We start from the raw sequence: 56,858 nt of genomic DNA on the forward strand, positions 1-56,858 counted from the left end.
TTATGAGTTGGGTGATGAATTATTGCCCGATTTGGATAACGTGAAGCAGCGCAAATTGGTGAAACTGCTGATCCTCATGGCTCTGAATGCCAAGAACGAGCGGTCAGCTTACAGTGCGTTCCGGGACGCCTCTCCAGTTGGCTCGATGGCAAAGTCGATGAAGAATGCGGAGCTTCGGCTAGTACTGGATGCTGCAATCGAGAAACACCCATTCCTCAAGGAGGACCTGTGCGCGGATCGTGGGATATCGCTGATGAACACAGACAGTTTGATGGCTTCCATGGTGATCCGACACTTCACCAAACAGAAGATACCTGTGCTTTGCATCCACGACAGTTTCCTGATTGGGTATTCACATGCTCGGAGGCTTAAGACCGCTATGAACCTCGCGGCAGCCAACGTTCTCGGTTGCCCGGTTGCCCTATCCAATAACTATCTTGGGTTAGATGAGGTTGAACGGGAAACTCCCAGCTTGGTCGATGATTATATGGACATGCGTTATCTCCCCCGCTGCCCTGCCTATCGGATCCGTCATCGTATCTTCAGCGAGAGGTTAGCGTATCTGGATTCTCTTGGAGGATGAGGAAACTGGGGTGATCGGGGGGGGAGAGGTTTGAGTTTCTCTTCTCTTCTTTATCCCGCGTTTTCCATTACTTATCCCTATCCAGCTATACTCAGCCATAACCGCTATCGGCCTCTCCCTCTGTCTGGGGGAGGTCACCGCTGACGTGCAGACAGCAAGACAGGCTAGCAAGACGTGCGTGATCTTAGCGGGGGCATAAACGGGGGCATTTCTCGGGTACCGGTGACCCAAGCGCCTGCTGCCGTTCCATGTTCCGATGACCTGGCTGGGGTGGTAGGAAACCTTGCCGCCCGATGAAACCTATACGCTTTTCCAACCGGTGACCGGAACTGGGGCGGTTTCGGGGGCATTTTTCAACCGCTGACTTACCCGTTTACTGGTGCCGACGGGTGCTGACGAGACCGCTAGACCGACCGTCCACTGGCGCTGAGACGACCGCTGACGAGTGGTTCCAAGGGCTGACTGGAGGTCGCCGGTGCTGGCGGTTGGGGGCTGGTGTGGTTGAACACGCTTACGGATGAGAATGCTTGTACTTGCTCGGGATTTTAGTGATTAACCAACATAAGCAAATTCAAAAGACAAAAGACAAACAGGAGATCTAGATGGTTCTTAGAAGAACGCGGATTGAAGCAAATGGAACTGAAACACAGTTTACGGAGCACGCTTACGAAGGTCGGTTCCCATATCGTGCCGAGATTCAATTTTCGAGCATAGACGAAATCCGGGAACTTCATCGCCAAGGGCGTGTTATCGGCGTTCGTATGTCAAACAACCCTCAGCCCGGCAGAGAGCCGCAAAGAAATATAGTTGGAGTAGCTGACATTGAAGGCCTCTAAGGCACCGCCAAACGCCACAAACTGCACTCGTTAAATTGAATATCTTCAACCAAATTGGAAACAGCCTAAAGGTTGAGGCTGATTGTGCGTAACTTCTGAAACGTCGGGCTATCTAACGCTCAATCCGCTGGGGCCGCTAGTCCTCGCTTACGTTATCTGGGTCGGCTTGCTCATCCTCACTGTCTCTTCGCCTCAGTGGGTTTAAGCTTGCTAACTGCGAAGGTACTGAGCCGATGACACCGCCGACTGACGCTGCTGCCGAACCAATGGCGTTACCCACTGGTGCAACGGTTCTTGATACGGAGAACTTTCCTTCATTCGCGAATACCTTTGCTATCCGCTCCAGCGCCATTTCTTCTCGCTCGTCTAGGATGCCATCTGCTTCAGCCACAGTATGCAAGAAGGTCATAATGTCAGAATACATATGCTCAAAACTGCAATCCGGGTTATCTCTGGTAAACGCGCCAAGTGTTTGCGCCGTCGCTTTGATGTTATATTCATCCAGTCGAAGTTTCACGAACTCAAAACCACGTTCGGCAAATTGCTCCGAATAACCCCACTCTTCTACGAAATAGCACCTAATGGCTGCTTCTTCTGCTTCATCGACTCTTTCGTCAACTTGGGCAACCTTCATGGCAAGCGGGGCCAATAGGTCGAAAATGCCTAGCCCCAAGACGTCCAGAGGTGTGTTGATGAAAGTGGGAATTACGGTCGTCTTTTTGTTATCAGATTTCAGATAACGGGTGATTCCGAGCCACGCGCCACCAGAAATAACGCTGGCCGCAGCTATCCATCCGACCGGAGTGGCCGCAGTCGCAGTTCCGAGTCCTATAGCAGCGAGCAAACTCGGAGCAGCAAAGAACTTCTGAGCGATCATAGCAGAGCTGGCAACTTGAGCTCCCGTCGCGGCAATTCCTGCGACATCCCAAGCTTCAAATAGCGCTTTTTTCACGCGAATGGACGTGTAGGCGTTCTCGCCAATCCCCAGCTTTGCCTTGAACCGCATATCGTCGTGAACAACGTCAACGACGCCATCAAACCAACCGTGTTCCATTAGCTGATCCCGGTATTCAGAGCGTTAAACTCGGCTAAAGATGCCATTACTCGTCTCTCGACTGCTTTATTTGAAAAATCCATGACTGCGCCTGCGGACATTCCAAAGAGAACCAGTATCGGAGTCACTATTGGGCCTAGCACCCATCCAATCACTGGAATTGAACTTACTAGAGTTCCTGCAATCGCTCCAAATACAACTCCGAAGCTTGTATTCGGATAGGCTTTGATGATTTCGAGAACCGTTTCAAGAATCTTTTGGCCGATTTTGATGACTGTCTCTCCCACTCGGATTACCTTCGTGGCGACCTGAAACAAAAGCGCCTTCGCATCAGCCGAGACCGCCAAATTGTCGATCTTTGCCTTCAGCTCTCCAGACGATAAGCCCAATGATGCCAATGACTGCAACTCTTCGGCGGAAACATCAGATATTTCCTGAGAGACCGCCTCGCCGGTATCGTCCGCTATCCCACTAACCTTCATCGCAAACCTCTTAACTCAACTACGTAAACAGCTAAAATATCGTTACTTTTCATCTCATTCTCGCCGCGTAATTTCGAAGCGGCAAGAAAAAAATATCAAAGTGATCCCCCGGCAACCCGTTGAGGGCCGCCGAGGGTTGTGTCTACGAGGGTGGTCTTCGGTTAACGACATAGTCTGCCAGCCACTGCCAGTAGGCTTCAGCATCACGGAACCCTTGAGCCCGAGCAGCCAGATCTTCCGCCACCTTACGGGTACAACCGCCATCGTATTCAGCGATAGCAGCCCGTTCCTCGAAGGCGTCAATGTCCGGGAAGGTCATGAGGCAACCGTCCCTAGCGGGAGTCTTATCTGATCGACGATCAACCGGCGTTGCTCGTCACTGATGCCCGCTGAGTAGATGCCGTAGGTGGTGCCGTTTTCCGATCGAGCCGATTTGTGCCCGACCAGAGAGGCCGTGAAGTGCTCAGGGACACCGGTTCGCTCGCACTGGGTGATGAACCACTTGCGGGTCGAGTGAAACACCAGTCCCGGTCGCTCCAGACCCAGCCGCCGTCTCAGTCTCGCAAACCCCTTGGTGACATGCGCCACGGCCAGGTCAGGAAACAGAGGGCCGGATGCGGGTAACTGACGGAACGTCTTATCCAGCATCGGGTGAACCGGAACCAGTCGCTCAGCGGCGTCGGTCTTCAGCAGTCGCAGTTGGTTAGGTCGAACATGAACGAAGCAACCGAGGTTGCCCTTGGCCACGAGGTCTTCCCGGAGTAACCCGACCGCTTCCCCCGCTCGCATCCCTGACAGTAGACAGGTTAGCAGAACCGGATGCAGTTCTCGGTCTTTGGCTCCCAGCAGCCGGGCCACTTCATCGTCGGTTGGAACGGCATAGGGTTGAGGGCGCACCTTCCGGTCGAAGAGAACAGTCCGGAAGGGGTTGACCTCCAGATGCCCCTCGTAGACCACCCAGTCGAGGAAGTGATTAACCTGCGACCAGATGCGCCGCTGGGTCCTGGCCGTAATAGTCACCGACCCACGAGACGAGTACGCGACCAGTTGGTCCAGGGTTAGCCCTCGGGTTCGTTCTGACTTACCTATCATCGGGGACAGTCGGGCTATCGCTGACAGGAACTCCAGCCCCTCCGTCCGCGTCAGGCTGCACACTGACTGGTCACCATATCGGCTCGTGAACAACCCGACAGAGTATCGGACCGATTTGAACCCGCTGGGTCGCAGTTCATCACTACGCCGGGAGAGATAGGCGCGGCTTAAATCACGAACCAGCACCTTTACCGGCGCGACGGGTCGAGTGAAGGCAGGTTGCTCCAGATTGCATTCAGAGTCCTTCAGAGTGGCCCGGAGACGGACGAGAGACGTTTCCGGGTGGTCTACCCAATCAGGAACGTTAGCGGTGTTCTCCGTGACAGACAGGGCCTCTTCTGCCTTGCCCCGAACCTGTTCCACCAGTGTCTCGAACCGGGCATTGACTTCAGCGGCACGGACTCGGGCGGTGTTTCGGTCACTGGTCTTGAGGCTCTGCTTCAGCGCCTGAGCGCCCAGCGCGAGAGCCACGTCGACGGGATAGTTGCGTCGGTAGAGCCACGTGTGGCCCTTCAGATAGGCATAGCGAATGTGAGCAGACATCGGTCTCCTCCTTTCAGATTCAAGATTGGGATGGGGTCAGTTGGTGGAGACGCGTCTGACGATCATCTCGAGGGCCGGTTCGCCGTATGACCCAGCCAGAGGGCCAGTGACGGCATGGCCGGTAACGCAGTCTTCGAACACCTCTTCCACTCGGAACAGATGTTCGGGGACGTCATCGAAGGCGCGGACGACCACGACGTCACCGGGGTTCAACTCAAGCTCAGTCATCGTTGGACCTCCACGTCCAGAGAACCGCCAACAGAACCAGCGCCGAGACAGCGGGGTGAGACCGAGCGACCACCCAGAGCACCGTCGTCAGGACGGCCTTGGGTGGTGGGCGCAAAAGAAAACCCCCGACGAGAACGCCGAGGGCAGACAGGTACTTCATGGATCAAACTCCTGCAGTTGCTTCTTTATTTAGATGCAGGGGTTCTCTCGGTTTGGACGGGAGCGGACGTTCAATTCTCCCGGGCGAATGTCTGACGTGCGGACGAAGCCTCCGTCCGAGCTTTGCAACAACCATGACAGCGCAGCGGCGAAACCGGCTGTCTTGCCGCAAGCTCGACTGCGCGGCAGGTCTCAGGGCAGCGGCACTGGCTCCGGGAAGGTCCACGATCCGTTCTGTATCTCCTCGCGAGGCGCGTACATGCGCACTGTGTAGTTCCAGCCGGAGGTGATGGGGATACAGTTTGCGCGGCCATCGTTGCAGTTGCCGAAATGCACGGTATGCGAGCCGTCGTCATTTGGTTCGGTTGTGTAGTTGTTGTAGCTGTTCACGCCGAGGTCATTGGCCTCCAGATAGCCTTCGGCGTTGTACACCGTGATGGACCAGAATGCATCGACCGGCACATCCGCTATGGTCACGGCATGAGGCGTCGTGCCGTCGTTGGCGGCGACACTTGTGATGACGTACATCGCCGCGCTGCGAGGCTGCCCACCCCAACCAGCCGCTGTGCCGATGAGGTGATCGACTGGCCGCGTTTCGTCCTCACGTCCAAAGGCGTAGGAGGCGTCAAAACCAAGAGCCGCCACGTCGCTGAGCGCGCTCCGAATGGTCTCAAGGTCCTCCAGGTTCCAGTCCGGTGCTTCGAATGGCCCGATACCGCCGCCGCTGACTACGATCCCATCCTGCACTGTGCGAGCCCCAGCCACATCCTCCGGACTGTTCGCATCCGCAAAGGTGCGGAGAATGATCGCGGCGAAGCGGCTTCCGACGGTATCTTCGGTTAGGTCGTAGGTGCCGGGCTTGTCCTCCACGAACATGAAATGGTCCTGGTTCACGACGTGCATAGACAGGAACCGGCCGTCGGCCTCCGGTAGGGTAATGCTGACTGGCTTTGACAAGTCGAGGACGATGCCCGAATAGAGCGTGTCCTGATTTTGTCTGATGACGGTCTGGTTCTCGGGCGTGACTGGATCACGCTCGTGGTACAAAACGCCTACATCTACCCCGGCAGATGCCATGATGCCGCGAATATAGGTGTCGGTCTCGGCGCGCGCAAAATTTGCAACCGTGACGTCCTCTGCAATCGCGGAGAGAGGCGTCAGAAGCGCGAGGTACGCAAGCAGATATTTCTTCATAGCGTTTCTCCAATTGTGTCACTCGACCGGCATTGGCTGGGGGAAAGACCACGACCCGTTCACAATCTCGGCCCCGGGCTGATACATCCGAACGGTGTAGTTCCAGCCCTCCATGATCGGCAGGCAGTTCACGCGTCCGTCCTCGCAGCCGCCGAAATGCACCGTGACGCTCCCGTCCTCGTTTGGCGCTCCGGTCACATTGTTGATGGAGTAGGCTCCGGCATCGTTTGCCTCCATGTAGCCATCGCCATTGTAGAGTGTGATCGACCAGAACCCGTCAACCGGCACATCGGCCGGAACGGTCACCGCATAGGGGCTTAAGGCTTCACTGGGGTCGCTGTTGAATATCTCGTAGAACGCCGCGGTCTCGGGGTTGCCTGCCCAGCCGATGGCGGTTCCTAAAAGGTGCTTGACCGGGTCAACCTCGTCCTGTGCACCGAACATACCACCCGACCCGAATTCCGGAGGGACACTGGCGGCCAAGGCAAGCAGCTGGGCGCGCGTCCGGTCGAGCGAGGTCTGGTCCCAGTTGGGCGCGTCGAAGCTCCCGGCGTCGCTCTGGTCTACCTGAATGGCGTCCTGCAGCGCGTTGGCCTCGGTGACGTCCGCAGCATCTTCAGGGTCCATAAAGGTGCGAAAGATCGCGAACACATAGCGCGTGCCGACACTGCCCTGATCGAAGGTGAACACGCCCGCGTCATGTTCGATCGCGACGACATAATGATCCTGGTCGAACACGAGCATCGACTGGAAACGCCCCTCGGGGTCCGGCTTGGTGATCGTCACCGGTTCCGTCAGGTCGAACACCGCGAACGAGTAAAGCGTGTCCCGGTTCAACCGAATGATGTCCTGTTCCTCAATCGGGGCCGGTTCGCGTACGTGGATGAACTGCCCCAGCCCTCCCTGAGCCACGTAGCGGGCGAAGTACTGGTCGGTTTCGGCGCGGATGAAGTTCAAGACGTGCACTGGAACCGTGTCGCTGGCCAGAGCGGGTGCAGCGGTAAAAGCGAGAGCAGCGAACAGTGTTGGGGCTTTCTTAAGTAATCGCATTGAGAACCTGCTCTATGAAATGACGGCGTCGAAAACGGATCGAAGAAGACGTCGCCATGTTAGCCGGGAAGGCAGCAATGACATTGATCTGGATCAGGCCGGTTTAGAGGTGTCGATTTCGCGCTTCGCTGCAGCTTAACCGAACGCCACGTCTCAACCGCTACGACCCTTCTGGAGGCCCGCGCAATCAGTCCGCTTCGGGCTCAGAGCAGATGTTCGGCCGAATTCAGTTAAAGTCTGCTACGCGGACAAAGCCGTCGTTCGCCAAGAATGCACAAATGTCCGCTTTCTGTCTCAGTGAACAAAGCAGAGAGTGTTGAAGTTTCGCCTCCAGGACGCCACCTCTTCTCCAACACTTTCGCCGTTGAGACCGCATTTAATTAGCGCGGCAAGTTGACCTGCATCGGCCGTCGTCATGCCCCAACGGACCAGTTCTGGCGTGCCAATGCGCAACCCGTTCATATCGCCGTCAACCACGGCCAAAGGCAGTCCGATGCCGCAAGCAAGGAATCCATTCGGGCGCAGCTTTTTCGACGCCGCCTGACCGCCGCCAAACGGTTCGGCCAATACGGCGAACTGGTGGGAGTTCGTAAAGCCTTCGGCCCCTGCAAAGACCGGAACGCCCTCTGTGTCCAATGCGGCCGCCAATGCTTGCGACATTGCGATCATCTCCCTGGCATAGGCTTTCCCAAAGTCCCTCCAATCCAGCATGGTCACTGCTAAAGCGGTCGTCTTCGCAGCATCGAAGTTGGCAGTCATCCCGGGGAACGCGATGGCATCCAGCGCCTTTGCGATCTCGGCATCGTTGGTGACGATCAGTCCGCCGGCCGGTCCCCCAAGGCTTTTGTAGGTGCTCATCGTCATGAAATGCGCGCCTTCCTTCAGTGGGTTCGACCACGCCCGCCCGGCTATGATTCCGCATTGGTGAGCCGCGTCGAACATGACCTTGGCGCCGACTTCGTCCGCGATGGTACGAATGTCGGCCACGGGGTGCTCAAACAGGTTCAGACTGCCGCCGATGGTGATCAATTTGGGTCGTTCGGCCAGGGCCAATGCGCGAAGCTGATCCAGATCGACCGTGTAGCCATCTTTGTTTACGGGAGCCTCGACCGTGCGCAGCCCATAAAGCCCCGCACAGCCCGCGTTATGGTGCGTCACATGCCCGCCAATCGACGCGGGCGGAGCGATAATCGTGTCACCCGGTTTGCAGGTCGCCATGAAGCCAAACAGGTTGGCAATCGCGCCAGAGGGCACGCGGACCTCTGCAAAACTAGCGTCGAACACCTCAGCGCAAAGCTGGGTGGTGATAACCTCGATCTCTTCGATCGCCTCCAGTCCCATTTCATACTTGTCACCGGGATAGCCCAAGGACGGACGCGATCCGATACCTGACGACAAGAGCGCCTCTGCCTTGGGGTTCATAACATTGGTCGCCGGGTTGAGGTTGAAGCATGCTTCCTCGTGGATCACACGGTTCCGCTCGGCGAGTGTCTGAACCCGGGCCAGAAGATCGGCCGAGGTCGTGGACGCAGCCTTGTTGGCAATGTCCTGAATCAGAGTTTCGCTCGTTTCGGGAACCCAGTTTCGTTGTGCAAGTGTCATGCGCCATCCTCCTGTTTGCACCAATCTGGCGCCTGAAACGTGACAGCGCAAAGCAGATTTGCTATTTCTGGGCGTAGAAAAACTAAGGCTAGGAAATGAGCGTCGCCCCCAAACGTCCGAAGGGCCCACCGCTGAACGCCATGCGGGCATTTGAAGCTGCTGCGCGACATGCGAGTTTTGTTGCGGCTGCGGATGAGCTTTGCGTCACTCCTGGCGCGATCTCTCAGCATATCAAGACGTTGGAAGATTGGGCGGGCATGTCACTCTTTCGCCGTAACGCCCAAGGGGTGGAGTTGACTAAGGCCGGAGCATCGCTGGTCTCAAGGTTCACATCCGCCTTTGACGCGTTGGCGGATGCAACGCGCGCCTTGCGCAACCTTGGTCCGGACGTGGATTTTCACATCGCGGCCCTTCCATCCGTCGCTCAGCTTTGGTTGCCGAAAAGACTGAGCAAGGTCAGAGCGCAATTACCAATGATCAACTTCTCGGTGACCGCGATGGAAACCCCGCCGAGCCTGTCGAGAGAACTGTTCGATCTGGCGATTTTCTTCGATGTGCCCGATGGATCCCCCGATCAGGTCCCGATTTGTGCCGATGGGATTGTACCGGTGTGCGCACCTGCGCTTCTTGAACGGGTCGTAGACTTCGAGACAGCGACGCTTTTGCACGACCAGACGTGGGCAGATGACTGGGCCGTTTGGTCAAAGGCGACAGCCACGCCCACAAGCGATCCGATACACGGCCCGAAGTTTTCCCTATACAGCCTTGCCGTGGAAGAGGCCAAAGCCGGTGCCGGCGTCTTGATCGGGCATCTGTGCCTGATCGAGGAAGCGCTCGCGAACGGTTCGCTGAAACCTGCCAGCGAGCGTACCTGCCATACGGGGCGCCATTTGTGCGCTCGACTGCCCGAAGATTCGAGGCGAAGACCCGAAACCGATCAAGTCGTTTCGCTGCTCTATTAGAAGTTCCCAGGGCCCAATTCGAGCGTGGTGCAGCATTTCGTAGGTTTGGGCTCAGAGTGTCCGTTCGCTGCATCAGACCTGAATGTCGGTTCTGCGGACACAATGGTCGGTCACCTCAGCCATGTCATTGCAGGGGTTGCACAGCGTTAGTCTCCGGGACAACCTTGGTCTTGAATTTACCGAAGCGGAGTGGCCATTTGTCGACCACTTCAATCAATCAACTTCTAGAGTTCCTTATTTATGGCCCTGCATGATCACCCTATGTGGCGAAAGCCCCAACATCATCAAGATCTTGACCACGCGCATGACCACGTCCATTGGGCCGAGTTATTCTATGACCTGATCCATGTTGTGACGATCTTCTTATTGGGCAACTACCTGTCGCACCACCTTGATTTTCATGGGTTTCTTGTGTTCGCAGGGGTCTTCATCACGCTCTGGTACGCTTGGGGTGAACTCAGCATCTTCAATTCGATCTATGTCAGCACCGATTTCTGGCACCGCCTGATTATGTCGGTGATGATTTGTACGGTGATGTTTATGGCTGCAGCGATTCCGGCTATCGACGGCAAGGGCTGGGTTTTCTTTGCTTTAGGATTTTCTGCGAACAGAGCCATGATCGCGGCGCTTTATTATCGCGCCCGGCGGGTCAATTCTTTCGGCGAGTTGATGTCGGCAGCGCAGATTCGGAACTTTTCGGTTTTTGCGGTGATCTTCGCCATCACAGCGTTTCTACCGGCACCGCTTGCCTATTGGGTATTTGCTGTCGCGATGGTCGCTACTCAGGCAATGTACATGATCCCAGGCGTCACTGTCCTACGCTTCGAGCGGTTCGTTCCGCGCGTTGGTCATATGGCAGAGCGGTTTGCTCTGCTGACGCTAATCGTTTTGGGTGAAGGCTTCTTCAAACTGGTCGTCACTCTCTCAGAGAAGGGCATCTATAAAGTTTCGCCTGATGTGCTGGTCAACTTCGTTATCGGCGGCGTTTCGATGTTTGTGATGTGTTGGATTTATTTTGACTTTGTCGGTAACGCCAAACCAAAAGACAAAAAAGTGTCGACCTTAGTCATCTGGTGGCTTGCGCACCTGGTCCTGATGTTGTGCGGCGTCATGGTTGGCGTGGCACTTGCAGCGGAGGTCAAGGTCGGGTTTTGGGAGCCTTACCCAACCGAATATGCAGCCATTGGCTGTTTTGGTCTTGCCGGATACATAGCCATGCTTTGGGTGCTTCAGAACGTCATTGAGCACCGCCTGGCCTCAGACTTCGGGCGCTGGGACATCCGAGTGTTTGGGATCGTTCTGGCAATTGCCTGTTTCTATATCGTCCCACATGTTCCTTCATTGGTTGGTAACCTGATCTGGGGGACAGCTTTGCTATCACAGATCGCCATACCTTTGACGCGCGCCTGGATGAAGTTCCGAGATGGGTGAGGCTGTGACAGATTCAAGCTATTTGAGGCAGAGGGTCTATTGGTGGCTGGAGCGCCCAGACCGGGCAGCCACAGGCCCTTGGTTGCTGGAAATAGCTTTGATCGCCCTGATCACGCTGAACGTAGCTGCAGTTATCCTTGAGACGGTCGCTTCCATCTATGCTCGTTGGGGTTTCGCGCTTAACCTGTTCGAAGGCCTTTCCTTGTTCGTGTTCGTGGTCGAATACGTTGCCAGACTTTGGGTCTCGACCGAGAACCCAAGCTATAAAACGCGCGCCTCCTGGGCTGTGTCTCCGATCGCGATCATCGACTTACTGGCTGTGCTGCCTGCGCTGCTTTACCTGATCTTTCCGGTTGACCTGCGACTGCTTCGAACTTTCCGTATGTTGCGGCTACTCAAACTCACTCGGTACTCGCCTGCGCTCGGCATGCTTCTCGCTGTATTTGAAGAAGAGGCTGGCGCTTTTTTCGCCGGTTTCTTTATCTTGATGGTGATGCTGATATTTGCCGCAAGCGGTGCTTGGCTGGCAGAGCATGAGGTGCAACCAGATGCGTTCGGCTCAATCCCGGCGGCAATGTGGTGGGCTATGGCGACACTTACGACCGTTGGCTATGGCGACGTGACCCCGGTCACGGTCGCGGGGAAGGTCTTCGGAGCAGCGATCACGGTGATCGGCATAGGTATGGCCGCATTGCCTGCAGGGATCATCGCAAGCGGTCTAAATGACCAGTTGCACCGCCGACGCGCAAGCCTAGAGCGTGAATTTCGAAAAGCCCTAGAAGACGGGGATATCTGTGAGGCGGACGAGGCCGTTATTGACGCCGTTCGCAAGCAATTGGGCCTGTCGCGCCGCGCTGCTGACCACATACGAAATCGCGTGCATGCCGAAACGGTGCCGCAGGTCGATCGCTGCCCCACCTGTGGCCAACCGACGACCCAAAATACCAAGCCTGTTTACGAAGAATGACTTTTCTAAGAAACACACTCAATTGACTTGGGTCGGGCGTCCACTTCGGGCTCGATACAGTCCTTCGCTGCAGTACGCTCGAACGTCTGCTTCTGCGCCAACGGTCAGCCACTTCATCAACGTCAACAAACAGTCGTCAACCGGTCGGCCTACCCGCGCTCGAATTCAGTGGTAGCGGTTCACTTGGCGTTGCATCTGGGTGCAATGACGCAAGATACGCACAACCGGGTGGATCATGGTTACTGCGTGTTCGGTGCGGGTGTGCCAGGTATTTGAAGCCTTACGAAGCATTGCGACCTCCCATTGATGACGTTACGTTAACTTGGATGAACGAGAGGTTCTGTGAACTGGGACACAGAGTGCCAGTACAAGTTTCCGCCCCAGCACCAGCGACCTCCAGTCAGCCCTTGGAACCACTCGTCAGCGGTCGTCTCAGCGCCAGTGGACGGTCGGTCTAGCGGTCTCGTCAGCACCCGTCGGCACCAGTAAACGGGTAAGTCAGCGGTTGAAAAATGCCCCCGAAACCGCCCCAGTTCCGGTCACCGGTTGGAAAAGCGTATAGGTTTCATCGGGCGGCAAGGTTTCCTACCACCCCAGCCAATAAAATCAGGGACTTAGCGGTCCCTTTTTTTATGTCTGATCGTCAGGTGTCCAGCTTAGGTGTCCAAACGCAGGAATCGACATTCCGTGCGGCTAATGCGCGTGGTGATACCCAATGAACGAAAACGCCCGTCACGGGATGGACAACTGTTTGACTTGCGCCGGAACAAAGATAGAACATTCAACATGCGCAAGTGGCCACGAACAATCCCGTATGATCTACGCTGCCGACTAGAGTCGCTGCATGAATACCGCAGCGCACCTAGCATCCAAACCCAATGGGCCGCGATCTTTGAGTGGTTGCACAAGCACGACATTCAACCACCAGATCACGCGTTACCGACCGAACCAGAATTGAAAGGTCCGGTCGGCCACTGGTGACAAAAAACTCGTTACCCCCTCATCCCCGAAAAAACCCGCATTGTTCGGAGGGAAACCAATTGAACAACGCGGGCATTAGTTGCGGGGTTAAATTGTTACGGCACAAATCTTGGGTTGGATCAAAGTTCCCCGCGTCACCTTAATCTGGGATGATAGGCAACGCGGGGATTTAGTCTGACCATGGGACTGCCCAGATTAATGCCTGTTCGGGTTTTACGCAGGCGCAGGAACGGGCTTTTCCATAATCACGTTCACAGATGAACCTAGTGTCCAAAGCGTTAAAGTGGCTATCAGGATCACAAGTCTGACCAGGTGATATGCAAGGTTCAAGTTTTCAGGAATAACCTGAACAACGTTCCAACCTTCTTCGTTTTGACGTGAAATAACGTTTTCAAGTTTTCCACGCGAACTGCCGAACAGCCATCCAAGCAAGCCAGCAGAATAAGTAACACGGACTACTTTGTTGTCTTTCATTGAGAGGCCCTTTCTCTTTCAAGGCACAGTTTTATTTTGATAATTCCTTGCGCCAGTTCATTGCGAACCGCGTGTAGTCGTCGAAATTCAAATCCGCACGCTGGCAAAAAGGTGGTCTTTAAATTTTTTGCTCTGCAGATTTAATTCGCGATGGAATTGCAGTGCCTCAATTTACCAACCGGTCGTTTGGCAATTGATGGAATTTCCGAACGAGTTGCAGTTCGTCGTATACATCTCCGGCCCTTTACCAAAGTCAGACATTTGTTGACTCATGTTTGCCAGAGATTGGTTTGCTCCCGCCCGCATTTCACCGGCCGTTTCCTTGACACACATGGCGAAATGCGGAGTACCCGGTTCAAATCCGTAACCTTTGCACTCTGCGCTGTAGAAAGCGAATTTCGTTTCGCTCGACGCAGTAGCGAACCATGCCGGAGAGCCGGGAACACCAGCAACTGTTTCACCATTCACACCAGTACTACAAGCCGAAGTAATGGCAACGAATCCTGCCAGTGAGGTTCCGATCAGAGTTTTCCTTAATTTCTTCATTGATTAGCTCCACTTTCACAGCAACTTCCTTCTGAAACTCACCTAGGCGCCAACGTCGCTGACTTCTTTTTTGTGATAGCCAAAGTCAGAGCAGAGCGGTGCTTTTTTGGCGCAAAATATTAATTCAGTGCATAAGGAGAGATTTTCAGTACTCTCGAGTGATTTAACTATTTTCGTTTAATTGCAGAATTCTAAAGCATTCCGTCAGAAGCTACTTGTCTTGAAATCCATTGTTTTTGGCGAAAAATAAAAAGCGAGTTCTTTGACCTCAACACAGATTTTTCACGAGACAACCCCTACTCGAAAAACAAATATCTGGAGGAATGACCGAGATGGAAACTTCAACTATCGCACTTATCGTATCCGGCGTAGTCGTACTCAGCCCGATAGCATTCGCCTTAATGGCGAGCCGTAACAGCCGCAAAACCAAACAAGCCATCGCCGCCGCAGAAGCCGCGAAGGTTGAAGCAAACAATGCCGAAAACAAAGCGAATAAAAAAAGCAAAGAACTGGAATTATCTATCGAAGAAGCCCGCGCCGCCCACAAAGCATTGGCCGCAAAATTCGTGCCACTCGCTGAACTGATCGAAAAGGAAGCTGAAATTCAACGCGACATCGAAGATGCCACGTCTGCCTTGGCCGCCACCCGCAAGCTGGTGGGTGATGCGAAGTCGGAACTGGGTATGTTGACCCGTGAAGTTGATGTCCTGCATTCCGGCATGTACGAATTCAAGTTCGACGTGCGTCATCCGAAACTGTTCAAACAGGAAATCGTCAACATCCGCAACAACGTAAAAGAACACATGGCCCGTCGCGTCAAGGATCAGTCCCGTCACAACAAATCGGCTCTGAAGATGGCGTTTGCGACCTTCAACGTTCTGTCTGACAAAGCGATCCGCGAAGTAACGTACAAGAACATAAAAACGAAAGAAAAACAAATTCGTACGACGATTACCAATCAAGCCAACAGCGGTCACTTCCAGAACGCCATCGGTGATTTCATCATCGAACAGAAGGTTAAAGAACTGCACATGCACTTTGAACTGGCCGTGAAGGAACAGGAATTGCGTGAAGAAGCCAAGCATGCCGCAGCCCTGCGCCGTGAAGACGAAGCTGCTGCACGCGAAATGCAGAAGGCTATTGACGACGAAAAGGCACTAGAACGTCTGCTGGATCGCGCCAAGCGGATCGCCAAATCGGATTCAGCCATAGACAAGGCTCGGATCGAAGAACTGGAAGAACAATTGGCCGAAGCCCACACTAAAGCGGAACGTGCCAAATCGATGGCCGAACAGACCCGTGCCGGTCACGTCTACGTGATTTCCAACATCGGATCGTTCGGTGAAAAAGTTCTGAAGATTGGTATGACCCGTCGTCTGGAACCGATGGATCGCGTCAAAGAACTGGGTGACGCATCCGTACCGTTCCTGTTCGACGTCCACGCAATGATTTATACTGAAGACGCTCCGTCTTTAGAAAAGACATTGCACAGTGTGTTTAACGACCGACGTGTAAACAAGGTCAATATGCGAAAGGAATTTTTCAGTGTTTCCTTAGAGGAAATTCGGGAGGCATTGACCTTGTACTCGCCTGAAGCCGAATTATACGAAGATGTGGTGGCAGAAGAGTACTACGCATCTCTTATGGAATTCTCTGAAGCGGCCTAAAGGCAGATAGCGTCATGCGTTAACAAAAGCGGTCTCAAAATTGGTTTTGTGACCGCTACCTAACTCCATTTTGGTCTAGAAAAGACTTTGGGCTAACACCCGACCACCTTTTGAAAGCGGTCGAAAAAGCCGCTTGATCGGAGTAACCCAAGATGAAGGCGACTTCAGATGATGTATAGCCGCCATTGAGGTAAGTGGTTGCAAGATCAAATCTCAGATCGTCCACGATCGCTCTGAAACTTAAGCCCTCTTCTTTTAAGCGCCTTGCAAAGGTTCTTCCACTCAGTCCCAGGCTAGATGCGACTTCAGGCGCGGGAATAATTCGCCCTGGTAGACTTGATATCAGTATCCCTTCAATTTTTGATCGAAGCGGTTGCTTTGGGTTGGGTTGCTCCGAAAGAAGTCGCTCTCCGTATTCCATCAAGTGAGTTCGCAGTGATGGCTCATACGTGGGGATTGGCAGGTCCAAAACTGACAGTGGTAGTATTATTTCCGTTTTCTCGGCTCCAAAAACCAGCGGAAATCCAACTAGACGCTCCAAATCCTTAGCGTTCTTAACTTCGTGCTCGAAACGTAATTCTATTGGGAAAAAGTCTACACCCGTAATCTTACGCATCCTGGTCAAAGCACCTACCAACAAAAATTCAGTGTATCTGTGGTATTTTGCAAAAAGAGGTTCTTTTCGCTCAATTTCGAAGGATGCGGCGTTTCCTGACATACGGAGTGCGTATGAGTGATTTGGATCAACCGCGCCGTAGTACTTTTGGGAGTTTTCTATGGCTGCCCGCAAGTTAGACGAATACTTGCCGATGTAGCTAGTAAGGCTTCCGCTCTCTACATCCTGCAAACCCAGCTTCACGCCCAATGCGTTGTCGCGAATAAGTCTGCTAGTTGAACGTATTAGTTCGGCTTCTGCTTTGGGCTTTTTTCTACTGTTGGACAAAAGAGATGATCTTGAAAGGCCACTGCTTTCCAACACTTGGTTGAACGCTTCTGTGTTTCCAACTAGCTTTTCTAGAGACCTGACCAGCCAATCAAATCTTAATTCAATCTGGTTCAATCCGCCCATTCCAATTGCTGCAAATCCATTCCAAGACCAGCAAGCGAAGTTGTTCTCAATTTGTCAATGACTAAGCGCTTCCCGTTGGTGTCCACCTAAGACTGTGATCTGTTCTATAAAGTTTTGGCAGATACTAACAGTCCTTTGGCCTTAAATCGAAAGAAATTCGATCTAAGCATACCTTAAATATACATAAAATTCAGTTGTTTAGCAGCGGTATCACACTCCGATGGAACTAGTTGTATTAATCGTGATTATTGGTGGATTGCTGATAAAAAGCACCACTGGCAATCGTTCTGTTGGCCGAGCAGTCAGAAGTTCGTACCGACGAAAGCCTTCCAAAAAGCCAGTAGTAAGGTCTAACCATCGACGGACCACGCGAAAGCCACGATACCAACTCCCAGCAATGCCAAAGAGCATGATGCTGCAGGGGCGTGCCTACGTGATAGATGGCGACACGATCCGAATAAATGGAACAAAAAATCGTTTGGCTGGAATCGATGCTCCGGAATTGGACATGCCTTATGGCCAAAAGTCCAAATGGGCGATGGTTGAAATTTGTAAGGGGCAGACCATTACCGCAGAACTTGATGGTGAAAGGTCTTACGACCGACTTGTGGGAACATGCTATCTACCAGACGGTCGAGACATTGGTGCAGAGTTAATTAAACAAGGACTGGCTTTAGATTTGCCGGAGTTTTCTCGTGGTAAGTATCGCCATCTAGAGCCACCGGGAGTGCGGCGAAGGCTCGCTAACGGGCAGTTTGGGCATGCTTCTATCCGCATTCAACAGAGAACGACAATAAAGGTGAGCCGGAGCTGAGACTATTAGGCTCTGGACCTATTAACAGGTCGGAGCGTAAACGGCTGCTTTGATCCAGAGCAGACACTGTTAGAAAACACGGCTATGACCGTGTTGCGGACATAGCTGCCATATGGGAAATCGGGTGACTTCCCCATTTACTGGTATCCGTCTGGGTCGTTAGGAGTATTTAGTAATGTGCCTTCAAACGCGTCGAGATCATCATTTATTTGAAGCCAAGGCAACTTGCTTTGCTTGTTCACGTGAAAAGTCGGTTTGAAGTCTTCCGGGTTTTCGAGTGACGCAGCATAGAGGTGCATGCCACCCGGATAGTGATCGGCTTCAAATCCAATGGGTGACCCGCACATCCCGCAAAAGTGCCTGAAAACGCCTTTGGAACTTTCGTAAGTGCGGGGTTTATCACCGGTCCACTCAAAGTTCTCTATCGGCACACCAAGCCACGCAACCACCGGCGCCGCACAATTCCGACGACAGTCATCACAGTGGCAATAGCATGCCCATGTTTGATCACCCTGGAAGACCCAGCTTGTTTTTTTACACAGACAATACCCGCGCGTCGCCATTCGATTTTCCTCCAAACCTCCGGGAACATAGGACGCAGATGGGTTCTAAAATAGAATTTTTGGGACGTTTCATCAGCAGAAAACGTCGGAGTTCAAGGTCACTTTGGCTCGGTGCGGACGTTGGCTGAAATTCGCGATGACCACTACGCGGACAAAACAGCCAGATGCAATCGGAGTGAAAGCAGGCCGTGTACTACCACCATATTGGGCAGTCGGCGGGCGCTCTACTCCAGTTCGTTCACATACACCGCCCCATTGAGCATGACGAAGTCAATCGTGTCGATTGGTTCCCATTCCTCTGGTGCATCGAACCACTGATCAGTACCACCAATAACGGTGATGTCCTCAAGCGGATTTCCATCCACCAAAATGAGATCAGCGTAGGCGCCAGCCTCGATCACACCGAGCTTACCAGCCTGATATGGGTTCCTTGGCCCAGACATGGCGATCATTTCCCCGGCGGTCGAGGTCAACTGCTTTAACACTTCAAAGTTGCTGTCGAATGTCTGCGTCCGCCACCAGATTTCATAGCGTCGCGCTCGTTCTGCATCGGCGAACTTGCCGACGTAGTCAGAGGCAAAGACGACTTTGACGCCGTTCTTGAGAAGGTTGCGACCAAAATCAGCGTACTGTTGGCCGAGTTCTTCCACCAACGGGATTTTATCCGCTGGCATAAGAGGGTTGCGTGCAAGGTCAGGAGATATACCCCACATTTGTGGGACCATGTACCCGCCTTCCGCTGCGATGCGCTGCATGGTCTCTTCGGAAATGAAGAACCCGTGTTCAAAAGTTTTGACGCCGCAATCAAGAAGTCGGTTAACGGCGCGGTCAGTAAAAGTATGTGCCGCGACGTATGTTCCCCAATCCGCCGCCGCGCCGGTAATTGCGCAGATTTCATCTTCGGTAAATTGCGTCGTGTCGATTGGGTCAAAACGCGATGAGCCCCCGCCGCCGCCCATGATCTTAATTTGTGTGGCACCGTTACGCAGGTTCAGGCGTGTGGCCTTCAGAGCCTCGGGAACTCCGTCTACAACATTACCAATACCCATACGTTCAAAATTCGACAGGTCGCCAGCATCGTTGATCGAAAAACCTGCGTCAGCGCGGTCACGGAAATCACCGTGACCAGAAGTCTGTGAGATGAAAGCGCCAGATGGATACAAGCGCGGACCGACTACGCGACCTAAATTGATTGCTCTGGCCAAGCCAAACGCAGGACCGCCCATGTCTCTCACGGTCGTGAACCCATCTCTAACAAAACGTTCAGAAACGATGACCGCGTTGTAGCTGATGTCAGTAATGTCGAGGTCGCGCTCTACTGGCCCGAAGTCATCGTTGATCATGACATGAGCATGGCCATCTATCATACCCGGCATGAGAGTGCGGCCACCGCCATCGATGACAACAGCATTCGGTGCATCGATGGTTCCCTCTGAAACCTCACTGATTAGGCTGCCTTCGACAAGCACGCTTCCTGCTTTCAAGCCATCGTTAACACCATCGAAGATATTGATGTTTGTAATTAGCGTTTTCTGAGGCCGCTCTGCGTCGAAAATCATCGCAGGCAATTTGCCGGGTGCATATGCACTGGAAATGTCCGACTGCGCAGCGGCCTCCAGTGCTGTTAGCGAAACACTGGCTGCAAGAGCGACCAGAAAACCTGATTTAGAAAAGGTCATGATAGTTTCCCCCCCCCCGTTAATCTCACGAGTAGCATGCGCCTGTTCGACCAAACAATAAATGATTAGCATGTCAGGCGACGTGCTACGTAGAAGAGAAATCACCTGACGTGCGCTCCAAAGGGCAAAATCTCGTGGATGGTCGACGGACTTTTTGACCGCTTTGGGCTCCAAGTTGAACTTCTCGGACCCACTTTCGCCGAAGATGCTTCGCGGAACATCCGGTTAAGAATACTTCCGCGAAACTTCTTTTCTGGAAAACAACGTACTATTCGATTTCCAGTTTTTTGAAACGCGATCCTTTCCAACTCACATCAGCCATTAAACCCTTCTGACCAAAAATGAAGGACACGATATCGCTTTTAAGGTTGGTGGTGTCCAAATCACCGCCAGCACCAATTTTGGCCACGGCCACCGATGCATCCACGCCCAATTCCCACTCGCGGTCATTACTGGTGAACTTTGCCAGCGCTTCGTTTGTGTTCAATGCCAAGATCATCGAATGGGATTGAATTCCTGCGATGAAACCACCTTTGACGCCGAAGGTATTGTAATAAAGTTTTTCATCAGCGCCAGATACCAGCACGCATCGACCTCCTTCGGCGCCAAAGCCAAGGCCAGCTTTCGTGATGTTTGGACACACCAAAACGCCCTTAGCGCTCGCCAGTACTTCGTCAGCGCCTTTTGTATCGGCCTTGAATTGAGCTAATGTGGCTTCCGCTTCCGTGTCTAGTTTCGCAGCATCTTCAGCAGTAAATTTTGCGGTCGCAGTACTCGCAAAAACAAAAATGAACGCGAGGCTTGAGACGACGATTGCAAGGCGGTTTTTTAAAGTAGGCATTTTCCATTCCTCAAAAATCATGAATCGAGTAGTCGGGCTGCTTTTGCAAACAGCACAGGCAATTGACTACCAGATCGTCAAGGATTCACATAATCAGATAAAAATATTGAAATATATTGATTGCAGTGTTGAGCTGCCAATCCGCTTTCACAGGTGTCCCTTTTTTCTACTCTCAAGCCTTCCCGGTGAATGTGAGCTGCGGCTTCAAACACCTACGTTTCACAAAGTTTTTCTGAGATCATTTAAAAATGTGCCGGTTCTCAATGACCACTTTGGGCTCTGAGCAGACCTAGACTCAATTTTGGTGAGTGTCTGCTGTTTCGCGCTTAGGGGCCGTTCGTAGCCGTCGGTTTGAGATTTTCAGCCCGAATGTCGGCTTTCACCAGCAGCGGACGTTCGCAGAAATCTGCTGAACGGCAGAGTTGCGGACAACCCGCCTGATGCTGGCGCAGAGAAAATCACCTTGATTGGTCGACCGTGCCACGGCAATGCCCGCGGCGGCGCAGCACGATTTCTCGAAACCGGACATTCAAATCGCGTAAATGGGTCAAAACTCAATCCTGCCGTTCGCTGCTACGGCGTCGAGCGTCTTACACGCGGACTAAGCCGACATTTGTTGACTGACACGCAATGTCTGGTCTTGACCGCGCAAGCGTGCAACTTTTCTAAAACTTTCGCTATCGTTTCCTTTAGAAAAGACCATGCTGATATGCGCCATACCGCAAGCCTACTAACTGTTGAACAAGCGTCATGAACCGACCGAACATCCTGTGGATGGTTTCCGACCATCAGGTTTTTGCCAATCGCAATTTGAGCGCAGAGCACGGCCCACTGCAAAAACGATTAGGAGAGATCGGAACCAGGTTTCGACGCGCTTATACCGTTTTGCCCATTTGTTCACCGTCACGCGCGTCTATGCTGACCGGGCTTTACCCGCATGCACATGGCTTGACGGAGAATGATGGGCGCTTTGGAGGTAGAGGTGAGCTTGGTGTCGACGACGACATGCTTCAACACCATCTAAAGTCTGCCGGGTATCGTTGTGGATGGTTCGGAAAATGGCATTTGAACCACGATAGTTCCGCCAGCGACCATGGTTTTGAAGGCTTCTCACTTTCTGGCTATGGCTACCCATACAATACACCGGACTACAAAGCGTATCTTTCGAAAATTCAAGCTGGGCCCCTTTTTGCTGAAACAGAGGTGCCCGGCGAGTCGCGCTTGGCACCTGCTACTCGGGTGGATCTCCTAAAGGAAGATACATGGTACGACTATGAAGCAGGCAGTGCCATACTGCATGGCCCCGAAGAGGTCCACGAGGCGCATTTCCTTGCTGACACTGCGATCAAATGGATCGAAAGCGTCGATACAAATACCCCGTTTTTCGTCCGGCTGGATCCTTGGGGGCCACATCCGCCATATACCATTCCTTCCGGCTTCCAATCGACACTGCGGGACGAAGACGTATTCCTGTCTGAGAACTTGGATCATGATCTAAAAACACGCCCCGCCCACCATGCGGAGTACAAGGAACAATGGCAACGTGATTTGCGCGATGACAGCTTCGACTGGCCGCGACTGCTTCGCCGTGCGATCGAACATGCAATCGTGGTTGAGCGGGCCCTGAAAAAGGTCGTCGATTTCCTTGAAACTTGCGGGCGGCTCGAAAACACGGTCATTGTATTTTGTGCCGATCATGGGGATGCCGTTGCATCGAACGGAGGCGTCATGAACAAAGGCAGCCTCTTGACCGAGGAAACGATCCGCATCCCTTTATTCTTCGCAGGCCCGTCTATTTCCGCCGGGGGAACGAGCGACGCGCTTATCGCAAATGTCGACATTGCCCCCACGCTCCTGGCTCTCTGTGATCTGCCTCATTGCCCCGAGCATCAGGGCCAGATAGTGGCGGGTCATTTGAGCAACAATGAAAGCCCGGCTGCGCGCGATCAAGTTCTGATCCAACACTATGGCTTGCATGTCCCCATTATCCAGCGCTGCCTGATCCAAGCGAACTGGAAGTACGTTTTGCAGCAAGACGGCTTTGAGGAATTGTACCGCCTCGATAATGACCCCTTCGAACGCTCCAATCTTGCTATCGAAGATCCGGCTGCCGGGGCGGATTTGAAACAAATCAGGTGGCGTCTACGTCAGGAGATGGAGAAGCTAGGCGACAATCAGAGCAAAATTCTGTCTGTTCTAGAGGCCTTCTCAAAGCGGTAAACGTCCAGTCGCGGGATTGTTGCAAGCTTCGCTTGACCTTCGGTGATACCGTCTATCCCCAAGCAGACATTCGAACAGACTAGAGCATTAGTTGAGATGGGCTCGGTGCGGTCGGTCAATCTAAATTGTGCGATCGACAGCTTCCGAAAGCTGAATGTCGGCGTATTTGGCCAAGCTGATGTGAACGCAAGATCATCTTGGTTTTCGCTATGTCTGCTTTAGGGAATGGGGCGCAGCTCGACCCGCCGCATTGCCGCAAGGCAGCTCCGAGCCCAGAGCGGTCTTAGTCGGATAGTGTGTGAAACACACCCTTTGCTTCATCCTCCTTCAGGAGGCAGCGTCGCAACACTTCGCTTTTTCGGAAGTTGATTCTCCAAACCTTTCCACCAATCCCGTATTTCGAGGGGCTGAAAAAAGGGCGAGTTGATGCGTTCCGTCAGTTCAAGTATCTCTTCCGCAAGAGTTTGAATTCTTCGTCCGTGAGACCAAGCGCATTACGAAGATAGCCGTCTACAGATCCGTAGCTCTCTGCGATGCTTCGATAAAATTCGTTGAGATACGACTCCCGAACGCCAAGCGAGGGCCAAACAGCTTCTGCGGTCATGTTCGTTCCTTGATCCGCGTTTACCTTGGCCGCAATTTGTTCAGCTTTATTGTCAGCGTCCTTTAGTGTGTTGCTCATCATGAAATCCGCCTTGATGTCACTCTTGGTGACCCCTAGTGCAGTCAGGATAAGTACCGTCGCTACGCCGGTTCGATCCTTGCCGCCCGAGCAATGGTATAGAACGGTCTCGCCTTCGGGCTGAGCAAGCAGGACGTCGAAAAGATCACGATACTCATCCGCGTAATCCGTTGCGATGTATCCAAATGCTTCTGAAAATAGCGTCTCCGTTTCCTCGGCCGTTGCGGTGCCAGATTTGATGCTGGCCCGCATGTCATCAATCATCTGGTTCTCATTTTCCATCACAGGGAAGACCTCGAATAAGAAACTCTTTATCGCCCCGATCTCCGGCGCGCTTCTAATCACCATGGCAGCCACGGCTCAGGCCGACTACGTCACCGACAAAGCGATCAAGGGCGCAGTTGTCGGTGCCACGATCGCCGGTATTGCTGGCGAGAACATTGTAGGTGGCGCTGCCGCTGGTGCCGCAGTTGGCGCCGTGGGTGGTGCGATCCAGAAGGACAACTTCGAAGACGCGCAGGACGAAGCCCAGGAGCGCCGCGACGACTTCAAGGAAGAACACAAAGACTGGAACGACTAAAGTTCGACCGCCAACGAAACAGAAATAGGAGAAACACAGCCGAACAAACCCGACCGGTCAGCATGCCCTGTTAGCATCCAGACGCAGTTTGACTGACCATCCGCACAGAACTCGCACAGTTTCTGATAGGTTGCCATTCGGCTCGAGAAACGAGCCGGGTGGCAACTTTGTTTTGGACCCTCAAACGTCACACGTTTGAGGAAGCCGCGGTCCTGGACTTCAGTCGCCAAACTCGACCCCGGTTTTGTCCAAAATCCAAAAACAACCGTCCAGAACCCAAACGACTGAAACAGGCACCAACCCCAAATCTGGCTCATTCGAACGACATCGAAGGGGCCAGTAACAGACGCGACTCTGGGACTGCCGCGCTTCGCAATCCAACGCCAAAGGAAACGGCAATGAACCTATTCGCAAACTTCGACGCAGAGACCCTGGCACGCATCCAGTTTGCCTTTACTGTGTCGTTTCACATCATCTTCCCCGCCTTTTCCATCGGCTTGGCAAGCTTCTTGGCCGTTCTCAATGGCCTCTGGCTATGGCGCAAGGACAAGGTCTACCTCAACCTTTTCAACTACTGGAAAAAAATCTTTGCCGTAGGCTTTGCCATGGGCGTCGTGTCCGGCATCGTGATGTCTTACCAGTTCGGCACGAACTGGAGCGTGTTCTCGGACACCGCAGGTCCCGTAATCGGACCCTTGATGGCCTACGAGGTCATGACAGCCTTCTTCCTCGAGGCAGGCTTCCTCGGCATTATGCTTTTCGGTCGCGAACGCGTCGGTCCGAGCTTGCACATGATGGCCACAGCGATGGTCGCTCTTGGCACGCTGATATCGGCTACGTGGATCTTGTCGGTCAATTCCTGGATGCAAACCCCGGCTGGGTTTGACATCAACGAGCTGGGGCAGTTCATTCCCGTTGACTGGTGGTCGATTGTCTTCAATCCGTCCTTCCCCTACCGCCTGACACACATGGTTCTTGCCGCCTATCTCACCACTGCTTTTGTGGTGGCCGGCGTTGCGGCCTGGCACTTGCTATGCCGCAATCGCACGGCTGAGGTCACCCGAATGTTCTCGATGGCAATGTGGATGGCTGTTCTAGTCACCCCTGTACAGATCGTCGCCGGCGACCTTCACGGTTTGAACACGCTGGAGCATCAACCGCAGAAAGTGATGGCGATGGAAGGTCACTTCGACAGCCATCCCGAAGGTGCACCGCTTATCCTGTTCGGCATTCCAAACGAAGAAGAAAAGCGCGTGGACTATGCCATCGAAATCCCGAAACTATCATCGCTGATCCTGAAACATGACCTAAACGCGCCGCTTGACGGTCTGGACACTATCCCCGACGAGGAGGAACCACCGGTCGCGATCGTGTTCTACAGCTTCCGCGTCATGCTCGCTATCGGTTTTGCTATGCTGAGCGTCGGCTTGTGGTCGCTTGTGCAGCGCGTTCGGGGCCGCCTCAACGAAGATCGCTGGTTGCACTGCACATCCGTCCTGTTGGCGCCCAGCGGGTTCGTGGCGGTACTGGCCGGTTGGATCACTACCGAAGTGGGGCGCCAGCCTTACACGGTGTACGGGCTGATGCGGACGTCTGACTCACTCTCGCAAGTGGATGCGCCTACAGTTGCCGCATCTCTGATAGCGTTCATCGTTGTGTATTTCGCGGTGTTCGGAGCAGGCACGTTCTACATGCTGCGCCTCATGGCAAAACCACCTGCCGAAAGCTTCCAGAAAAGTCATAATCCCATTGAATTCTTAACCTTGGCGGAGGCAGCATAATGCTTGATCTCTCGACGATCTGGGCAGGCATCATTGTCTTTGCCGTTCTGACCTATGTGATCCTGGACGGTTTCGATCTTGGAATTGGGATCCTCTTTCCATTCGCGAAAACCGACAAAGATCGCGATGTCATGATGAACTCGGTCACGCCTGTATGGGACGGGAACGAGACCTGGTTGGTCATGGGCGGCGGAGGTTTGTTCGCTGTTTTCCCGCTGGTTTATTCCGTGGTGATGCCCGCTATCTATTTGCCCATTGTCGTCATGCTTCTTGCACTTGTCTTCCGCGGTGTCGCCTTCGAATACCGCTGGCGAACGGTTCGCGGACGCTGGCTGTGGGATGTTGCCTTTCATGGCGGCTCAACCGTAGCTGCCATGTGCCAAGGCATCGCTCTCGGCGCGCTGGTCCAAGGTATCCCGGTCGAGGATCGACTGTACGCAGGCGGACAATGGGATTGGCTGACGCCGTTCTCTGTCCTGACGGGTGTGGCCTTGGTGATCGGGTATGCCTTGCTAGGAGCAACCTGGCTCAACATGAAAACCACGGGCGAGATACAGCGCCGTATGCGTTCTTTTGCCCGACCGCTGATGCTCATGACGCTCGCGTTAATAGGTCTCGTTAGTCTTTTGACCCCATTCCAAGACCCTATCTATCTGATCAGATGTTTTTCGTGGCCCGGTATTGTTTTCTCTGTACTAGTGCCGGCTATCGTTGCTGTCATTGCATGGATGCTTGATCGCAGCCTGAGGGAACAGCGAGACTATCAACCCTTCTTCTGCGCCATTGCCTTGTTCGTCGTCTGCTTCATCGGCATTGGGATCAGCTTCTATCCCTATATGCTACCCCCAAGCCTCACGATTGCTGAAGCCGCAGCGCCGGACAGTAGTTTGGCCTTTGCTTTGGTCGGAGCCGTCATTCTGCTGCCTGTGATCCTGGCCTACACCGCCTACACGTACTGGGTTTTCCGCGGGAAGATCGATCCAGAGGAGAATTACCATTGAAACTTCTAAAGCAAGTTTTCTGGTTCGGCGCGATCTGGTTCGGCAGCGTCTTTTGCTTAGCGACTGTCGCTTACGTAATCAGGATGTTCATCACTTGAAATGGCAAGGATACCAATGTTCGCGCATCGGCATGTCTAGATCGCGCAAATATTAGTCCAAGCGCCGAAAGAAACTCCGTTCCGGCCTACCAGATTCCCAAGAATAAGCGGCTGGCTAGGTCGTCTCAAATTCAACAATTCAAGGGGGCTTTTATGCTTTCTCGTGCAAAACCAATGCCTGTGCAGTGGGATCAGATTGACCCGGCTCTGCCCATAACAACTAAAAACAACCACGGTGGCAGCCTTTCGCCTGGCATGTTACCAAAGCTATTCACAGGGCTCGTTGCTGCAGGGCTTGTGACCTTCGTTCTATTGCCCTTCACCTCGGCCGTCAGCGGGGCGGTCTCGAAAGACTTACTACCAGTTATGGACCTGTTATTCGTCTTGCTCTCTGTACTTGTGGTTTTTACTTCCACAGCTGCGATCGTACTGAAAGGGTCAACACTGCGGGCCGTCTTCGGCCGAGGATTGGCATCTCTCGGCACAGCGCTTATCATTTCGCCCATAGGGCTCTCGGTCCTATTCGCACTATACCTTCAAGACTGGGTATTGATCGTAGCAGACACGTCCATCGAACAAGCGGGAAGAACAGCGATATCCTTGTTTGGTGGCATCTTCGTAGCCAATGCTCTCGCTATGGGATTGGCTTTTGGATGTTTGTCTCTGCTACTTGGGATCAGGCTAATGCAAAATCGTCCAAAATTACTCATCTCGCCTTAGGCGAGTGAATTTCCACTTTGGGCTCGGTGCGGTCATTCGCTGCACTTAACGCGAACGTCAGCTTTGCAGGCAGAACAAATGTCATTTCTTTCCTAACGGGCGCCACCTAGCTATAATCCTAGCATGTCAAATCGGGACAAAATCAAGCGTAACCGTATGAAACGGTACGAAGATTTAGCATCGCGTCGGAACTACGTTGAACCGATGCAATATTTGTTTGGACAGCTAAAAGGCGCTGTTGACACGGGCAATCATGACAAAGCCATCAAAATAGCGATGTTTCTCATCCCATTTGGGCATGCCAAAGCTTTACCGCGAAAAGAGGACGGCGATGAAGCCGTTAATGACCGGCTTTTAGTGAATGTTCTGACGCTGGACTGATTGCGCCTGAAGAACCTGATATCGCCGATTCAGTGAGATCAAGCGATTTTTCAACCAAAATCCCTGCGGGGGACCATTTGGGGGACTGGCTTCATATTAGAAGGTAGAAACCATTGATAGTAAATAATTTAAATAGTTTTAGTGGTGCCCCACACGGAATACATAATATATGTTAAGTATATACTTCTAAATTAGAAAATTTATACACAGACCGCATGATACCCCCAATGGTACCCCCAGTGGCGAAATCACCTCGCCTGCATTTGCAGTGTACTTACCGTGACCATTCACCAAGTAGAGGCCAATTTTGACCTCGAGCACAACTACGCCCTCAAAAACCAGTCGTTCGTATGATACGAGCTTTGCGATCAGTCTGGCGGCGAGCCAGCTACAGCGGTTTGAACATTGAAGGCAGTAACCTGATCATTCGCTTATGCATGCTTTAGTGATCGCCAAACGGACATTGCTGCCATCAGCATTATTACTGCGAAGTTGTCTTGTCAGTTTGACAAGATGTACTCGGGTTTCTCTTCACCGAGCTCAAACAAATTCGGATTTTTGACTTTGTTTGGTAAGCGCGTACAATTGCAACAGCTTTAGGCGCAAAATCCGCAAGTTAGGCCACCTTCACAGCGACGAAGAGAGGAACGCGGGCGGCACTGGAGGGGGATATGAAGAGATTATCGATTTGGCTTTTTGCCTTCGTGTTGCTTGCCGGCTGCTGGGAGAAAGAAGAAGAAGAAGCCCAAACAGTAGTACGTCCTGTCCGAGCTACCGAGATTTCTGACCTATCCAGTTTGCATGACCGCTACTTTGTCGGAACGGCGAGAGCCGCACGCGAAGTGTCCTTGGCGTTTCGCGTGCCGGGCAATGTTGTCGGTGTCGATGTTCAGGTTGGCGACCTTGTGACGAGAGGTGCTGTCATCGCGGCCTTGGACCCGGCCCCGTACCAGGCCGAAGTCGATCGGCTTACTGCTGAACTTGAGAGCGCACAGGCGACGTTTGAAAACGCAAAATTGCAAACAGATCGGCAACGATCACTGGTCGAAAAAGATGTTGCTGCTCAGGCGACACTTGATCGGTTTGTCGCGGGCGAAACATCAGCACAAGCAGCAATCAATTCTGTCCAAGGGGCTTTGGATAGAGCCACTCTGGATTTAACCTACACGAGCTTGGCGGCACCGTTCGATGGACGTGTTGTTGCCAAATACATTGAAGATTTTGAAGAAGTTGCAGCACGGACACCGGTGCTACGCATCCTAGATGCCGAGCACATCGAAGTCGTGATCGATGTCCCCGAAAGGTACATTGCCCTGATCCCGCATATTGAAGACATAACCGTAACTTTTGATGCTCTGGGGGATGTGGTTCTACCAGCGGAAATCAGCGAGATTGGATCAGAGGCTTCAGCAACGACCCGAACCTTCCCCGTCACGTTGACTATGCAGCAACCGGAAGAAGCAGTTGTTCTTCCGGGTATGGCAGGGCGCGTCCGTGGCCAACCAAAAGAGGGACATGAACCATTCGATGCGATCATGGTTCCTGCCAGCGCGGTTTTCGTGCCTGAAGGGGAAACTGATCCACATGTCTGGGTGTTTGATGCCGGCTCAGAAACCGTAACGGCAAGGAAGGTTTCGCTTGGGACACCGCGATCACAAGGGGTGGCCGTTAGTGGCGGTCTGAAATTTGGTGACGTCGTAGTCACTGCCGGAGCGAACTCTTTGCGAGAGGGTCAGAAAGTTTCGTTACTTTCTGAGGATACAGAGTAATGGGTCTCGCGGCGTTCTCAATCCGCAACGCCAAATTCGTTTGGTTCACGGTTGTCATGCTCACGTTGGGCGGCATTTCGGCTTTCTTTAGTCTGGGACAGCTAGAAGACCCCGAGTTCACCATCAAAACTGCGGTCGTGACCACCCTCTATCCTGGCGCCAGCCCCGAAGAAGTTGAACAGGAGGTCACAGAACGGATCGAGCTGAAGCTTCAAGAGATTAAAGAGATTGATTACATCACGAGCGAAAGCAGGGCGGGTGTGTCGACCATTAAAGTCGAAATCCGCCCAAACTATTGGTCGGACCAACTGCCACAAATCTGGGACACGCTGCGCCGCAAAGTCAGAGACGTGGAAACAGACCTGCCCCCGGGCGCAGGTCGTCCTGCTATCAACGATGATTTCGGTGATGTCTTTGGTCTGCTTCTGGCTATGACGTCTGATGGGTTCTCCGCTCAGGAGCTTGATAGCTTCGCCGAAGACTTCAAGCGAGAGCTCTCGTTGATCGACGGTGTCGGCCGCGTCGATCTGTGGGGAGAACGCGACAGGGTCATTTACCTAGAAACGCGGGAAGAAGCCTTGGCCGCCTTGGGCGTTTCAGCTCAGACAATTCTCAATACTTTGCAAACCCAGAATGCCATCGTGGACGCAGGGCGAGTGAATATCGGTGACTACCGCATGCGTATTGCGCCAAGCGGGACGTTCACTAGCCCAACTGATATCGCAAACTTAGTTGTCCGACCCAGCGGTCTGGATCAGGTTCAAAGCGGTCAGCGGCGGGGACCGGAGTTGCTAAGGCTGGGTGAAATCGTTGAGGTTAAAGAAGGCTACGCTGACCCCCCAAAAACTATGATGCGCTATAACGGCCTACCATCAATTGGCTTGGCGATCTCCTTCCAGTCTGGTGTCAACGTCGTCAGCGTTGGTGAGGCCGTAGACGCGAGAGTAAATGAACTGATCGCGGGCCTGCCGGTCGGCATCGAGGTTGAGCGAGTTCATTGGCAATCCGACGATGTAAACCTCGCTGTCAGCAGTTTTTTGGTGAGCCTTGGCCAAGCCGTCGCGATTGTCCTGGTCGTTTTGACTCTGGCGATGGGTGTTCGCATGGGGATCATCATCGGCAGCGGGTTAATCCTGACGATCCTTACCACCTTCATTCCGTTGGCAGCACTGGGCATAGACCTGCAACGGATGTCGTTGGGGGCGCTGATAATTGCGCTGGGAATGATGGTCGACAATTCAATCGTTGTTGCAGATGGCGCAATGGTTCGAATGTCGCAAGGTATGGACCGCGCGAAAGCCGCGATCGATGCGGCAACCCGCCCTGCCATGTCTCTTCTTGGTGCGACATTTGTCGCAGTTATGGCGTTCTACCCGATCTTTGCGTCCGTCGAGAGCGCAGGGGAGTACTGCCGGACGCTCTTCTCAGTTGTCGGGATAGCGCTGCTGGTAAGTTGGTTGCTGTCGATGACGGTCACGCCGCTGCAGTGCGTTGCTATGCTGCCGGAGCCAAAGGGAGGGGCCAGTGAGACTTTTGACACAGGCCTCTACGCTGTTTACCGCCGCTTTCTGGCCGCCGCGATCCGCGTTCGCTACCTGACCATCGGAGTAGCAATGGGTGCTCTGGTCATTGCCGGGCTTGGTTTTGGCTCTGTCACGCAGCTTTTCTTCCCGACGTCGTCCATGACAAAATATATGATCGACTACTACGCGCCCGAAGGGACCCGTATCGAAGCCGTTGCCGAAGCGATTACGCGGATCGAAGCACAGGTGGAAATGGATGATCGCGTGACTGGTATCGCCAGTTTTATCGGAGCTGGCCCGCCGCGTTTCTACCTGCCGGTCGACCCCGAAGGAACAAACCCGTCCTACGCGCAAGTCATCGTGAACGTAGACGATTACCGGGACATTCCTGAGATGACCAAAGAGATTTCGCTTTGGATATCAGCCAATATGCCCGAGGCGACCTCCTTCACACGTCAGTTCGGAGTGGGACCCAGCAATACTTGGGCATTCGAGAACCGCATCGTCGGCCCAGCAGATGCCGATCCCGAGACTTTGCGCGAAATTGGCGACAGAGCAGTTGCGATACTGGATCAGCATCAATGGACGAAAGTGGCGCGCACCGATTGGCGCAACCGTGTCCTGAAAACTGTCCCAGACTATGACCAGGACCGAGCACGTTGGACCGGTATCACTTATGAAGACCTTGGAAACACGACAAAGCGTGCATTTGACGGGCGTTCGGTCGGCGTCTACCGCGAAGGTGACGAGTTGCTGCCAATCATCGTCCGACCCGGCGCAGAAGACGTGGCTGCCGTCGACAACTTTGAACTGTTGCAACTTCAGTCACCGTTTTCTGTTGAGCCTGTACCGTTGGCGCAGGTCGTACGCGGCGTGAATATCCAGCCCGAAGACCCGACGATCAATCGTCGCGACCGGCGTCGCGTTCTGACTGTGCAAGCCAATCCAATCGATAGCGTAACTCTACCAAGTTATCGCGCCGCAGTTCTTGCTGATTTTGAAGCTTTGGAGGTTGAATTGCCGGCGGGCTACAGCATGGAATGGGGTGGTGAGTACGAGGACACATTGTCCGCGCAAGCGTCTTTGATTCCGGGTATGATACCCGCGTTTTCGATCATGGCGCTGATTGTCGTTGGTCTGTTTAACTCATACCGCAGACCTCTGGTCATTTTCCTGACTGTACCTTTTGTGCTGATAGGTATTGTTCCGAGCCTACTTCTCACAAACACTCCGTTTGGGTTCGTTGCATTGCTCGGGGGCATGAGTCTGGCGGGCATGATGATCAAAAACGCAATCGTTCTGATCGATCAAATCAACGATAACTTGGCCGAGGGTCAGCCGGGCTACGACGCCGTTTTGAATGCCGGAGCCTCAAGACTGCGACCCGTCGTACTGGCCGCCGCCACTACAGTTTTGGGTGTGATACCGCTACTGCCAGACGTGTTTTGGGTGGGTCTTGCTGTCACGATCATGGGCGGTTTGACGGTGGGTACGATGCTCACAATGATCCTGGTCCCGGTTTTGTTCGCCACGCTGAGTGGCATTCGACAGTCACCGCAAGCTGTTTGACGTCACCTTTTTTAGCGGTCTTTGGATCGTTTTCTGTGGAGCATGTAGTTGTTGAGTGTAGACAACTCATTCGGGGATAAAAATGGACAATACAGTACTTTACTTTCTAGTCGGAATCTTCGTGGTTGGCCTAGTTTCATTGGGATATTTCGCCAAGGGAAACGGAGCACTGCTTGTGATTGTGATACTGGTTAGTGTGTTGTTGGCAATGATCGCATTTTTAGGGGGTTACTTTGGCGAAACACCGAAGTGAGCTTGTAGTGGCTATGTTGAAGAAGCGTCGCTAGTTACAAGAAACGTCAGCTGATCCGAGAACGAGGCTCTTTGTATTCGCTTTGTTTTTACTGCTCCGAGGAAAAGATGGATTACCTGTGCCAATGGCCGACTTTCACTAGCGTCTCCTGAGAATGTTGCCGCTTCGGAACCCTCTCTGCTGAACCGTTGTGGCTTGGCTCGCTGTAAAGCCCACTCTGGAAAATGTCCGCTTTGGGCTCTAACCAGTCCTTCGCTGCATCACGCCTTAACGTCAGTTCCACCCCCAAACCGCCAGCACCAGCGACTAGTCTTCAGCCCCCGGAATTGATCATCAGCGGTCGTCTCAACGTCAGTGGGCGGGTCTCTAGCGGCCTCGTAAGCTGCCCCGCCAGCGGCAGTAAGCGGCTTCTCTAGCGGTCAGAAATGCCCGTCGCAGAGCTTAGCGAATGCCCGTGCTCACTGTTAGAAATGCCCCCGAAACCGCCCCAGTTTCTCGTGCTAGTAGGAAAAGTTGATAGGTTTCATCGGTCGGCAAGGTTTCCTACCACCCCAGCCACCATTCTCCGAAAGAGCAACAAAATAAGGGGAATTCCACCCCTTCAAGCCGACATGTATGCCATGCCTCCGAAGGTGGGATACAATGCGGGATACACGATCGCCACTCCAAGATCGGATTTCGACCCAAGCGACGCGCTCGCGTCGGCCCCTATCTCATACGTCGCGGTCGCACCTATTACTTCATGAAGCGTCTGCCGAAAAAATCTTAGGCAGCGCATCAAACCGATTTCTGCGCTTTTCTCTGCAGACCGACCTCCCGCTCGACGACGTAGTGCGGGCTGGATGCCTGCTCGCGGTTTACGAGCAGAAAGAACCGGAAACTGTGAATGCACTGAACAAAAAAGAGATAACACCTGAAGAGGCAATTGCCTTGCTGAGAATGAAGCCCCTCACCAAGTAGAGGCCAATTTTAACCTCGAGTACAACTACGCCCTCAAAAACCAGTCGTTCGTATGATACGAGCTTTGCGATCAATCTGGCAGCGAGCCAGCTTCAGCGGTTTGAACAATGAAGGCAGTTACCTGATCATTCGCTTATGCATGCTTTAGTTACCGCTAAGCGGACAAAGCGCGAAAACTCAGTGACATGTTTTGTACGACACGACGCTCAAACACCCAAACTGATTGAGAATTTCTTAATGCGGTTTATTCATCGTGATGCGCAAGCCTGCCGTCCCATTCTTCTGTCGAAACCTTGGGTTCCGGCGGGTCTGCTATGTAAGACGGTGTCATTATCTGTGTTCCGTTTTCATTAAACACATCGACAATATTTTCACGCAAATCGGACAAAATCTTAGGCAAGCTCGATCCGCGCGAAGTGTATGCGTTTATTTCATAATTGATTGCATAATCAGCCAACTGCGTCCAAAGGACAAAAGGTTCGGGGCTCTTTCTTAACCCTTGGGTTCGGTGAGCAGCTTCTATCAACATCGCTTTAATCTTCTTTGGTGGCTCCTCGTATCCGATCCCTACTGTCGTGTGGACCAACAGCCCTCGGCCATCCACTTTGCGCGAATAGTTTACGACCTCGGAGTTAAGCAGTTGTGCATTTGGAATGCTTATCATCTCGTTCTTTATCGACTTAATGAGTGTTTCCATTAACTTGATCTCTGTTACGTCTCCGATCTTGTCGCCGACCTGAATGCGATCACCGACGTTGGTACTGCGTCTGTAGATGACAAACAGGCCGGCCATCATATTTGAAACAACGGTGTTTGAGCCAAGCGAAACCATGATACCCGCCAGTATTGTCAAACCCTGAAAGGCTCGGGAGTCTGATCCGGGAATATAGGGGTAGGCAAACACAAGCGCGACCACGATGACCAACGCTCTGAACAACATGTTGGTGGGAGCGATCCAATGCTCTTCAAAGTCTTTGAGTTCGAAAGCACCATTCTCAACGTTTTCAAAGAACAGGTCGAGCCCGCGAATTGCCAACCGTGTCACAGCTGCGATGATTGCGAGCATGATCAAGTTGGGAACGTATCCAACAATTGCCAAAACGACAGTTACGAGCGGCTCGCTGACGTACTTCAAGAGGATCTGGGCTATACCTTGCGTTTCAGCAAATGAGAGCAGCACCAATGAAAGGTAGTAATAGAAAAAGAACAGAAACAAGACCCACATCAATATGTGGATAGTATAGACGATAAGCGACGCAATTGCCCTGCTTCTCAAGATTGATTTTGTGGCTTCCTCGACGCCTTCAGCTCTCTTTTCCAAGTTTATTCTGATGTATTCTAGTAGGCTTCGCCGCTTCGCAAAAAACGCATACGAAACGAGGGCAAAGACTGCCGTCCAAGCAAATGCAGCCATCGCACTATCTACTCTGCCCTCATTGGATCGAGCGTCTCGGTAATTAAGGATTGCTGTCTCAATCGCCTCGGCTTGAAGTCCAGCCAACACGTCAATAGCCATTTGTTCGTGCTCGGCGTCAGCTTGGGTGGTTATCGTAACCATTTGCCCGTCGACGCGGATCATTTTCCCAAATTCAGCGTCCGAAACCTGAACCTGAACCGAAGCCTTCTTCGAAGCATCAGCAACTTGAGCAATCCGTTCCTCGATCTTTCTCGCCCGTTCGGTAGCGGGCAACGCACTTGAGCCGCGAACCAAGAACAACTCTTCGCCATCCACAATCACTGGCGCAATAAACTCGGGATCATCTCTCTCTTCAGTCGGTGCGAGAATTTCTTCTGACTGAGCAAACGCGACGCCGCAGGCGAACAGAAGTGGCAGGAGGCATAACGTAAGAGCCCTCATGATCTTGCTCCTTCTGCGGGGATTATATGCACATCGCGTTGAGGGAACGGAATAGATATACCTTCTTCATCAAACCTCTCTTTTGCTTGACCGGTGAGGTCCCAAAAGACGGTCCAATAGTCATCGGACTTGGACCATGGGCGGCAGAAGATGTTGACCGAGTTGTCCCCCAACTCACCCACAAAAATTTCTGGTTCCGGTGTCTTCAGACAAAGTCGGTGACGCGCAACCAAGTCCTTAAGGACTTCAATTGCTTGGGCAGCGTTGTCCGAATAAGCGATGCCAAAGACCAGATCGACCCGACGTTCTTCGGACGCGCTCACATTAGTAATGACATCCCCCCAAATCTTGCTGTTCGGGACTATGATAATCTGATTGTCAAATGTTCTGATCTTGGTTGAAACCACCGACATCTCATCAACAAACCCTGAAGAGCTGCCAACCTGAATATAGTCGCCAGTGTCGAATGGCTTGAGAACCATGATCATCAAGCCGCTTGCGAGGTTTCCCAGCGTTTCCTGCAATGCGAAACCTAGGATGAACGACAAACCGCCAAGCACGGCAAAAAGCGGTGTAACGTTAACTCCGAACAAAGCTAAAACGACGAGTATGCCAAGGACGAAGACGGCCCAGTAAACCGTGGTGGCAATGAAGCGTTTCAGCATTCTGGAGATTGTTGGAATTTTGTTCAAACCCCTTTCAGTAACCCGGCGCACCATTCGTGCGACGAACATCATGGCCCAAACTGCCAGTAAAACGCCCATGCCAGCCATCAGCAGGCCGACGCCCCCATCCCATGAAAACAGCCACGCCCAAGCGTTTTGAAAAAGTGTTTGAATATCGGTTGTCTTTAGGGCTCCCGTTTTCAATGCGAGAATATAGTCAGTATGCGATTCCAGATCTTCCGCCTTTGCGCCTTTCAGGGTCCATGCCTCGAGCACCAGGCGATAGTTGTTGAGAATGTCTGACCCAGAGTCGTTCAAGGAGGACAACTGAGACCGCAAGCTGTCTTCCCGAGTTCCACTCGCCGACCGAAGTTGCAAGTTTACTTGCGCTACTTCTTCGAGCCGAGTGCGCACATAACTCTGCCAAGTACCAGCAATCTGGGAAAGCTCTTCTGCAGTTAAAGGAACAAGTAGGATCTCGAGATCGTCGGCCGCGATCATCTCATCTACGACTGCATTTATAAGATCGTCAGTCTCGACTTCCACAGCCTCTTGGTCCGCCTCAGTTTCTTGCGCGCCGGCAGGAAAAGTACTCGATAATGACGTGAACCAAAGGAACGACCAAATCGTCAACATTCTCAGTGCTCGTCTCATCTATCTGTCCCCTACTTCTTTAACGGTCGAAGAGAGCACACACAGACGCAACAAATCCAGACTTATGTTTATGTTTGAATATTTCGCCGGGACGAGCACGGCAGATTTTTGACTCGCTTACGAAATAGTAACTCTCTCAAATTGGCGGAACCAGGGTTCCGCGAACGAAACTGAGAATTGCGAGTAGGGTTTATCGATTTGCTGTGCACCCCGAATTTCGAGCTTTTTGGATATGTCCACTAAACCAAACAGAATTGCCTCTTGGAGACGCCACTCACTTACCTTTTCAGGATTTTTATTTTGCAACGATCCTGAGGCAGTACGTCCGCTTCGGGCTCAGCGCGGTCTTTGGTTGAAATTTGTCGAATTTCCAGATTTGCTAAAAAACTGATTTCAAAGGAAAACACCGTATTCCTACAGCCAAACAGCTAGTCGCACAGATCTAATATGCTATTGCAATAGCCAAACTTTTCGGGGGGCCAGATGATTGATTGATACTGAAGCTACACATTGAATAGTCAACCCGCTTTGAAAGCGGATTCTTGATTAGTGACACGTATCTCAGCATGATCCAAAGATGTCAGTTGAAATAGACCAGTGGTTACAAGATCTCGAACTGAGCCAGTACGCAGACGCATTTGCGGAGAACGATATTGATGCGCGTGTTCTGCCACTACTGTCTGGCGACGACTTAAAAGAGCTTGGAGTAAGTCTGGGTCACCGGAAAATCATCCTCGCTGCAATTCACAAGCTAGTCAGCCTGCAGCAGGCAACTCCGTCGCCGCAAGCAACTCGTGAACAAGGGCCAACTTCGGACATAGCGAGAAATGACGATCTGCTCAAAAGGAAGCATAGTGAACCGGCCACTGCAGAAAGGCGTCACGTAACAGTCTTGTTTGCCGATCTAGTTGGTTCCACCGAACTTACTAATCGCTTTGATCCTGAAGATATGCGGGAATTGCTGCAAAACTACCAAGATGCTGTGGCTGGAGCCGTAAGTCGATACGGTGGCTACGTTGCGAAATACTTGGGAGACGGCCTTCTCGTGTTTTTTGGCTGGCCGCGGGCTTACGAAGATCACGCAATTCGGGCGATAAATGCCGGTCTCGAGGCCGTTCGTCGTGTCAGAGAGCTCAAAACTCCGGACGAAGAGTGTTTGTCGGTGAGACTGGGCGTTGCAAGCGGCGATGTCGTCGTTGGCGACACCATCGGTGAAAACACATATGAGGAAGGGGCCATGACCGGTCCGGTTGTCAATCTTGCAGCGAGGATTCAAGAACATGCAGAACCAAACTCGGTCGTTTTACCGGCGGAGGAAACCGAGACAGCCCTGCATAGGATATTTGAGTACAAATCCCTTGGAAAGAAAGAGTTAAAGGGATTTTCTGAACCGCGTACTCTGTTGAAAGTGGTATCGGAACGCAATGCGGAAAGCCGGTTTCGAGCTTCAATCGCGATGATGCCGCCAGCGCGATGATTGGCCGCGACTACGAAAAGGGGATACTACTGCAATCATGGCAACGTGCTCAGAATGGTCACGGAGAGGTTGTTCTGCTGTCCGGTGAAGCCGGGATTGGAAAATCGCGACTTACAGAGGAATTTCTTGCTGACATCGCCGTAAACGACCAAGCCGATGTCATAAGACTGAACTGTTCCCCTTACCTCAGCAGTAGCCCATTTCATCCGGTTGCCCAACGAATTTCCCAAGACGCTGGGGTCGAACCGGACTTCGACGACAATCTGATCCTCGAACATGTCAGGAAGATGCTTGAAGCGCGGCCCGGGCTGGACTGGAAACAAGCTCTGCCTGTCTTTGCAGCGCTGGTCGCACCCCGAAGCGCGCTCGCCCGAACGGTGCTCGAGATGTCACCGCAGGAGCAGCGCGACATAACAATCCAAACTTTGATCCATACCGTGCAAGTGCGATCAAACGTACGCCCGGTTATTCTGTGCGTCGAAGATGCTCATTGGATCGATCCTTCCACCCAAGCCTTGTTAGAGCGGTTTAAGTCGATATGCACCGATCTTCCTCTGATGATCCTGATAACCCACAGGCCCGGGTGGGAATTGGCCCGAGACGATGGGGACACGCACGTTCAGTCTCTGGTATTGCGTCGGTTCAATTCTGCGCATGTTTCATACCTTGTCGAAAACATAACCGGGAAAAAACCAGACGATGCCCTGATTGCTACAATCATTGAAAAGACCGACGGCGTACCTTTGTTCGTGGAAGAATTAACCCGAGCGATTGTCGAGGCGGGAGAGCACGGGCAAATCCACATACCCTCGTCTTTGAAAGGCGCGTTGATGGCGCGTCTCGATGCGGTTTCGCCCAAGGCAAAACAGGTCGCGCTCACGGGTTCTGTTGTTGGCCGAGAGTTTGAGCCGAGCATATTGAATGCAGCGATGCGTCTTGCAGATTCTGATATCAACAAATGCCTCGAAGAGCTTTCTCGAACAGGGATAATCTTCGAAAGCGGACACAATCGTGGGCATTTTGTATTCCGGCACGCCCTGATCCGCGATACCGCCTATCAGTCCATGCTGAGCTCGACTAGGAAAAGGCAACACGCAGACGTGGCGCGTGCGTTGATACGGACACGGTCCGCTGAGATCGAGCGTCGTCCCGAACTGATCGCTCGCCACCTTTCAGAAGCTGAGGATTGGAGGGCAGCGTTTGAAAAATGGCAGATTGCGACAGAAATGGCCTTGGCGCGATCTGCCAGCCAGGAGGCGATGACCAACGCCAAGGAAACTCTACGAGCTGCTGAAAACCTGGGCTCAGACTCCGATTCAGAATTGATCAAAAGCAAGATCCTGGTTGGCCGCAGCCATGACAGTCTGGGCCAATTGCCAGAAGGGATATCGGTTCTGAAGGACGCTTCAAACGCGGCCCGGGCAGTGCACAATGTGGAGTTAGCCGCCGATGCAGCCAACCACTTCGCTGACTCATGTATGATGTCTAGCGAGAGGCACGGTGAAGCAATCGATCTCTGCAATAATGCGCTGAAGGATTTGCCTGATGATGATGAAGTCCGCCGGTGTAGACTGATGAGCCAACTTGCGCGCGCCCACATGTTCGTCGGTCAGTTCTCCGAAGGTGCGCGTTTCGGCCAGCAGTCCATGGAACTGGCCGCAAAACTGGGTGATTATAAATCCCAGTTCTCGGTAATGATGATGCATTTCGGGGCCCCATTCGTTGCGCGGAAGGGAAGAGAAGCCCACCATTGGCGCGAAAATCTGGAGGCTATGCATGGTGTGGCCGAGCATCTTGGTAGTATCGATCAAGGGCGGGATCGCACTCTGAGCTTGTTTGTAGGCGCCGAGATGGCAGACCGTGAGTTGATGGACCATTCTTTGAGATTGCTTACCGAGATTTCGGAAAAGGACAATCATCTGCAGCTCTATTGGGTTCAGAAACACGCACGCGCGATGGTTGCAATTATGGACGGCGATTTTGATCAAGCTGAAAAACACGCCACCGAAGCGGTGAAAATTGGTCGAAAGACCCATGGGGAACATGTTGAGGGCGTCTTTGGAGTTCAGATGTTCACTATTCGCCGCGAGCAAAACCGACTGCACGAGGTTGCGCCTGTGATTAAGCAACTGATGACAGACAGCCCCGAAGACATTTCATGGAAGCCCGGTTTTGGTCTTGTCGCTGCTGAGCTTGGATACAAAGAACCCGCCGAACGAATACTGAATGAAATGGCTGCCAATGGCTTCGATCTTCCACCAGACGCCATGTATTCAACGACTTTGTCCTATCTGGCCGACATATGTGTCGCCATTCAGCATCAAGAACACGCCAAGTCGCTCTATAAAATGCTTGCTCCTTACCAAGAACTGACGATCACCGCTGGGGCCACGACAGTATGCACTGGCGCAGCTGCACGACGCCTCGGAAGTCTGGGTACCGTTCTAAAGGACTGGGATGCCGCTGAGACGATGTTCCAGAAGGCAATAGAAATTGACACGCGCATGAAATGCCCTCCTTGGGTCGCGCACAGCAAGGCGGCGTATGCTACTGCACTAAGACAACGCGGTCGCCCGGCTGATGTGGAACAGGCGTTTCAACTGGAAGGGGAAGCGTTGGCAATTTCACAGAAATTGAGTATGGTTTCCCTAAGGTCAAAGCTCGAAGGAGTAGCGAGTTAAGGTAAAAAATCTGGTCTGGGGGACTTCATGCCAAGGTACATAATTGAAAGAAATTTTGCCGAGCAACTAAACGTTACAGACGATGACAAAATTCACATCAAAGAGATCAATGACGAAGTCGGCGTCGAGTGGATTTTCTCGTTTCTCAGTGCAGACAAGCGCAAAACGTACTGCTTGTACGAAGCCCCGGATGAGGAAAGCCTGAGAAAGGCGGCCGAACGCCTGAATATTCCCGCCGACGTGATAACACCTGTGGATCGCATCGACCCGGGAATTTTTGCCTGACCTGCAACATTATTTTCCCAATTCAGTGAAACGCCTTCGCGGGACCACGCGACGGAAAAAAATCGACTGAGGCAGCGCTGCAAGAAGCCCGACCTGACAATAGGGAGGCTTACGCATGTTTGATCTGAAAACACTCGACGGTGGTACGGCAACAGTGGAGCAAGACGCGTTGGGCGCTCTTGATGCAGCGCTTCGTGGCGGGGTTTATCAGAAGGGCTCCCCTGAATATGAGGATGCAAGAACAACGTGGAATAGCATGTTCGAACGTTACCCAGGCTTCGTAATCCGCGCGCTGGGGGCCAGTGACGTGCAGAAGGCCGTGAACTTTGTTCGGGACGCCGGCCTCGTTATGTCTGTTCGCTCTGGTGGTCATCAGATTGCCGGTCACGCTGTTGCAGATGAAACGGTCATGCTTGACCTGTCGCAGATGCGGTCGGTTCACGTCGATCCTGTCAAAAAGACCGCTCGGGTTGCGCCGGGAGCGCTGTTGGCAGACGTAGATCGCGAAACTCAAGCACATGCACTTGCCGTTCCCGTTGGCATCAATTCGACTACGGGTATCGCTGGCCTCACGCTTGGCGGCGGTTTTGGATGGACCACTCGAAAATTTGGTATGACGATCGACAACCTGCTCTCAGCGGAGGTCGTGACCGCGGACGGTGCCATTGTAACCGCCTCGCCCGCAAGCCACCCGGAGCTTTTCTGGGCCATTCGCGGTGGGGGTGGAAACTTCGGTGTTGTGACCTCATTCGAGTTCCAACTGCATGAACTCGGACCTGATGTCTTGTCTGGTCTTATTGTTCATCCGATAGAAAATGCGCCAAAGCTTCTGGTCGAATTCGCCTCTATTACGGATAATTCCCCGGATGAGTTGACGGTCTGGAGCGTGATGCGAAAAGCGCCTCCTCTGCCTTTCCTGCCGGCTGAGTGGCATGGGCGCGAAGTGTTGATCTTTGCAGCCTGCTACAGCGGGCCGATGGACGAAGGTGAAAAAGCCATGACAGCATTGCGCGCGCTTGGCGAACCAATTGTCGATGTGATCTCGCCCCATAAGTTCGTAGACTGGCAGGCCGCTTTCGACCCGTTGTTGACACCCGGTGCCCGGAATTACTGGAAAAGCCACGATTTCGATGCACTTTCATCGGGTGCAATCTCGGGACTTCTGGAAGCGATTTCCAGCCTTCCTGACCCGGCGTGTGAAGTTTTTATTGCCCATGTGGGAGGAGCAATGGCGCGCGTCGCGGCCGGTTCGACCGCTTATCCCCAAAGATCTGCTCACTTCATCATGAATGTTCACACGCGTTGGGAGGATCCCAGCAAGGATGCCGATTGTATTGCTTGGGCGCGAGATCTTTACGACCAGATGCAACCGCACGCGACCGGAAGCGCATATGTCAACTTCATGCCTGCAGACGAAGCGGACCACATGGCCGGTGCATACGGCGATAACGGTGAACAGCTCTCTAGGATCAAGGGCACATATGACCCGACCAATTTGTTCCGAGTAAACCACAATATTTTGCCCGCTTGATGGAACTCAGAACTCCAAAAACTGGTCCAGGTTGATGTTGAGAGTTCTTCGTTGACGACCAGCGGATCTTTTTTGTTGGCCAATTGTCAAGCTAAGTAGCATTTCAAAGCGGTTAGGCCATTGGTGGTTGTGCACGCAATTGGCGCTAGGAACAGTAAACGACGTTTGAGGGACTCTATTGACGCGTACGTCAGCTTTCTTTCTAGCTGCAACCTAAAATGTACCGAAGTTGCTAAGGAAGCAGCAAATGAGCTTTCATTTGCGATAGATTCTTAGTCTGCGGTGGGCTCGTTGCAGACGTTTGTCAAAATATCGAGAAGGACCGCATCGCGGGACAAAGCTGCGGATAAATCAGTTCGTTAGATTTTTTGTGATAACGGCCCAAACCTGCCGTTGAGTAAGCTGCGCGCGCTGCACTACGGCTTCACCAAAGCGTTCACTCAATAGTCACCCGGAATACAGCAGAGGCAGTCGACCATCCAGAAATTCGTTGCAGGCGCGCTGTTCTTACGCTGCAAGAGGTTAGGCGCGCCTGTACGTTGGATAACTTATTGGTTTTTCCATCCTTCAATCAGCCCGACCGCCGCCTCGGCGTAGCTCTGCGGAAACTGATCTGAGGTTCGAGCTTTCATGATCGTATGAAGGCCCAGCAAAAGACCGATCAGCACCCGTGCGGCCTCATCCGGATCGGTCTCGGAACGGATGGCTCCGTCATCCTTTGCCTGGCTCAGTATCGCCGCAAACCGCCCCTCCAGTGCGGTCAGGTACCGCTCGATTCGTGCGTTAACCTCGGGATCAGAGCGGTCGAATGAACTAATCGAATTAAAGGCAAGACACCCAGCATCCTCAATCTTTGGCATCCGCTCCGTTGACGTGATGCCCCGGAACCAACCAGCCAGATCATCCAGCGAATAGGTGTCGGGGTCGGGAAAGTGTTGGGCCTCGGCATTGTTCAGATAAGTATCCAAAGTTTCTAGGAAAAACTTTTCTTTCCCGCCATAGGTGGTTTGCAATGTAAACCGGGTCAGCCCCGTCTCCTGCTCAAGCTCCCGCGTGCTGGCACCGTGGTATCCTCGCCGCCAGAACAGGTCCAGCGCACCTGCCACGGCACTGTCGTGATCCGTCTTGCGTTTTCGCGCCACAGATTTCTCCTTGCATTTTCTATCCGTCTGGATAGTAATAAATTACTATCCACATGGATAGCATTGTGAGCGCGCGGCTGCAAACGCCGTTTGGCCCAACTGAAACGGAGACCTGATGTGACCGCCATAGACCAAACAACCGGGGCCTCAAAGCCCATCGCTCTGCGCGTGATCTTCATTCTGAACGCGTTGAAGATCCTGCTGGCCTTTGGCTTCTTCGCCGCGTTCAAGTTCTACGGGCTACAGGTCGGAGAGCTGGTCGGCCCGCAGGCCGCCAACCTGATGCTCTATACGATGCTGGGGTACATGGTGACATTTTCCAGCATCGTTGCGTCCATCCTCAAACGCAGCCTATTCGGCATCCGCGCTGCGATTGCCATTGATTGTCTGGTCTCAATCCCGGCCACCGCGGTCATCGGCTTTGTCATCGCAATCATCAGCATGGGCCTGACCTTCACCGCATCTGTCCGCGCGTATTTTGCGTATCACGGCTAAGATGAACCCTTCGATGGTTCACCCGAACAAGATCGAGGGGCAATGTATCTGCAGCGCAGTGCGCTATCGGGTGCAAGACAACATGGCCGCCTTCAAACTCTGCTATTGCAGCTTTTGCCAAAGGGCCTCAGGCTCGGCCCATGTTGCGAATGCGTTCACCACGCCCGATCAGATCGAGTGGCTGGAAGGCAAAGACATACTGACCACCTGTGACGTGCCCAATTCCCAAGTTCGTCGGGCGTTTTGCCGAAACTGCGGGACGACGCTGCCATTCGAGACACGGAACGGCAAGTTTCTGGTTGTCCTCGTTGGCAGCCTATTACGCCCGCCGACCCAACCCGTTAACGCGATTGTCGGCTGGGCGTCCCGCCCCACTTGGTATGATGAGGCGCTGAGTTTGATCGAAGAAACGCACAATTCTGAAAGGGCGGCTCAATGAGTACCGAACAAGAGATCTCACCCGACTTCCCGTTTGAATCGAAGTATGTCGAGGTGGATGGGCAGCGCATCCACTATGTTGACGAAGGCGAAGGCGCACCGGTTCTATTTCTACACGGCAATCCGACCTCATCCTATCTTTGGCGCAACATCATCCCCTATGCCGCCCGGCAAAACCGCGCTATCGCAATGGATCTGATCGGTATGGGCAAGTCGGATAAGCCGGATACTCCCTACCGCTTTGTCGATCACGTCCCCTACGTTGACGGATTTATCAAGGCGCTGGGACTGAAGGACGTGACGCTCGTCATTCACGATTGGGGCTCCGCATTGGGGTTCCACCATGCGCACCGGCATCCGGAGAACATACGCGGCATCGCCTTCATGGAAGGCGTCGTGCATCCAATGACCTGGGCCGGATTTCCGCCAGACTTCCGCGTCGGGTTTCGCTTGATGCGGACGCCCGGTCTGGGTTGGATGATGATCTCGGGGCTGAATTTGTTCGTCGAAAAAATTCTGCCAAGCGCCATTGTGCGTGATTTGACGCCGCAATAAATGTCGCAATATCGTGCGCCTTTTCCCACAGCACGAAGTCGCAAGCCAGTTCGGGTGTGGCCTTGTGAAATACCGATCGACGACGCACCTTCGGACGTTCATGAGATCGTCGGCGCCTACAGCCATTGGCTGGGAGAAACGCAAACCCCGATGCTGATGTTCCATGCAACGCCCGGAGGCACCATCGGGCCTAAAGAGGTCGAATGGTGTCGTCAGACCATCCAGAATCTAGAAGTGGTGGATATCGGGAAAGGTATTCATTTTCTGCAGGAGGATAACCCCCATCTGATCGGAGAAAAACTGGAGGAGTGGTTGGCACGACTGCCCGCATAAACCAGTGCTGCCAAGTTTAGCGGTTGAGCCGTATACATAAATCAGATTTCCTGATTGTATACTTTGACTATTATCCAGCGTGTTCAAAGGCCAAGCACCGGAGGGAAACACTGTTGAATTTGATGATCCCGATACCCTTGATACTGGCGGCTTTACTGCCCGCCTTTCTGGACCGGTGCTCCGGATCCGATTCCAGCGTGGCTTTGGGCGTACTGGCGCGCGACCGGGTGGCTCTAACCGCGACAGCCAGCGAAATCGTCGTCGATTTGCCTATTGCCGAAGGCGCCGTGGTCAGGGCAGGCGACACGCTGGTTCAGCTTGACCCCACACTGCAAAGCGCAAAGCTGGCGCTGGCGCAGGCTGAACTGGAAAAGGCACAGGCCACGCTTCTGAAACTGCAGGTGGGGCCGCGCGAGGAAGAGATTGCGATAGCCGAAGCCAAAGTCGCGGGCGCTGTTGCGCGCCTTTCCGATGCCGAAGCCATTTATGACCGAAACGCCAGACTGGTCGAGAACTCGGTCGTGACCGAAGCGCAGGTGGCAAATGATCTGGCCCTGCGCGATTCTGCGCGGGCAGAACTGGCCAGCGCTCAGCAATCGCTGAAAGAGCTGCAGAACGGCACCCGCCCCGAAGACCTTGCGGTTGCCGAAGCCAACGTACGGGCCGCCGAAGCGTTGGTTTCCGCCGAGCAAACCGTTTTGGACGACTTGACGGTTACGGCCACCCGCGACGGCGTGCTGGATTCCCTGCCGTGGAATTTGGGTGAACGAGTAACATCCGGCAGCCCGGTTGCCGTGATGGTCACGGGCCAGACGCCTTACGCGCGCGTCTATTTGCCTGAGCCGCATCGCGTCAGTCTGAAACCCGGCGATACGCTGGAAGTGCGCGTTGATGGGTTGGCCGATCCTTTGGACGGCGTGATCCGGTGGATCAGCGACGACTCGTCCTTCACCCCCTATTACGGGCTGAACAAGGACGACCGAACCCGGCTTGTCTATTTGGCTGAGATTGACCTGCCCACCGCATCCCCAGACCTGCCCGCCGGAGTACCCGTGCAGGTCCCTATGCCATGAGTGATATCGTCGTCTCGACGCAGGGTCTGACTCGCCGGTTCAGAGAAAACACCGCCGTTAACAATCTGGACCTTGAGATCAGAAAGGGTCAGATTTACGGGTTTCTCGGCCCCAACGGCTGCGGCAAGACAACGACCATGCGCATGTTGACCGGCCTGCTAACCCCCAGCAGTGGAGCGATCTCGGTTTTGGATCGGTCGATGCCCGAGGCGGCTGAGCCGCTAAAGAACGAGATCGGGTATATGACTCAAATCTTCTCGTACTACCGCGACCTGACAGTGCTGGAAAACCTCCGGTTCGCGGCGGATATCTATGGCATTCCAGCGAAGTCGGCAGCAGGCCGGATCGACGAGCTGCTTCATACTTACGACCTGACGGCCAACGTTCATCAGCTCAGTGGCAGCATGAGCGGCGGACAACGACAAAAACTCGCCCTTGCGGCGACAGTCTTGCACCGGCCGAAACTGCTGTTTCTGGACGAACCGACCTCGGCTGTAGATCCCGAAACCCGTCGAACGTTCTGGGAGCAGCTGTTTGACCTTGTAGATCAGGGTGCAACAATGATCGTGTCGACCCATTTTATGGACGAGGCCGAGCGCTGTCACCAACTGGCGATCCTACAACACGGCGTGAAAAAGGCAGACGGGTCTCCGCGCCAGCTTATGGATGATCTGCAGGCTGATGTTGTCGAGGTTGAAGGACCGGACCTGCGCAAGGTCAAACACGCGTTGGACGGCCAGTCCAAGATCCTGTCGACCGCGCAAGTCGGATCGAGGCTGCGAGTGCTGGTAGATAAATCCGAACCTCAGCCGGTGGACATGTTGCGCGGCCGACTTACTGCGTTTCCCAACCTGTCGCTGACCCCGCAGCGACCAAATCTGGAAGACGTGTTCGTCAGCGCCACACGGGGGCCAGAACAGTGATCTCGCCACGCCGCATCACTGCTGTTCTGAAGAAAGAGCTGCTGCAACTGCGACGAGACCGGATGACCTTCGCCATGGTCATCATGATCCCGCTGATCCAACTGCTGCTGTTTGGCTATGCGATCAACACCAACCTTCGGCACGTGCCCGTGGCGCTGGTGGATGAGTCGAGAACCGAGCTGTCGCGTACGCTGGCACAGATAGTTCAAGCCACACAGGTTGTTACCATCACCGAAGAGCTGACCACCCCACAGCAGGCCGAACGCGCGATCACCGAGTCCCGCGTGCGTGCCGCGCTGATCATCCCTAGGGACGTTAGCCAACGCCTTGCCCGCAGCCCGTCCGTCGGGCTGGGCTTGGCCAACGCAACCGACCAAACAAGCAGCCGACCGGTTGCACATTGGATCGTCGATGGCTCGGACACTATGGTGGCCAGCGCAATCAAATCCCTGCGCATGATGCCTTTAACAGAACTGCTGAAACAAGCACCAAATCGGCAGGTGCCGACGTTCGAGGTAACGCTTTACTTCAACCCCGAGCAGCGGTCGGCGGTCAATATCGTGCCGGGTCTTGTCGGCGTTATCCTGACCATGACAATGATCCTGTTCACCTCAGCGGCCATCGTCCGCGAACGCGAGCGAGGTAATATGGAGATGCTGATCAACACCCCAATCAAGTCGATCGAACTGATGATCGGCAAGATTATCCCCTACATTTTTCTCGGCCTGATACAGGTCGCAATCATCCTCGGCCTCGGGCACGTCCTGTTCGATGTCCCGATAAACGGCGGATTGGGCACGTTACTTGTGGTGACCTTGTTGTTCATCATCGCCAGCCTGTCGCTTGGACTGGTGATTTCCACGCTCGCGCAGAACCAATTGCAGTCGATGCAGATGACCATCTTCGTCCTATTGCCCTCGATCCTAATGTCGGGCTTCATGTTCCCCTTCGACGGTATGCCACAACCCGTCCAAATGATCGCACAGGTCCTGCCGGCAACCCACTTCATGGACATGATCCGCGGCGTGGTCCTGCGTGACGCCTCGCTATACGAGTTGCGCTGGGGAATTCTCTGGATGATCGGATTTGCGGCATTCGGGTTGCTGGCGGCGACTCTAAGATTCAAGAAACGGTTGGGTTGAAGACGGCAAGGCCCGGAATACTGAAAAAAAACTTCTGTTACGACCTGTACCCAAGACATTGCAAAGTCAGCTTTCTGCGCTCTGTTGCGATTGGGGCATCACGCTGCATCGCTCAAAGTGGGCTCGGAGCAGTCGTTCCTTGAATTCAACTAAACGTCCGCTCTGCGGACAAAGCTGACATTACGGACCACTGTATGTAGTCGTCTTTTTCCTACAAAAGACCGCCTGAGCGGACCTATAAATCGTTCGACGTGCAGCGGAAAGCCTTGACAGAAATCGCTTTTTGGGCGCGCGGTCTGTACGTGAGTAGTAGAAACGGCTCCCAACGTTTATCGGGAGCCGTGTTTATTGAATAGGGGAGTCTTTGGGAAGTCAGGCGTGTCCGCCACCGATCAAGCCGATACCCGAAGTCAGACCGAACCAAGCTTTAACCCGCAATCCGACTGCCTTGATTATTCCCATAGCCTGGATCCCGTGGGCGACAAGAGTTCCTTCCATTTCACCTTCAAAATTGGTGGTGTAGGACTGGACGATGCAACCGCTACCCGGCACCAAAAGTTCGCGGTGTTCTGGGTGCACCAGATCGAGATGCACAACGATCTGACCCCGTTTCGCCTTTTCACTGGGTTCAATCAGGCGACCGCTGGGCGCAAGCTGGCCGGAAGAAATCTGCTCCTGAATTCGGACGATCCTTGCCGGAAGAACAGTATTCCGCATCGAAATGTTGAAGTTGCTTTCGCACGCCACCTCTGCGGCCATTCCCTCGTACAGTTCGGTGCGAGAAACCTGCGAGAAACCAGCAACGATACGCCCTTTTTCTGAGTCTTTCCGTTCCGGTACAATCAGCATGGCTGGGCTCATTGCGGCTTGCGCTGCGCGCGAACCAACGTTCAGGGTGACTTGTTCAACTACACCGTCGACTGAGCTGAGAGTCAGAGTTTTTGACAGCTCCACTTGAGCCTGCTTCAACGATGCACGCGCTGATGCAAGTTGGGCTGGCAAAACAGCCGTTGCCTGAACATGTGCCACTCCAAGTTGCGTTTCAGCAGCCTCAACCTCTGCCTCTCGTGTGCTCAAGGTTGACTGGGCACGTTCCAACTGGCTCACTTGAAATGCCGCTGAGCCTTTTGCTTGAAGTGCCTCGTGATCCATAAGTATCAATTCGGCCTGCTCTCTAGCGGTGATCGCGGCATCTAGAACGGCCTGCGCGGTCTGGACTTGCAATTCAGCAGCCAGTTTCGCGCTTTCTATCTCTTCAACTTTGCGAGTTGCGAGTTCTACGGCGGCTTGTTCAGACGCGTTCTCGACGGCAAACAGCGGATCGCCCGGTTCTACCCGATCACCGCCCTTTACATAGATATCTGTGACGGTTCCACCGTTCTCGGCAACGACCGGAACAGTTCTGAAAGGCACGAGGCCAGTGTAGGATTTGGGGTAGTAGTAGAACACGGCAAAGAACACGATCAGGGCCAGGACGAACCACATGAAGAGCGCCCGGTGAACATTGTACAGGGTGACTGGCAGCCCGCGCCATTTCAAATAGATCACGCGCAGGACAAACGGAAAAGATGTGACGAGAAGCTCAATCATTTTACTAACTCCTCTTTCGACGGACGCCACCACAACATGAAGTCGCGGGCGATTGCGGTCAGGATTAGGGCGCCCGGCAGTAGACTGCTGAAGTGGCTCAGGGCAGGCATCAACTCATACGCCAAGGCGACAGTGAGCATCGTCGGAATTGTTGTACGCAGCGGAGTGCCGATTGATTTGTGTTCAGTGTAACGCTCAAAGCGCGCATAGAGGTGTACGACCAGCAGGATCGCAAGGGCGAGAACGACCAAGCCGACCCATGCATAGGTGTCGGTTTGATTGGGCGCGACCCACCATCTGGGGTCGCCGCCAGCGGCAAACGCCGGAGTTGAGATGACGCCAAGTATTGGCGCTATCAGGAACGCGGGTGGTTTCATATTTCAGCTCCTTTTGTTGCGCAGCCAAGCTGCGCGAGTAGATTTTCTGTGTCTTGAGAACGTCAATTCTCGGTTGGTTGTTGTGCGGGTTCTGGGGGCTGTTCCTGCGGGGCGTAGGGTGGATCCCAACGACGCCCGTTCGGTGTTTTCTCGCCAAGTGTCGAACCGTGCAGACCGTGGATATTCCCCCCGGACCACTCGTGCTTGGCGGAGTTTTGGATTGCCTTCAGTACGCGATAGTACCTTGCGAAGTAGATCATGGTCGTTTCCTTTTTGATGACCCGGACCTAACCGTCATCGCGCTTGCGATCCTGAGCGTTCTGGACATTTGTTATTGGCTTCTGGACAATTGCAGTGACTGCAGGGAGTTGCGTGCAAGTTAGGGGAGGACGTAACAGTGCCACGCATTAGCGCTTACAGACTGCAAAACGTTGGGCTGCGTTATTCGCAAGAACCTGGCGCGCGCATTCCGTTTCCTGAAGTTCTGGAAATGGCTGGAGCGCCTTCGGATGTACTCGACAGCCCCGACGCCACTGTCGAGTTGCTTCATGAGGCGGGTGCGGTTGAAACTGCGTGCCGGGTTTTGGAGGATAAAACCTTTGCGGCGCGGGTTGGGCTTTCGGCGCAAGGTCCCGGAACACTTCTGGCCTACATCGTGCGGGCAGCCGAAACGGTGAAAGACGCGCTAGCCTTGACGCAACGCTTTTATGCAATGCAGGATCCTGACTTGCGTCTTGACGTTGTGGGGGCGCCCGAAGAGCCAAAGATCACTCTGGAGAGCAGTGTAATCCCGGCGCATCAATACCCTCGCCACCGTGAAATGCTGATATTCGGTCTTTATAAGCGAGTTCAACAAATCACCTCTGGCGGGCTCGCAGCAATCTCGATCGAGTTGGAAACGGACGATACCGAGCACTGCCGGCTGCTGGCCGAATTGGCCGAATGTGAAGTCTCAGGTTTCAAGTCCGGATACGCCTTGGCTTTGCCCCCAAACGGCATGAGTTTTCGGATACCAACGGCAGACCCCACTCTATTGGGGCATTTACGTAGGCACGGGGAAGAACAACTGAAGGCGCAGCCTGATGCAGTCCGCAGTCTGTCCGACCGCATTGTAGATATGCTCGGGGAGCGTCTTCCCGGACCGATACCAAACGGCGACGATATAGCCGGAGAGCTTGGACTGACGCGGCGCACTATGACCCGGCACCTGTCGGCCGAGGGAACAAGCTTTAAGTTGCTCTTGGAAGGGGTGTTATGCGACCTGTCCAAGCGTATGCTTCGTAGTGGTGAGGGTGTTGCCCGTGTTGCCTTCATGCTTGGGTTTGCGGATCAGGCCGCCTTTTCGGTGGCGTTCAAGCGATGGACAGGCGAAACGCCCGCCAGGTTCCGCAAAGCTGGTCGCTAAAGGGCTTAGCGCCAAAGGGCGGAAGATGTCCAAGATCCACAAAACCTTGTCCCGTCTCCAAAAGAAAGCGGGCCATCGGGTCACCTAGTTCAATGGCACACAGCAGCCGCGGTGGTTGCTGACCCAGAACAAGGATAACCCTATGAAGACCTCGAATAAGAAACTCTTTATCGCCCCGATCTCCGGCGCGCTTCTAATCACCATGGCAGCCACGGCTCAGGCCGACTACGTCACCGACAAAGCGATCAAGGGCGCAGTTGTCGGTGCCACGATCGCCGGTATTGCTGGCGAGAACATTGTAGGTGGCGCTGCCGCTGGTGCCGCAGTTGGCGCCGTGGGTGGTGCGATCCAGAAGGACAACTTCGAAGACGCGCAGGACGAAGCCCAGGAGCGCCGCGACGACTTCAAGGAAGAACACAAAGACTGGAACGACTAAAGTTCGACCGCCAACGAAACAGAAATAGGAGAAACACAGCCGAACAAACCCGACCGGTCAGCATGCCCTGTTAGCATCCAGACGCAGTTTGACTGACCATCCGCACAGAACTCGCACAGTTTCTGATAGGTTGCCATTCGGCTCGAGAAACGAGCCGGGTGGCAACTTTGTTTTGGACCCTCGCCCGGTGGAACACGCACCAAGTACGCAGCGAATTGATTCAATACATCACGAGAAAGGATAGAACTATGCGCAACACGATTACAAATCGCCGCCAAGTGCTTCTGGGATTGGCAGCAGCCTCGCCATCCGCAGCAACGACAACTGAAGCCAGCGTGCCCGAAAACCCAGAGCTTGTCCGTTTGGGCAACGAAACAGCAACGATTGAGCGGAATACCTCGCCGCCCATTCAACAGCACAGTCGGTCTATCATAAAGACATGGAGAATTGGCTACCCACCCATAGGCGGGGGGCGGGGTCCGATCTAGATGGAGGTGTCCATTTACTTATGCACCAGATTTCCGGCTGAAAAAGGCGCTTGAGATACGCCGCCCACATGACAACGCACCCTGTGGTCACTGTACCAAGCCGGGATTTACAGGAGGGGCGGCTTTTCCGTCAAAAAGGTCGTGGTGCAAGATCGTCGGCAATCCCGTCATAACTACAGTCGGGCATTGATCCATTCCCATGTGTCTTTGCTCAGCCACCCCTGATGCTCACCGTTATTCATTTTCGACACCAGAAGTCGGTCGTTCGTGTCCAGCTTCTTGCGCAGATGGGCGTCGACTTGATCGGCGCTTTGATTTGTAGAAATAAACCTTACCAACTCCAAGCCAGAGTCTGCTTTGTTAGTGTAAGTTTCCAATTGCTTGATAAAAGCGCTACGAGCAGCCGCGTAATTTGACTTCTCTTTGTTCAAATTCCACGTAACCACATAAACAGCCATAAGATTCTCCTATAGTATCAAGATGATACTAAACATTTTAGACGCGAGCACTAACGGAAAGTTTCAACTATGTAGTTGGCGTTTTGTTTTGCGCAACTCTCACGCTCATTTGCATCGAAGAGTGCGCTGAGAATCGCGGCCCCTGTGGCTGACAATGTCGGCCTGTGCGAAATGTCTGCTATATGTCTGATCGCCTGACCGGCAGCAGGATTGCGCGGCCAGTTTGCCCGCAACTAATTGATTTTTAATGTTTAAATGGTGCCCCCACACGGACTCGAACCGCGGACCTACTGATTACAAATCAGTTGCTCTACCAGCTGAGCTATAGGGGCATTGGCAGTCGATTACTTCCTCTGGCGGGGGACTGCAAGCCTCATTTTCAACTTGAACTAGGGTATTGTCCGTTTTCCTGAGAAAGTGCAAAAAACCACACAGGCAGAAACACCGCATACGTCTGGTAAAGTGAAGGACATGTGCAAGGCTGGGCACATTGGCTGGGGGTACGGAAGACGACATGCGGGTAATCATTCATGCCGGTGCAGCCTTTGCCGATGAAGGCAACATTTTGTCGTCGCTTGTTGCAAACAGACAGATGTTGGCTGAGATGAAGACTGCTCCGATGGGCCCGCGCATGTCCCGACAATTCGTCAAGATCATGTCGGATGCACTGATCCATGGGACATCGATCGAAGAAACGCGGGACAGTCTGGCCCCTCTTTTTCCACAAGACGTCAACCTAGAGCGTGTAATTTTGTCGAGCGACAAGTTCTTTGGGCCCCGACGGACTGCATTGCAACATGGTCAGATTTATCCTTTTGCGGGACGGCGGGCAGCCTTTACCGAGACCCTTTTGGAAGGCGCGCAGCTTGAGCTGTTTGTCGGCCTGGTGAACCCCGGACTTTTCATTCCCAAAACGCTGATGTCCATTCACGAAGACCACCGGCGAGATATTCTGGCCAGCACCGACCTCAGTTGCCTCAGTTGGCTCAGCATGATCGAAGACCTGCGCGAACTTGCGCCTCAGTTTAAACTGACCGTATGGGAAAACGAAAATCTACCTCTGATCTGGGGAGATATTATCCGGGCTATGACGGGGTTGCCGATTGAGACCCTCCTTGCCGATGAGTATTCCTTTTTGTCGTCGCTTTTGACCGATGCAGGGCAACGACAAGTGCAGGAGATCCTTGGGCGGCGCACACCCTTGGATTTGCAAGGCCAACGCGAAGAATTGGCGCAAGTCCTCGAGGATCTAGCGCGCCCCGAGCAGGTTGAGGAAGAGTTGGATTTGCCTGGGTGGAACACGGACATATTTGACGCGTTTACAGAGCTTTATGCGCAGGACATGGCAGCCATCCGCACCATGTCAGATATTCGCGTGTTGTAACCTTCGATCACCGTATCAGGTAGCACCTCAGATGCCTGCCTCTGATCCGTCATAACTCCGATTTATCCGTCATAACGTCAAAATACCTGTACGTTTCGTCACATTTCACCCTGCCACCCGAACAGCCTGCGAACCATCGTTAAGTGAGGCATAAATTGGGAGGCAAAGACAGTAATGTCCTGGAATGTGTGTATCGTAGGCGCAGGCAAAATCGGGCAGATGATCGCGACCCTGCTGAAAGCATCGCCAAATTACACCGTGTCTGTTGCGGATCACGACCTGAAATCACTAGCCGAAGTTGCAAAGCTTGGTGTTCCCACAAAGCAGGTCGACGCCAGCGACCCGCATAGTTTGGCCGCAGCTCTGAACGGTTTTGATGCCGTCATTTCCGCAGCACCCTTCTTTTTGACACCAAAGATTGCTGAGGCGGCCCAAAAAGCAGGCGCGCATTACTTTGATCTGACCGAGGATGTGGCTGCCACGAACGCTGTGCGCGCCTTGGCCGAGGGCAGCCAGACCGCGTTCATGCCGCAATGCGGGCTGGCGCCGGGCTTTGTTGGAATCGCGGGGGCATCTCTGGCCGCTGAGTTTGATGAAATCGACAGCCTGCACATGCGCGTGGGTGCACTGCCGCTCTATCCGACCAACGCGTTGAAATACAACCTGACCTGGTCAACCGACGGGCTGATCAACGAGTATTGCAACCCCTGCGATGCCATCGTGAACGGCCAACGGGTCAAGACCGCGCCGCTGGAAGACTACGAGATTCTGGGACATGACGGCGTGGAATACGAATGTTTCAATACTTCGGGCGGGCTGGGCACATTGCCCGAAACGCTGGAAGGTAAGGCGCGGTCGGTCTCGTATCGGTCGATCCGTTATCCCGGTCACTGCGATATTCTGAAACTGCTGTTGCATGACCTAGGACTGGAACGTCGCCGCGATCTGCTGAAAGAGATTTTCGAGTCCGCCCTGCCCCGCACCGATCAGGACGTTGTTCTGGTCTACTGCACCGCCAAGGGCATGATCGACGGCGCGCTGCGTGAGAAATCATTGATAAACAAAAGCTTTGCCCGTGACATCAGCGGCCAGACCTGGAGCGCCATTCAGGTCA

At 53.5% G+C, this 56,858-nt stretch carries 54 protein-coding genes, 1 tRNA gene and 1 pseudogene (2 of these 56 running past the window's edge); 31 read left to right on the plus strand and 25 right to left on the minus strand.

Annotated features, from left to right (window positions below; all coding sequences use genetic code 11):
* Positions 1-583: the final stretch of a hypothetical protein gene (locus ACXADZ_RS13075; RefSeq protein WP_475196946.1), read on the plus strand. Its footprint begins 935 nt before the window's first position; only the last 583 of its 1,518 coding nucleotides appear in the window; the start codon falls outside the window, past its left edge; it ends in the stop codon at positions 581-583.
* A 972-nt stretch (positions 584-1,555) separates the two neighbouring features.
* On the opposite strand, the gene ACXADZ_RS13080 is transcribed toward ACXADZ_RS13075, so the two are convergent.
* From ACXADZ_RS13080 to ACXADZ_RS13120, 9 genes are all read right to left on the minus strand, one after another.
* Positions 1,556-2,473 (minus strand): TerB family tellurite resistance protein, encoded by a 918-nt coding sequence (locus ACXADZ_RS13080; RefSeq protein WP_475196947.1) that lies wholly within the window; start codon positions 2,471-2,473, stop codon positions 1,556-1,558.
* A complete protein-coding gene (locus ACXADZ_RS13085) occupies positions 2,473-2,955 on the minus strand; it encodes a hypothetical protein (protein ID WP_475196949.1) in 483 nt (160 codons plus the stop codon). The genes ACXADZ_RS13080 and ACXADZ_RS13085 overlap by 1 nt, the downstream gene beginning before the upstream one ends.
* Before the next feature lie 142 nt (positions 2,956-3,097).
* Positions 3,098-3,274, minus strand: a complete 177-nt coding sequence (locus ACXADZ_RS13090) for a hypothetical protein (RefSeq protein ID WP_475196951.1) — start codon at positions 3,272-3,274, stop codon at positions 3,098-3,100.
* Positions 3,271-4,590 (minus strand): DUF6538 domain-containing protein, encoded by a 1,320-nt coding sequence (locus tag ACXADZ_RS13095; protein WP_475196953.1) that lies wholly within the window; start codon positions 4,588-4,590, stop codon positions 3,271-3,273. The genes ACXADZ_RS13090 and ACXADZ_RS13095 overlap by 4 nt, the downstream gene beginning before the upstream one ends.
* 36 nt (positions 4,591-4,626) lie before the next feature.
* Complete coding sequence (locus tag ACXADZ_RS13100) at positions 4,627-4,818, minus strand: hypothetical protein (RefSeq protein WP_475196955.1); 192 nt, start codon at positions 4,816-4,818, stop codon at positions 4,627-4,629.
* Positions 4,811-4,978 carry a hypothetical protein gene (locus tag ACXADZ_RS13105; RefSeq protein ID WP_475196957.1) on the minus strand — a complete coding sequence of 56 codons (168 nt, stop codon included), beginning with the start codon at positions 4,976-4,978 and terminating at the stop codon, positions 4,811-4,813. The genes ACXADZ_RS13100 and ACXADZ_RS13105 overlap by 8 nt, the downstream gene beginning before the upstream one ends.
* A gap of 191 nt (positions 4,979-5,169) precedes the next feature.
* Complete coding sequence (locus ACXADZ_RS13110) at positions 5,170-6,171, minus strand: DUF1214 domain-containing protein (RefSeq protein ID WP_475196959.1); 1,002 nt, start codon at positions 6,169-6,171, stop codon at positions 5,170-5,172.
* A gap of 18 nt (positions 6,172-6,189) precedes the next feature.
* Positions 6,190-7,221 carry a DUF1214 domain-containing protein gene (locus ACXADZ_RS13115; protein WP_475196962.1) on the minus strand — a complete coding sequence of 344 codons (1,032 nt, stop codon included), beginning with the start codon at positions 7,219-7,221 and terminating at the stop codon, positions 6,190-6,192.
* Positions 7,222-7,515: 294 nt separating this feature from the next.
* Positions 7,516-8,823: an aminotransferase class I/II-fold pyridoxal phosphate-dependent enzyme gene (locus ACXADZ_RS13120; RefSeq protein WP_475196964.1), complete on the minus strand. Its 1,308-nt coding sequence runs from the start codon at positions 8,821-8,823 to the stop codon at positions 7,516-7,518.
* 95 nt (positions 8,824-8,918) lie between these two features.
* Between ACXADZ_RS13120 and ACXADZ_RS13125 the strand changes: the two genes are divergently transcribed.
* The 3 genes from ACXADZ_RS13125 to ACXADZ_RS13135 all read left to right on the plus strand — a co-directional run bounded on the left by ACXADZ_RS13125 (position 8,919) and on the right by ACXADZ_RS13135 (position 12,183).
* Entirely contained in the window at positions 8,919-9,785 is an 867-nt protein-coding gene (locus ACXADZ_RS13125; protein WP_475196966.1) for a LysR family transcriptional regulator, read from the plus strand.
* A gap of 261 nt (positions 9,786-10,046) precedes the next feature.
* Positions 10,047-11,216, plus strand: a complete 1,170-nt coding sequence (locus ACXADZ_RS13130; RefSeq protein ID WP_475196968.1) for a low temperature requirement protein A — start codon at positions 10,047-10,049, stop codon at positions 11,214-11,216.
* A 4-nt stretch (positions 11,217-11,220) separates the two neighbouring features.
* Positions 11,221-12,183, plus strand: coding sequence for an ion transporter (locus ACXADZ_RS13135; protein ID WP_171125974.1), 963 nt, complete (start codon positions 11,221-11,223; stop codon positions 12,181-12,183).
* Positions 12,184-12,348: 165 nt separating this feature from the next.
* On the opposite strand, the gene ACXADZ_RS13140 is transcribed toward ACXADZ_RS13135, so the two are convergent.
* From ACXADZ_RS13140 to ACXADZ_RS13150, 3 genes are all read right to left on the minus strand, one after another.
* On the minus strand, positions 12,349-12,474 hold the full coding sequence (locus ACXADZ_RS13140) for a hypothetical protein (RefSeq protein ID WP_475196973.1): 126 nt from the start codon (positions 12,472-12,474) through the stop codon (positions 12,349-12,351).
* A gap of 903 nt (positions 12,475-13,377) precedes the next feature.
* Positions 13,378-13,638, minus strand: a complete 261-nt coding sequence (locus tag ACXADZ_RS13145; protein WP_475196975.1) for a hypothetical protein — start codon at positions 13,636-13,638, stop codon at positions 13,378-13,380.
* A gap of 171 nt (positions 13,639-13,809) precedes the next feature.
* Positions 13,810-14,184 (minus strand): hypothetical protein, encoded by a 375-nt coding sequence (locus ACXADZ_RS13150; RefSeq protein ID WP_475196979.1) that lies wholly within the window; start codon positions 14,182-14,184, stop codon positions 13,810-13,812.
* A gap of 332 nt (positions 14,185-14,516) precedes the next feature.
* Here ACXADZ_RS13150 and ACXADZ_RS13155 point away from each other — a divergent pair, with 332 nt between their 5' ends.
* Complete coding sequence (locus ACXADZ_RS13155) at positions 14,517-15,851, plus strand: GIY-YIG nuclease family protein (RefSeq protein WP_475196982.1); 1,335 nt, start codon at positions 14,517-14,519, stop codon at positions 15,849-15,851.
* A gap of 55 nt (positions 15,852-15,906) precedes the next feature.
* Here ACXADZ_RS13155 and ACXADZ_RS13160 read toward each other — a convergent pair whose 3' ends face one another.
* On the minus strand, positions 15,907-16,920 hold the full coding sequence (locus ACXADZ_RS13160) for a helix-turn-helix domain-containing protein (RefSeq protein ID WP_475196984.1): 1,014 nt from the start codon (positions 16,918-16,920) through the stop codon (positions 15,907-15,909).
* Between the two features lie 397 nt (positions 16,921-17,317).
* On the opposite strand from ACXADZ_RS13160, the gene ACXADZ_RS13165 reads away from it, so the two are divergent.
* The gene (locus ACXADZ_RS13165) at positions 17,318-17,734 is read left to right on the plus strand and encodes a thermonuclease family protein (RefSeq protein ID WP_475196986.1); all 417 of its coding nucleotides are present in this window, start codon (positions 17,318-17,320) and stop codon (positions 17,732-17,734) included.
* A 137-nt stretch (positions 17,735-17,871) separates the two neighbouring features.
* Here ACXADZ_RS13165 and ACXADZ_RS13170 read toward each other — a convergent pair whose 3' ends face one another.
* The 3 genes from ACXADZ_RS13170 to ACXADZ_RS13180 form a co-directional block, all read right to left on the minus strand.
* Positions 17,872-18,297: a GFA family protein gene (locus tag ACXADZ_RS13170; RefSeq protein ID WP_475196989.1), complete on the minus strand. Its 426-nt coding sequence runs from the start codon at positions 18,295-18,297 to the stop codon at positions 17,872-17,874.
* 224 nt (positions 18,298-18,521) lie between these two features.
* A complete protein-coding gene (locus ACXADZ_RS13175; RefSeq protein WP_475196993.1) occupies positions 18,522-20,150 on the minus strand; it encodes a metal-dependent hydrolase family protein in 1,629 nt (542 codons plus the stop codon).
* 94 nt (positions 20,151-20,244) lie between these two features.
* Positions 20,245-20,817, minus strand: coding sequence for a lipid-binding SYLF domain-containing protein (locus ACXADZ_RS13180; protein ID WP_160116601.1), 573 nt, complete (start codon positions 20,815-20,817; stop codon positions 20,245-20,247).
* Positions 20,818-21,567: 750 nt separating this feature from the next.
* Here ACXADZ_RS13180 and ACXADZ_RS13185 point away from each other — a divergent pair.
* On the plus strand, positions 21,568-23,037 hold the full coding sequence (locus ACXADZ_RS13185; protein WP_475196999.1) for a sulfatase-like hydrolase/transferase: 1,470 nt from the start codon (positions 21,568-21,570) through the stop codon (positions 23,035-23,037).
* Positions 23,038-23,473: 436 nt separating this feature from the next.
* On the opposite strand, the gene ACXADZ_RS13190 is transcribed toward ACXADZ_RS13185, so the two are convergent.
* A complete protein-coding gene (locus ACXADZ_RS13190) occupies positions 23,474-23,983 on the minus strand; it encodes a tyrosine-protein phosphatase (protein WP_475197002.1) in 510 nt (169 codons plus the stop codon).
* Here ACXADZ_RS13190 and ACXADZ_RS13195 point away from each other — a divergent pair.
* The 8 genes from ACXADZ_RS13195 to ACXADZ_RS13230 all read left to right on the plus strand — a co-directional run bounded on the left by ACXADZ_RS13195 (position 23,970) and on the right by ACXADZ_RS13230 (position 33,141).
* Positions 23,970-24,299 carry a hypothetical protein gene (locus ACXADZ_RS13195; RefSeq protein ID WP_475197003.1) on the plus strand — a complete coding sequence of 110 codons (330 nt, stop codon included), beginning with the start codon at positions 23,970-23,972 and terminating at the stop codon, positions 24,297-24,299. The genes ACXADZ_RS13190 and ACXADZ_RS13195 overlap by 14 nt on opposite strands.
* A 398-nt stretch (positions 24,300-24,697) precedes the next feature.
* Positions 24,698-26,080, plus strand: coding sequence for a cytochrome ubiquinol oxidase subunit I (locus ACXADZ_RS13200; RefSeq protein ID WP_475197005.1), 1,383 nt, complete (start codon positions 24,698-24,700; stop codon positions 26,078-26,080).
* Positions 26,080-27,081, plus strand: a complete 1,002-nt coding sequence (gene cydB, locus ACXADZ_RS13205; protein ID WP_475197008.1) for a cytochrome d ubiquinol oxidase subunit II — start codon at positions 26,080-26,082, stop codon at positions 27,079-27,081. The genes ACXADZ_RS13200 and cydB overlap by 1 nt, the downstream gene beginning before the upstream one ends.
* Positions 27,078-27,179, plus strand: coding sequence for a DUF2474 family protein (locus ACXADZ_RS13210; RefSeq protein ID WP_475197010.1), 102 nt, complete (start codon positions 27,078-27,080; stop codon positions 27,177-27,179). The genes cydB and ACXADZ_RS13210 overlap by 4 nt, the downstream gene beginning before the upstream one ends.
* Positions 27,180-27,332: 153 nt before the next feature.
* The gene (locus tag ACXADZ_RS13215) at positions 27,333-27,899 is read left to right on the plus strand and encodes a hypothetical protein (protein ID WP_475197012.1); all 567 of its coding nucleotides are present in this window, start codon (positions 27,333-27,335) and stop codon (positions 27,897-27,899) included.
* Between the two features lie 156 nt (positions 27,900-28,055).
* Positions 28,056-28,280: a hypothetical protein gene (locus ACXADZ_RS13220; RefSeq protein ID WP_475197013.1), complete on the plus strand. Its 225-nt coding sequence runs from the start codon at positions 28,056-28,058 to the stop codon at positions 28,278-28,280.
* A 671-nt stretch (positions 28,281-28,951) separates the two neighbouring features.
* Positions 28,952-30,049, plus strand: coding sequence for an efflux RND transporter periplasmic adaptor subunit (locus ACXADZ_RS13225; RefSeq protein ID WP_475197016.1), 1,098 nt, complete (start codon positions 28,952-28,954; stop codon positions 30,047-30,049).
* On the plus strand, positions 30,049-33,141 hold the full coding sequence (locus ACXADZ_RS13230; protein WP_475197018.1) for an efflux RND transporter permease subunit: 3,093 nt from the start codon (positions 30,049-30,051) through the stop codon (positions 33,139-33,141). Before ACXADZ_RS13225 ends, ACXADZ_RS13230 begins: the two co-directional genes overlap by 1 nt.
* Positions 33,142-34,598: 1,457 nt before the next feature.
* On the opposite strand, the gene ACXADZ_RS13235 is transcribed toward ACXADZ_RS13230, so the two are convergent.
* Both ACXADZ_RS13235 and ACXADZ_RS13240 read right to left on the minus strand, forming a co-directional pair.
* A complete protein-coding gene (locus tag ACXADZ_RS13235; protein ID WP_475197019.1) occupies positions 34,599-36,212 on the minus strand; it encodes a mechanosensitive ion channel family protein in 1,614 nt (537 codons plus the stop codon).
* The gene (locus tag ACXADZ_RS13240) at positions 36,209-37,531 is read right to left on the minus strand and encodes a mechanosensitive ion channel family protein (RefSeq protein ID WP_475197021.1); all 1,323 of its coding nucleotides are present in this window, start codon (positions 37,529-37,531) and stop codon (positions 36,209-36,211) included. The genes ACXADZ_RS13235 and ACXADZ_RS13240 overlap by 4 nt, the downstream gene beginning before the upstream one ends.
* Positions 37,532-38,108: 577 nt before the next feature.
* Between ACXADZ_RS13240 and ACXADZ_RS13245 the strand changes: the two genes are divergently transcribed.
* The 5 genes and pseudogenes from ACXADZ_RS13245 to ACXADZ_RS13265 all read left to right on the plus strand — a co-directional run bounded on the left by ACXADZ_RS13245 (position 38,109) and on the right by ACXADZ_RS13265 (position 43,505).
* Positions 38,109-39,008 carry an adenylate/guanylate cyclase domain-containing protein gene (locus ACXADZ_RS13245; RefSeq protein WP_475197022.1) on the plus strand — a complete coding sequence of 300 codons (900 nt, stop codon included), beginning with the start codon at positions 38,109-38,111 and terminating at the stop codon, positions 39,006-39,008.
* Positions 39,005-39,487: pseudogene (locus ACXADZ_RS13250) on the plus strand (AAA family ATPase); the annotation flags it as partial. The gene ACXADZ_RS13245 and the pseudogene ACXADZ_RS13250, both read left to right, overlap by 4 nt.
* A 351-nt stretch (positions 39,488-39,838) precedes the next feature.
* Positions 39,839-41,689 carry an ATP-binding protein gene (locus tag ACXADZ_RS13255; protein WP_475198612.1) on the plus strand — a complete coding sequence of 617 codons (1,851 nt, stop codon included), beginning with the start codon at positions 39,839-39,841 and terminating at the stop codon, positions 41,687-41,689.
* A gap of 27 nt (positions 41,690-41,716) precedes the next feature.
* Entirely contained in the window at positions 41,717-41,974 is a 258-nt protein-coding gene (locus tag ACXADZ_RS13260; protein ID WP_171092613.1) for a DUF4242 domain-containing protein, read from the plus strand.
* Positions 41,975-42,089: 115 nt separating this feature from the next.
* Positions 42,090-43,505 (plus strand): FAD-binding oxidoreductase, encoded by a 1,416-nt coding sequence (locus tag ACXADZ_RS13265; RefSeq protein ID WP_475197024.1) that lies wholly within the window; start codon positions 42,090-42,092, stop codon positions 43,503-43,505.
* Between the two features lie 548 nt (positions 43,506-44,053).
* Here ACXADZ_RS13265 and ACXADZ_RS13270 read toward each other — a convergent pair.
* Positions 44,054-44,647 (minus strand): TetR/AcrR family transcriptional regulator, encoded by a 594-nt coding sequence (locus ACXADZ_RS13270; RefSeq protein ID WP_475197026.1) that lies wholly within the window; start codon positions 44,645-44,647, stop codon positions 44,054-44,056.
* Positions 44,648-44,764: 117 nt separating this feature from the next.
* Here ACXADZ_RS13270 and ACXADZ_RS13275 point away from each other — a divergent pair, with 117 nt between their 5' ends.
* From ACXADZ_RS13275 to ACXADZ_RS13305, 7 genes are all read left to right on the plus strand, one after another.
* Entirely contained in the window at positions 44,765-45,142 is a 378-nt protein-coding gene (locus ACXADZ_RS13275) for a hypothetical protein (RefSeq protein WP_475197028.1), read from the plus strand.
* A gap of 1 nt (position 45,143) precedes the next feature.
* The gene (locus ACXADZ_RS13280; protein WP_475197029.1) at positions 45,144-45,581 is read left to right on the plus strand and encodes a GFA family protein; all 438 of its coding nucleotides are present in this window, start codon (positions 45,144-45,146) and stop codon (positions 45,579-45,581) included.
* Positions 45,578-46,135, plus strand: a complete 558-nt coding sequence (locus tag ACXADZ_RS13285; protein WP_475197031.1) for a haloalkane dehalogenase — start codon at positions 45,578-45,580, stop codon at positions 46,133-46,135. The genes ACXADZ_RS13280 and ACXADZ_RS13285 overlap by 4 nt, the downstream gene beginning before the upstream one ends.
* Entirely contained in the window at positions 46,136-46,468 is a 333-nt protein-coding gene (locus ACXADZ_RS13290) for a hypothetical protein (RefSeq protein WP_475197033.1), read from the plus strand.
* A 122-nt stretch (positions 46,469-46,590) separates the two neighbouring features.
* Positions 46,591-47,541 (plus strand): HlyD family secretion protein, encoded by a 951-nt coding sequence (locus ACXADZ_RS13295; RefSeq protein ID WP_475198573.1) that lies wholly within the window; start codon positions 46,591-46,593, stop codon positions 47,539-47,541.
* Positions 47,538-48,464, plus strand: coding sequence for an ABC transporter ATP-binding protein (locus ACXADZ_RS13300; protein WP_475197035.1), 927 nt, complete (start codon positions 47,538-47,540; stop codon positions 48,462-48,464). Before ACXADZ_RS13295 ends, ACXADZ_RS13300 begins: the two co-directional genes overlap by 4 nt.
* Positions 48,461-49,606, plus strand: a complete 1,146-nt coding sequence (locus ACXADZ_RS13305) for an ABC transporter permease (RefSeq protein ID WP_171092625.1) — start codon at positions 48,461-48,463, stop codon at positions 49,604-49,606. The genes ACXADZ_RS13300 and ACXADZ_RS13305 overlap by 4 nt, the downstream gene beginning before the upstream one ends.
* A 372-nt stretch (positions 49,607-49,978) precedes the next feature.
* Here the strand turns inward: ACXADZ_RS13305 and ACXADZ_RS13310 are convergent, their stop codons facing one another.
* From ACXADZ_RS13310 to ACXADZ_RS13320, 3 genes are all read right to left on the minus strand, one after another.
* A complete protein-coding gene (locus ACXADZ_RS13310) occupies positions 49,979-51,196 on the minus strand; it encodes an HlyD family secretion protein (protein ID WP_475197037.1) in 1,218 nt (405 codons plus the stop codon).
* Positions 51,193-51,573, minus strand: a complete 381-nt coding sequence (locus tag ACXADZ_RS13315) for a hypothetical protein (RefSeq protein WP_475197038.1) — start codon at positions 51,571-51,573, stop codon at positions 51,193-51,195. The genes ACXADZ_RS13310 and ACXADZ_RS13315 overlap by 4 nt, the downstream gene beginning before the upstream one ends.
* 62 nt (positions 51,574-51,635) lie before the next feature.
* Positions 51,636-51,833: a hypothetical protein gene (locus ACXADZ_RS13320; protein ID WP_475197040.1), complete on the minus strand. Its 198-nt coding sequence runs from the start codon at positions 51,831-51,833 to the stop codon at positions 51,636-51,638.
* Between the two features lie 137 nt (positions 51,834-51,970).
* Here ACXADZ_RS13320 and ACXADZ_RS13325 point away from each other — a divergent pair, with 137 nt between their 5' ends.
* Complete coding sequence (locus ACXADZ_RS13325) at positions 51,971-52,978, plus strand: helix-turn-helix domain-containing protein (protein WP_475197041.1); 1,008 nt, start codon at positions 51,971-51,973, stop codon at positions 52,976-52,978.
* Between the two features lie 142 nt (positions 52,979-53,120).
* Positions 53,121-53,414 carry a hypothetical protein gene (locus tag ACXADZ_RS13330; RefSeq protein WP_475197043.1) on the plus strand — a complete coding sequence of 98 codons (294 nt, stop codon included), beginning with the start codon at positions 53,121-53,123 and terminating at the stop codon, positions 53,412-53,414.
* 661 nt (positions 53,415-54,075) lie between these two features.
* Here the strand turns inward: ACXADZ_RS13330 and ACXADZ_RS13335 are convergent.
* Positions 54,076-54,360, minus strand: a complete 285-nt coding sequence (locus tag ACXADZ_RS13335; protein WP_475197044.1) for a hypothetical protein — start codon at positions 54,358-54,360, stop codon at positions 54,076-54,078.
* Positions 54,361-54,616: 256 nt separating this feature from the next.
* Positions 54,617-54,692: transfer RNA gene (locus tag ACXADZ_RS13340), tRNA-Thr, on the minus strand.
* A gap of 182 nt (positions 54,693-54,874) precedes the next feature.
* Here ACXADZ_RS13340 and ACXADZ_RS13345 point away from each other — a divergent pair.
* Together ACXADZ_RS13345 and ACXADZ_RS13350 are read left to right on the plus strand one after the other, a co-directional pair.
* Positions 54,875-55,744: a hypothetical protein gene (locus tag ACXADZ_RS13345; RefSeq protein ID WP_475197046.1), complete on the plus strand. Its 870-nt coding sequence runs from the start codon at positions 54,875-54,877 to the stop codon at positions 55,742-55,744.
* A 174-nt stretch (positions 55,745-55,918) separates the two neighbouring features.
* Positions 55,919-56,858, plus strand: partial view of a saccharopine dehydrogenase family protein gene (locus tag ACXADZ_RS13350; RefSeq protein ID WP_475197048.1) — the 5' portion only. Its footprint extends 167 nt past the window's final position; 940 of the gene's 1,107 nt are visible here — the first part of the coding sequence; its start codon is at positions 55,919-55,921; the stop codon falls past the right edge of the window.

This window comes from Ruegeria sp. ABM4_193 (assembly GCF_056158705.1).

Excerpts from the sequence above, each read along its gene's own strand:
- ACXADZ_RS13080 (WP_475196947.1), bottom strand. The coding sequence starts at position 2,473 with ATGGAACACGGTTGGTTTGATGGCGTCGTTGACGTTGTTCACGACGAT.
- ACXADZ_RS13085 (WP_475196949.1), bottom strand. The coding sequence starts at position 2,955 with ATGAAGGTTAGTGGGATAGCGGACGATACCGGCGAGGCGGTCTCTCAG.
- ACXADZ_RS13090 (WP_475196951.1), bottom strand. The coding sequence starts at position 3,274 with ATGACCTTCCCGGACATTGACGCCTTCGAGGAACGGGCTGCTATCGCT.
- ACXADZ_RS13095 (WP_475196953.1), bottom strand. The coding sequence starts at position 4,590 with ATGTCTGCTCACATTCGCTATGCCTATCTGAAGGGCCACACGTGGCTC.
- ACXADZ_RS13100 (WP_475196955.1), bottom strand. The coding sequence starts at position 4,818 with ATGACTGAGCTTGAGTTGAACCCCGGTGACGTCGTGGTCGTCCGCGCC.
- ACXADZ_RS13105 (WP_475196957.1), bottom strand. The coding sequence starts at position 4,978 with ATGAAGTACCTGTCTGCCCTCGGCGTTCTCGTCGGGGGTTTTCTTTTG.
- ACXADZ_RS13110 (WP_475196959.1), bottom strand. The coding sequence starts at position 6,171 with ATGAAGAAATATCTGCTTGCGTACCTCGCGCTTCTGACGCCTCTCTCC.
- ACXADZ_RS13115 (WP_475196962.1), bottom strand. The coding sequence starts at position 7,221 with ATGCGATTACTTAAGAAAGCCCCAACACTGTTCGCTGCTCTCGCTTTT.
- ACXADZ_RS13120 (WP_475196964.1), bottom strand. The coding sequence starts at position 8,823 with ATGACACTTGCACAACGAAACTGGGTTCCCGAAACGAGCGAAACTCTG.
- ACXADZ_RS13125 (WP_475196966.1), top strand. The coding sequence starts at position 8,919 with ATGAGCGTCGCCCCCAAACGTCCGAAGGGCCCACCGCTGAACGCCATG.
- ACXADZ_RS13130 (WP_475196968.1), top strand. The coding sequence starts at position 10,047 with ATGTGGCGAAAGCCCCAACATCATCAAGATCTTGACCACGCGCATGAC.
- ACXADZ_RS13140 (WP_475196973.1), bottom strand. The coding sequence starts at position 12,474 with ATGCTTCGTAAGGCTTCAAATACCTGGCACACCCGCACCGAACACGCA.
- ACXADZ_RS13145 (WP_475196975.1), bottom strand. The coding sequence starts at position 13,638 with ATGAAAGACAACAAAGTAGTCCGTGTTACTTATTCTGCTGGCTTGCTT.
- ACXADZ_RS13150 (WP_475196979.1), bottom strand. The coding sequence starts at position 14,184 with ATGAAGAAATTAAGGAAAACTCTGATCGGAACCTCACTGGCAGGATTC.
- ACXADZ_RS13155 (WP_475196982.1), top strand. The coding sequence starts at position 14,517 with ATGGAAACTTCAACTATCGCACTTATCGTATCCGGCGTAGTCGTACTC.
- ACXADZ_RS13160 (WP_475196984.1), bottom strand. The coding sequence starts at position 16,920 with ATGGGCGGATTGAACCAGATTGAATTAAGATTTGATTGGCTGGTCAGG.
- ACXADZ_RS13165 (WP_475196986.1), top strand. The coding sequence starts at position 17,318 with ATGCCAAAGAGCATGATGCTGCAGGGGCGTGCCTACGTGATAGATGGC.
- ACXADZ_RS13170 (WP_475196989.1), bottom strand. The coding sequence starts at position 18,297 with ATGGCGACGCGCGGGTATTGTCTGTGTAAAAAAACAAGCTGGGTCTTC.
- ACXADZ_RS13180 (WP_160116601.1), bottom strand. The coding sequence starts at position 20,817 with ATGCCTACTTTAAAAAACCGCCTTGCAATCGTCGTCTCAAGCCTCGCG.
- ACXADZ_RS13185 (WP_475196999.1), top strand. The coding sequence starts at position 21,568 with ATGAACCGACCGAACATCCTGTGGATGGTTTCCGACCATCAGGTTTTT.
- ACXADZ_RS13195 (WP_475197003.1), top strand. The coding sequence starts at position 23,970 with ATGTCATCAATCATCTGGTTCTCATTTTCCATCACAGGGAAGACCTCG.
- ACXADZ_RS13190 (WP_475197002.1), bottom strand. The coding sequence starts at position 23,983 with ATGATTGATGACATGCGGGCCAGCATCAAATCTGGCACCGCAACGGCC.
- ACXADZ_RS13200 (WP_475197005.1), top strand. The coding sequence starts at position 24,698 with ATGAACCTATTCGCAAACTTCGACGCAGAGACCCTGGCACGCATCCAG.
- cydB (WP_475197008.1), top strand. The coding sequence starts at position 26,080 with ATGCTTGATCTCTCGACGATCTGGGCAGGCATCATTGTCTTTGCCGTT.
- ACXADZ_RS13215 (WP_475197012.1), top strand. The coding sequence starts at position 27,333 with ATGCTTTCTCGTGCAAAACCAATGCCTGTGCAGTGGGATCAGATTGAC.
- ACXADZ_RS13220 (WP_475197013.1), top strand. The coding sequence starts at position 28,056 with ATGAAACGGTACGAAGATTTAGCATCGCGTCGGAACTACGTTGAACCG.
- ACXADZ_RS13225 (WP_475197016.1), top strand. The coding sequence starts at position 28,952 with ATGAAGAGATTATCGATTTGGCTTTTTGCCTTCGTGTTGCTTGCCGGC.
- ACXADZ_RS13230 (WP_475197018.1), top strand. The coding sequence starts at position 30,049 with ATGGGTCTCGCGGCGTTCTCAATCCGCAACGCCAAATTCGTTTGGTTC.
- ACXADZ_RS13235 (WP_475197019.1), bottom strand. The coding sequence starts at position 36,212 with ATGAGGGCTCTTACGTTATGCCTCCTGCCACTTCTGTTCGCCTGCGGC.
- ACXADZ_RS13240 (WP_475197021.1), bottom strand. The coding sequence starts at position 37,531 with ATGAGACGAGCACTGAGAATGTTGACGATTTGGTCGTTCCTTTGGTTC.
- ACXADZ_RS13245 (WP_475197022.1), top strand. The coding sequence starts at position 38,109 with ATGTCAGTTGAAATAGACCAGTGGTTACAAGATCTCGAACTGAGCCAG.
- ACXADZ_RS13255 (WP_475198612.1), top strand. The coding sequence starts at position 39,839 with ATGGCGCGTCTCGATGCGGTTTCGCCCAAGGCAAAACAGGTCGCGCTC.
- ACXADZ_RS13260 (WP_171092613.1), top strand. The coding sequence starts at position 41,717 with ATGCCAAGGTACATAATTGAAAGAAATTTTGCCGAGCAACTAAACGTT.
- ACXADZ_RS13265 (WP_475197024.1), top strand. The coding sequence starts at position 42,090 with ATGTTTGATCTGAAAACACTCGACGGTGGTACGGCAACAGTGGAGCAA.
- ACXADZ_RS13280 (WP_475197029.1), top strand. The coding sequence starts at position 45,144 with ATGAACCCTTCGATGGTTCACCCGAACAAGATCGAGGGGCAATGTATC.
- ACXADZ_RS13285 (WP_475197031.1), top strand. The coding sequence starts at position 45,578 with ATGAGTACCGAACAAGAGATCTCACCCGACTTCCCGTTTGAATCGAAG.
- ACXADZ_RS13290 (WP_475197033.1), top strand. The coding sequence starts at position 46,136 with ATGTCGCAATATCGTGCGCCTTTTCCCACAGCACGAAGTCGCAAGCCA.
- ACXADZ_RS13295 (WP_475198573.1), top strand. The coding sequence starts at position 46,591 with ATGATCCCGATACCCTTGATACTGGCGGCTTTACTGCCCGCCTTTCTG.
- ACXADZ_RS13300 (WP_475197035.1), top strand. The coding sequence starts at position 47,538 with ATGAGTGATATCGTCGTCTCGACGCAGGGTCTGACTCGCCGGTTCAGA.
- ACXADZ_RS13310 (WP_475197037.1), bottom strand. The coding sequence starts at position 51,196 with ATGATTGAGCTTCTCGTCACATCTTTTCCGTTTGTCCTGCGCGTGATC.
- ACXADZ_RS13315 (WP_475197038.1), bottom strand. The coding sequence starts at position 51,573 with ATGAAACCACCCGCGTTCCTGATAGCGCCAATACTTGGCGTCATCTCA.
- ACXADZ_RS13320 (WP_475197040.1), bottom strand. The coding sequence starts at position 51,833 with ATGATCTACTTCGCAAGGTACTATCGCGTACTGAAGGCAATCCAAAAC.
- ACXADZ_RS13330 (WP_475197043.1), top strand. The coding sequence starts at position 53,121 with ATGAAGACCTCGAATAAGAAACTCTTTATCGCCCCGATCTCCGGCGCG.
- ACXADZ_RS13335 (WP_475197044.1), bottom strand. The coding sequence starts at position 54,360 with ATGGCTGTTTATGTGGTTACGTGGAATTTGAACAAAGAGAAGTCAAAT.
- ACXADZ_RS13345 (WP_475197046.1), top strand. The coding sequence starts at position 54,875 with ATGCGGGTAATCATTCATGCCGGTGCAGCCTTTGCCGATGAAGGCAAC.